The organism is Vibrio sp. FF266, assembly GCF_041439695.1.
In the GTDB taxonomy this organism is placed as follows: Bacteria; Pseudomonadota; Gammaproteobacteria; order Enterobacterales; family Vibrionaceae; genus Vibrio; species Vibrio tasmaniensis_A.
In genome coordinates this window covers 57,672-106,563 of the sequence record NZ_JBGOOO010000016.1, presented here as the reverse complement: position 1 = coordinate 106,563, position 48,892 = coordinate 57,672, and the positions used below count along the sequence as shown (strand labels likewise).

The 48,892-nt window shown below is 42.9% G+C and carries 47 protein-coding genes and 1 pseudogene; 40 read left to right on the top strand and 8 right to left on the bottom strand.

Annotated features, from left to right (window positions below; translation table 11 throughout):
- Positions 1-619 precede the first annotated feature (619 nt).
- From ACED59_RS13855 to ACED59_RS13815, 9 genes are read left to right on the top strand one after another with little or no spacing between them, the layout of a single operon-like run.
- Positions 620-1,120, top strand: a complete 501-nt coding sequence (locus ACED59_RS13855) for a toxin-activating lysine-acyltransferase (RefSeq protein ID WP_017098612.1) — start codon at positions 620-622, stop codon at positions 1,118-1,120.
- A complete protein-coding gene (locus tag ACED59_RS13850; protein ID WP_017098613.1) occupies positions 1,110-2,474 on the top strand; it encodes a protein adenylyltransferase SelO family protein in 1,365 nt (454 codons plus the stop codon). Before ACED59_RS13855 ends, ACED59_RS13850 begins: the two co-directional genes overlap by 11 nt.
- A gap of 11 nt (positions 2,475-2,485) precedes the next feature.
- Positions 2,486-3,661 (top strand): glycosyltransferase family 2 protein, encoded by a 1,176-nt coding sequence (locus ACED59_RS13845; protein WP_017098614.1) that lies wholly within the window; start codon positions 2,486-2,488, stop codon positions 3,659-3,661.
- A gap of 51 nt (positions 3,662-3,712) precedes the next feature.
- Positions 3,713-3,988: a hypothetical protein gene (locus ACED59_RS13840; RefSeq protein WP_371704999.1), complete on the top strand. Its 276-nt coding sequence runs from the start codon at positions 3,713-3,715 to the stop codon at positions 3,986-3,988.
- Positions 3,989-4,039: 51 nt separating this feature from the next.
- A complete protein-coding gene (locus tag ACED59_RS13835) occupies positions 4,040-4,378 on the top strand; it encodes a hypothetical protein (protein ID WP_017098605.1) in 339 nt (112 codons plus the stop codon).
- Positions 4,379-4,394: 16 nt separating this feature from the next.
- Positions 4,395-5,357 (top strand): radical SAM protein, encoded by a 963-nt coding sequence (locus ACED59_RS13830; RefSeq protein ID WP_371705000.1) that lies wholly within the window; start codon positions 4,395-4,397, stop codon positions 5,355-5,357.
- A gap of 28 nt (positions 5,358-5,385) precedes the next feature.
- Positions 5,386-6,672 (top strand): HlyD family secretion protein, encoded by a 1,287-nt coding sequence (locus ACED59_RS13825; RefSeq protein WP_017098603.1) that lies wholly within the window; start codon positions 5,386-5,388, stop codon positions 6,670-6,672.
- A 2-nt stretch (positions 6,673-6,674) separates the two neighbouring features.
- The gene (locus ACED59_RS13820) at positions 6,675-8,819 is read left to right on the top strand and encodes a peptidase domain-containing ABC transporter (RefSeq protein ID WP_017098602.1); all 2,145 of its coding nucleotides are present in this window, start codon (positions 6,675-6,677) and stop codon (positions 8,817-8,819) included.
- Complete coding sequence (locus tag ACED59_RS13815) at positions 8,812-9,450, top strand: DapH/DapD/GlmU-related protein (protein ID WP_017098601.1); 639 nt, start codon at positions 8,812-8,814, stop codon at positions 9,448-9,450. Before ACED59_RS13820 ends, ACED59_RS13815 begins: the two co-directional genes overlap by 8 nt.
- A 197-nt stretch (positions 9,451-9,647) precedes the next feature.
- Here the strand turns inward: ACED59_RS13815 and ACED59_RS13810 are convergent, their stop codons facing one another.
- Both ACED59_RS13810 and ACED59_RS13805 read right to left on the bottom strand, forming a co-directional pair.
- A complete protein-coding gene (locus ACED59_RS13810; protein WP_017098600.1) occupies positions 9,648-10,838 on the bottom strand; it encodes a hypothetical protein in 1,191 nt (396 codons plus the stop codon).
- A gap of 206 nt (positions 10,839-11,044) precedes the next feature.
- A complete protein-coding gene (locus ACED59_RS13805) occupies positions 11,045-13,057 on the bottom strand; it encodes a hypothetical protein (RefSeq protein ID WP_029224014.1) in 2,013 nt (670 codons plus the stop codon).
- A 134-nt stretch (positions 13,058-13,191) separates the two neighbouring features.
- On the opposite strand from ACED59_RS13805, the gene ACED59_RS13800 reads away from it, so the two are divergent.
- From ACED59_RS13800 to ACED59_RS13780, 5 genes are read left to right on the top strand one after another with little or no spacing between them, the layout of a single operon-like run.
- Complete coding sequence (locus ACED59_RS13800) at positions 13,192-14,265, top strand: cytochrome-c peroxidase (protein ID WP_017098598.1); 1,074 nt, start codon at positions 13,192-13,194, stop codon at positions 14,263-14,265.
- Complete coding sequence (locus tag ACED59_RS13795; RefSeq protein ID WP_017098597.1) at positions 14,252-15,418, top strand: cytochrome-c peroxidase; 1,167 nt, start codon at positions 14,252-14,254, stop codon at positions 15,416-15,418. Before ACED59_RS13800 ends, ACED59_RS13795 begins: the two co-directional genes overlap by 14 nt.
- Positions 15,415-15,999: an arsenate reductase (azurin) small subunit gene (locus tag ACED59_RS13790; RefSeq protein ID WP_009845422.1), complete on the top strand. Its 585-nt coding sequence runs from the start codon at positions 15,415-15,417 to the stop codon at positions 15,997-15,999. Before ACED59_RS13795 ends, ACED59_RS13790 begins: the two co-directional genes overlap by 4 nt.
- Positions 16,000-18,744 (top strand): molybdopterin-dependent oxidoreductase, encoded by a 2,745-nt coding sequence (locus ACED59_RS13785; RefSeq protein ID WP_371705001.1) that lies wholly within the window; start codon positions 16,000-16,002, stop codon positions 18,742-18,744.
- A 9-nt stretch (positions 18,745-18,753) separates the two neighbouring features.
- Positions 18,754-19,197, top strand: coding sequence for a CopD family protein (locus ACED59_RS13780; RefSeq protein ID WP_004731117.1), 444 nt, complete (start codon positions 18,754-18,756; stop codon positions 19,195-19,197).
- A 188-nt stretch (positions 19,198-19,385) separates the two neighbouring features.
- On the opposite strand, the gene ACED59_RS13775 is transcribed toward ACED59_RS13780, so the two are convergent.
- Positions 19,386-19,841, bottom strand: a complete 456-nt coding sequence (locus ACED59_RS13775; RefSeq protein WP_029222759.1) for a plastocyanin/azurin family copper-binding protein — start codon at positions 19,839-19,841, stop codon at positions 19,386-19,388.
- 566 nt (positions 19,842-20,407) lie between these two features.
- Between ACED59_RS13775 and nirB the strand changes: the two genes are divergently transcribed.
- The 4 genes from nirB to cobA all read left to right on the top strand — a co-directional run bounded on the left by nirB (position 20,408) and on the right by cobA (position 25,389).
- On the top strand, positions 20,408-22,966 hold the full coding sequence (gene nirB / locus ACED59_RS13770; RefSeq protein ID WP_017098594.1) for a nitrite reductase large subunit NirB: 2,559 nt from the start codon (positions 20,408-20,410) through the stop codon (positions 22,964-22,966).
- 15 nt (positions 22,967-22,981) lie between these two features.
- Positions 22,982-23,305: a nitrite reductase small subunit NirD gene (nirD, locus tag ACED59_RS13765; protein ID WP_009845418.1), complete on the top strand. Its 324-nt coding sequence runs from the start codon at positions 22,982-22,984 to the stop codon at positions 23,303-23,305.
- A gap of 175 nt (positions 23,306-23,480) precedes the next feature.
- Positions 23,481-24,296, top strand: a complete 816-nt coding sequence (locus ACED59_RS13760; protein WP_009845417.1) for a formate/nitrite transporter family protein — start codon at positions 23,481-23,483, stop codon at positions 24,294-24,296.
- Positions 24,297-24,612: 316 nt separating this feature from the next.
- Complete coding sequence (gene cobA / locus ACED59_RS13755; protein ID WP_017098593.1) at positions 24,613-25,389, top strand: uroporphyrinogen-III C-methyltransferase; 777 nt, start codon at positions 24,613-24,615, stop codon at positions 25,387-25,389.
- A gap of 84 nt (positions 25,390-25,473) precedes the next feature.
- Here cobA and ACED59_RS13750 read toward each other — a convergent pair whose 3' ends face one another.
- Positions 25,474-25,962 carry a DUF4174 domain-containing protein gene (locus ACED59_RS13750; RefSeq protein WP_241909476.1) on the bottom strand — a complete coding sequence of 163 codons (489 nt, stop codon included), beginning with the start codon at positions 25,960-25,962 and terminating at the stop codon, positions 25,474-25,476.
- On the opposite strand from ACED59_RS13750, the gene ACED59_RS13745 reads away from it, so the two are divergent.
- The 4 genes from ACED59_RS13745 (at position 25,928) to ACED59_RS13730 (ending at position 28,842) form a co-directional block, all read left to right on the top strand.
- Positions 25,928-26,089 carry a hypothetical protein gene (locus ACED59_RS13745; protein ID WP_240798291.1) on the top strand — a complete coding sequence of 54 codons (162 nt, stop codon included), beginning with the start codon at positions 25,928-25,930 and terminating at the stop codon, positions 26,087-26,089. The genes ACED59_RS13750 and ACED59_RS13745 overlap by 35 nt on opposite strands.
- 151 nt (positions 26,090-26,240) lie before the next feature.
- Positions 26,241-26,714, top strand: coding sequence for an NYN domain-containing protein (locus ACED59_RS13740; RefSeq protein WP_009845414.1), 474 nt, complete (start codon positions 26,241-26,243; stop codon positions 26,712-26,714).
- A gap of 80 nt (positions 26,715-26,794) precedes the next feature.
- Positions 26,795-27,460 (top strand): response regulator transcription factor, encoded by a 666-nt coding sequence (locus ACED59_RS13735; RefSeq protein WP_012600578.1) that lies wholly within the window; start codon positions 26,795-26,797, stop codon positions 27,458-27,460.
- Positions 27,457-28,842 carry a sensor histidine kinase gene (locus ACED59_RS13730; protein WP_017098591.1) on the top strand — a complete coding sequence of 462 codons (1,386 nt, stop codon included), beginning with the start codon at positions 27,457-27,459 and terminating at the stop codon, positions 28,840-28,842. Before ACED59_RS13735 ends, ACED59_RS13730 begins: the two co-directional genes overlap by 4 nt.
- 201 nt (positions 28,843-29,043) lie before the next feature.
- Here ACED59_RS13730 and ACED59_RS13725 read toward each other — a convergent pair whose 3' ends face one another.
- Positions 29,044-30,348, bottom strand: coding sequence for a dicarboxylate/amino acid:cation symporter (locus tag ACED59_RS13725; RefSeq protein ID WP_017098590.1), 1,305 nt, complete (start codon positions 30,346-30,348; stop codon positions 29,044-29,046).
- A 559-nt stretch (positions 30,349-30,907) separates the two neighbouring features.
- Between ACED59_RS13725 and ACED59_RS13720 the strand changes: the two genes are divergently transcribed.
- From ACED59_RS13720 to ACED59_RS13690, 7 genes are all read left to right on the top strand, one after another.
- On the top strand, positions 30,908-33,034 hold the full coding sequence (locus ACED59_RS13720) for a TonB-dependent siderophore receptor (RefSeq protein ID WP_017098589.1): 2,127 nt from the start codon (positions 30,908-30,910) through the stop codon (positions 33,032-33,034).
- Positions 33,035-33,212: 178 nt separating this feature from the next.
- A complete protein-coding gene (locus ACED59_RS13715) occupies positions 33,213-33,980 on the top strand; it encodes a DUF3450 domain-containing protein (RefSeq protein ID WP_017098588.1) in 768 nt (255 codons plus the stop codon).
- The gene (locus ACED59_RS13710) at positions 33,980-35,356 is read left to right on the top strand and encodes a MotA/TolQ/ExbB proton channel family protein (RefSeq protein WP_017098587.1); all 1,377 of its coding nucleotides are present in this window, start codon (positions 33,980-33,982) and stop codon (positions 35,354-35,356) included. The genes ACED59_RS13715 and ACED59_RS13710 overlap by 1 nt, the downstream gene beginning before the upstream one ends.
- On the top strand, positions 35,356-35,916 hold the full coding sequence (locus tag ACED59_RS13705) for a MotA/TolQ/ExbB proton channel family protein (RefSeq protein WP_009845407.1): 561 nt from the start codon (positions 35,356-35,358) through the stop codon (positions 35,914-35,916). The genes ACED59_RS13710 and ACED59_RS13705 overlap by 1 nt, the downstream gene beginning before the upstream one ends.
- Entirely contained in the window at positions 35,913-36,317 is a 405-nt protein-coding gene (locus tag ACED59_RS13700; RefSeq protein ID WP_004731145.1) for a biopolymer transporter ExbD, read from the top strand. The genes ACED59_RS13705 and ACED59_RS13700 overlap by 4 nt, the downstream gene beginning before the upstream one ends.
- Positions 36,318-36,336: 19 nt before the next feature.
- The gene (locus ACED59_RS13695) at positions 36,337-36,966 is read left to right on the top strand and encodes an energy transducer TonB (RefSeq protein WP_371705002.1); all 630 of its coding nucleotides are present in this window, start codon (positions 36,337-36,339) and stop codon (positions 36,964-36,966) included.
- Positions 36,963-38,141: a lipopolysaccharide assembly protein LapB gene (locus ACED59_RS13690; protein ID WP_017098585.1), complete on the top strand. Its 1,179-nt coding sequence runs from the start codon at positions 36,963-36,965 to the stop codon at positions 38,139-38,141. Before ACED59_RS13695 ends, ACED59_RS13690 begins: the two co-directional genes overlap by 4 nt.
- Positions 38,142-38,479: 338 nt before the next feature.
- Here ACED59_RS13690 and ACED59_RS13685 read toward each other — a convergent pair whose 3' ends face one another.
- Positions 38,480-38,797 carry a hypothetical protein gene (locus tag ACED59_RS13685; protein WP_017097636.1) on the bottom strand — a complete coding sequence of 106 codons (318 nt, stop codon included), beginning with the start codon at positions 38,795-38,797 and terminating at the stop codon, positions 38,480-38,482.
- A 367-nt stretch (positions 38,798-39,164) separates the two neighbouring features.
- On the opposite strand from ACED59_RS13685, the gene ACED59_RS13680 reads away from it, so the two are divergent.
- From ACED59_RS13680 to ACED59_RS13640, 9 genes are all read left to right on the top strand, one after another.
- Entirely contained in the window at positions 39,165-39,794 is a 630-nt protein-coding gene (locus ACED59_RS13680) for a PepSY-associated TM helix domain-containing protein (protein ID WP_017097635.1), read from the top strand.
- A 70-nt stretch (positions 39,795-39,864) separates the two neighbouring features.
- On the top strand, positions 39,865-40,383 hold the full coding sequence (locus ACED59_RS13675) for a DUF2271 domain-containing protein (protein WP_017097634.1): 519 nt from the start codon (positions 39,865-39,867) through the stop codon (positions 40,381-40,383).
- Between the two features lie 85 nt (positions 40,384-40,468).
- A complete protein-coding gene (locus ACED59_RS13670) occupies positions 40,469-41,305 on the top strand; it encodes a DUF4198 domain-containing protein (RefSeq protein WP_017097633.1) in 837 nt (278 codons plus the stop codon).
- A gap of 159 nt (positions 41,306-41,464) precedes the next feature.
- Positions 41,465-41,800 carry a hypothetical protein gene (locus ACED59_RS13665; protein WP_009845399.1) on the top strand — a complete coding sequence of 112 codons (336 nt, stop codon included), beginning with the start codon at positions 41,465-41,467 and terminating at the stop codon, positions 41,798-41,800.
- On the top strand, positions 41,797-42,393 hold the full coding sequence (locus ACED59_RS13660) for a DUF6162 family protein (RefSeq protein ID WP_017097632.1): 597 nt from the start codon (positions 41,797-41,799) through the stop codon (positions 42,391-42,393). The genes ACED59_RS13665 and ACED59_RS13660 overlap by 4 nt, the downstream gene beginning before the upstream one ends.
- 124 nt (positions 42,394-42,517) lie before the next feature.
- Positions 42,518-43,453 (top strand): metal ABC transporter solute-binding protein, Zn/Mn family, encoded by a 936-nt coding sequence (locus tag ACED59_RS13655; RefSeq protein ID WP_029222760.1) that lies wholly within the window; start codon positions 42,518-42,520, stop codon positions 43,451-43,453.
- A complete protein-coding gene (locus ACED59_RS13650; protein WP_017097630.1) occupies positions 43,453-44,187 on the top strand; it encodes a metal ABC transporter ATP-binding protein in 735 nt (244 codons plus the stop codon). The genes ACED59_RS13655 and ACED59_RS13650 overlap by 1 nt, the downstream gene beginning before the upstream one ends.
- Positions 44,187-45,062 (top strand): metal ABC transporter permease, encoded by an 876-nt coding sequence (locus ACED59_RS13645; protein ID WP_017097629.1) that lies wholly within the window; start codon positions 44,187-44,189, stop codon positions 45,060-45,062. The genes ACED59_RS13650 and ACED59_RS13645 overlap by 1 nt, the downstream gene beginning before the upstream one ends.
- A gap of 2 nt (positions 45,063-45,064) precedes the next feature.
- Entirely contained in the window at positions 45,065-45,988 is a 924-nt protein-coding gene (locus ACED59_RS13640) for an ABC transporter substrate-binding protein (RefSeq protein ID WP_017097628.1), read from the top strand.
- Positions 45,989-46,115: 127 nt separating this feature from the next.
- Here the strand turns inward: ACED59_RS13640 and ACED59_RS13635 are convergent, their stop codons facing one another.
- The gene (locus ACED59_RS13635) at positions 46,116-46,346 is read right to left on the bottom strand and encodes a DUF2986 domain-containing protein (RefSeq protein WP_017097627.1); all 231 of its coding nucleotides are present in this window, start codon (positions 46,344-46,346) and stop codon (positions 46,116-46,118) included.
- 97 nt (positions 46,347-46,443) lie between these two features.
- Here ACED59_RS13635 and ACED59_RS13630 point away from each other — a divergent pair.
- Positions 46,444-46,958, top strand: a pseudogene (locus ACED59_RS13630) (GNAT family N-acetyltransferase).
- A 2-nt stretch (positions 46,959-46,960) separates the two neighbouring features.
- On the top strand, positions 46,961-47,356 hold the full coding sequence (locus ACED59_RS13625) for a nitrous oxide-stimulated promoter family protein (protein ID WP_017097626.1): 396 nt from the start codon (positions 46,961-46,963) through the stop codon (positions 47,354-47,356).
- 105 nt (positions 47,357-47,461) lie between these two features.
- On the opposite strand, the gene ACED59_RS13620 is transcribed toward ACED59_RS13625, so the two are convergent.
- Complete coding sequence (locus tag ACED59_RS13620) at positions 47,462-48,859, bottom strand: MATE family efflux transporter (protein ID WP_017097625.1); 1,398 nt, start codon at positions 48,857-48,859, stop codon at positions 47,462-47,464.
- Between the last annotated feature and the right edge of the window lie 33 nt (positions 48,860-48,892).

Sequence of the window (48,892 nt, the reverse complement as noted above, 5' to 3'; positions counted from 1 at the left end):
ATGCAGCGGATTGCAAATCCGTGGACCTCGGTTCGACTCCGGGAGGCGCCTCCATCATTTAGAAAGCCCGATCAGAAATGGTCGGGCTTTTTTCATCTCTATAGTTTGCCAAATTATGCTGTTATAGGATGTCGCCATCGGAATAACAAATTTTTAGACATTCAATGTAGACAGTTGGTGAGTGGCACGGTTCTTCCCAACATGTTGCACTTTCCTCTACATTGAAAATATCCAATCCATTCTCATTTTAGATTTCTTTATTTTCAAGCCAGCATAACAGTTGATCATATACTTACTGAAGAAAGAGCCAGCATAATATTAAGCCGTTACAGCGAACCTCAATAAGTGTAAATACCATACCTGGTACCACCAGGGAGCTACTATAAGTTACATCCACATTACTCATATGTTAGCAAACAAGGGCTTTAATACGTAATTAAGTCTAAAGACAGAGTCGCCTAATTACACGAAGTCTCCCTCGCAAAATGTTGTAATAATTATGTTTATTAATAATAAAACTAGCGTTGTGAATCCAAATAATAACAGGTAGTAAGTGCTTTATTTAAACTTTAGTATTTAATATCGAAAGTACTAAATAACCGTAACTATGTAGGTTGTAATGAAAAGTAATCCTGTATCTATTCTTAACGGTAAAATATCCGGCCTACGCTATGGTCCTTTATCAAAGTTAGAAGTTACTCACGAATTAGGGCGGTTTGTAGAGGTAATGTCTAAATGTAATCAACGCAGTGATCTGAACATAGCTTCGTTTTTACACTGGATAAAACCAGCGGTAATTCATAGGCAATATAAGTTTTTAAAATTACCTAGCGATGTCGAATTTACAGGGTACGTTATTTGGGCATGGGTTGATGAATTAACGTTATCAAATTATATGACTCGACCTAGGTTCTCACTGAAGCCAATGAATTGGAATGAAGGGAGCAACTTAATAGTTGTGGACTGGTTTGTAGAGAAAAATAAGATCAGTCAGCTAAAAGAACTGTACAAGTTTTTCTTATCATCTACGAATCTTACTCTTGGTGAAGTGAATATTTGTATTCGGGATACTCAAGGAAATATAATTAAAACAAACAAACGGAGTCTGTATGGGTATTGAACTACTGAAAACATATAAGCTAGTTGGAACGCATAACACTCCGAGTGTAGGCAATGACTTGCCAGAAGAGTCCTTTGTTTCATTTGATGCTTATAAATTAAACGAAACTGAAGTTGTTTGGATCAATAGAAATCTAATTGAAAAATACAACATAGCGTTTGATGAAAATTTTCTTAAAGGAGAGTTGATTGACAATTTTAGCTACGTATCCAAAGGATATGCTAAGAAACAAAGAATGGAAATTAATGATAAAAAACAGTTCATGGCAGATCAATATGGTTCTCGACATGAGGTGTGCAACGGTGGTAGCGCTAGATGTGGATTAAACGGACATTTTCAAATTAAAGGTATTGGGCCCAACCCTTTAGTCGCTACGAATATATCTGAAAGTCACTCACATGGCAAATTATTTATTGATGAGGCTATTAGTGAAGCGATTTGGGGCGAGATTTGTCATAAGCATTTACCTTACGGAGCAATACGAACGTTAGCCATTATCAAAACCAATACAAAGCATAAATTTGGATATTTAGATGAAGCCCCTTACAAACACTGTGCTTTAGCAATAAGGGAAGTTTCAGTACGTCCCGCACACTTTGAGCGATGCACATTTTTCTGGCCAGCGGTGAATTATAGTTATCTTCGTGATAATGATGCTAATCGTGTGAGGAAGGCTTTACCTTACCTATCCAAGTTTCTGTTAGGTGGGGTTGAGGGTGCGTCACTTAGTGATGCTTTCAATAAAATGATTGATCGACTGGCCTGCCAGATTGCAGCATCGAGAGTTAAAGGTATTCCACATGGCTCTTTAACGAGCTCGAATATATCGGTTGACGGTCGATTTTTGGACTTTGGCACTATAACAGCTGTACCCGATTTCGGTAACTATGTACTGGCAAATGGTGTCGGGGCTGTATGGGATGACCATGCGCTCATCGAATCATGGCTCGTTAACTTCATTGATACTCTTAATCATTACTCGGAGGGCGACTTGACTCCAACTCAAGTTCGAGAGCACTCGTTTGGGTTTACAAGGTTACTTGATGAATATGAGAACAAGTTTTTGTTAATTGAGCTAGGGATTAAAGAACATTCAGGTTCTAATTTACAACAAGCGGGTCGTTTGAAAGAGCGACTAAAAAATGAGGATCGTAAGGTGATTACTCGTTTTAATGATCAAGAATTTCGAGAGAGCGTTTTAATAGAAGCAAAGAAACTTGGTCTTGATGTTAAGTCTGTTGAGTTCCCTTTACGAGATGCTAAATATTCAGCATTTTCCCTGCTTCAAGGGCACTTGAATACTAAGTACGACTATCAAACTGTTAGTCGCCTTGTTAATTGTTACTTAGCGTAAGTGAGATAGTTATGGTTGATGTAATTGAAGTGATTTTAATCGCAACATCTTTGTTCTCGTTTATTACAACCTTAGTTTTATTTGGGTTTTATAAACTGAAAAAATCTAAGTCTAAAAATAATAATGATCCGAAAGTTTCGGCCTTTTTACCTTTCTATAATGAAAACGAAGAACACCTAGTTTGCGCACTAAATAAGCTAAACGATCAAAATTATCCAAGTAAAATACAGGTAATTATTATTGATGATGGCTCCACAAACAACGCAATCAGTAGAGTTAAAGGGTGGATTGATAATACAGAGATGAACCATGACTTCCAAATAATAGAAAGGTCAGTAAATGGTGGTAGAAAAGGCTTCGCTTTAGATCATGTACTCGACCTTGGTGTAGCCACTGGTGATGTTTATGTTGTGGTAGATAGTGATACTTATATCGAGCCCAATGGGATCTATGAGTTGGTAACCAAGCTTTGGTCTGATGAAAAATACGCCGCGGTTTGTGGATATATTACACCAGAGAATCATGAAGATAGTTTTATAGGTAAATTGCAACATTATGAACATATCAGCTTTTATGGAGCGATAAGAGCAGCGCAAGATAAGTTGGGTTGTGTACCAGTACTAGCGGGTGCATTCGTTGCTCATCGAGCTTCAGTGGTGAAGAAGTTAGGGGGCTGGAGCGAGTGGTTAGTCGAAGATATAGCGTGGTGCTGGAAAGCAATATCAAACGGCTATCGCACGGGCTATGCACCTAAAGCAAAGGCAACAACGCAATGTCCAACGGACGCAAAAGGATTATTTAATCAACGGAGGCGCTGGGCTCGTGGCCGAGTTGAAGCTTATACAGAAGCGTGGAAGACGCATTGGGTAGCAGGTCTATGCGCATCCCCTTGCTTTCTATTGACTGCGGTACAGTACATATTTCCATCTAGCATTATTTTATTTGGCTTTATGATTGCATTGGGAATTTGGATTCCCATTGTAATCGGCGCTGCCAATATAATGATTTACTTTTTACTAGTGCAGTCCTATATAAAAGATTTTGATTTATCTAGTGATTTGTCAAATCGGCAAATGTTTAAAGCACCAATATATTCAGCATTGCTAGAGTCTATAACATGGCTTCCAAATTTACTTGGTTATTCAGATGAGATTTTGGGCAAGAAAAAAGGCTGGTTAACAAGATAGTTTCTATGAGCGCAGTACTCTTTACTGTAATTTAATATAAGGAAATAACTTATGTATAACTTAAATGTTGAAGAAATTTCAATGGTTGATGGTGGTGGTGATGGGAACGCTAGTGATTATCCAGCATCTCCAGGATCAAATAGACCAATGTCTCAGACCAAAGGAGCTGCAACAGCTGCTTCTGCTGCGGCATGGGCTGGCGCATTTGCTGGATGTATGGCTGCAACTGGTGGACTTGGTGCTATCGGCTGTGCAGCAGCTGCAACAGCTGCAACAGCTGCAACAGCAGCAGCCGCTGGAACTGTAGGCGCGGGAAATACCAACTAACTAATAAGCTACAGCCCTTAAATCAAGGGCTGTATAATATAGGAGAAATTTATGGATGTTAAACATCTTTTCCCTAACGAACAATGCAGAGTATTAAATGGCTCAATTATTGTTTTTAATGGTTCAATATTCGGTGGGGTTAGAATTAAGCAGAATGAAGAAGGATATATTGTTTGTTCTTCATCTGAAATCAAATCTATTTCTTTGGTCTTAATGGTATTTTCTATTTTGTTGATGTTCTTTGTAGTTCGACTTGATATGCCATTATTTTATGTAGCGTTGATTTTAGGGGTGATCGTTCAATCATTATCTATTGTTATTACCGAATTTCGCATTCTTTATATTAAAACAAGAATTTACACATGTTATGGTAATTTACATGATAATTAGAGATATGGAATGTAAAATGAAATTTTTTGTAATAAATTGGGCATTGACGAATAACTGCAACTACAAGTGTAGCTACTGTCACTCAGATCTGCATAGTGGCTCGATTAAAGCTCCATCGTATGAATTTGTAGTTCAGTTTATAGATGAAATATTTAAATATTCCAGAAAGTTGGGACTGAAACCATATTTTGAATTTGGTGGCGGTGAAGTGACTATACTTAGATATTTTAGTGACCTAATCAAATATATCCATAAAAATACTGGGTTAGTCAGCATTGTTTCAAATGGTTCGAAATCTTTGAAGTGGTGGAGTGAAAACGGTAAATTTTTAAATGGTGTAAGCTTGAGCTACCATTTAACAGATATCAAGAGCGAGTCTCATTTTATTGACATATCAAAGGTTCTTGAGGCGTCTCAAGCCACTCGCTTTCACGTCAATATAATGATGATTCCTGAGCGGTTTGATGACTGTTTAGAGTTTGCAAACCGGCTAAAACAAGAAGTTCGTTGCTCTATAGCTTTGCAGCCACTTTTTGAAGGCTTTGGACATGGTGGGATTACTAATAAGTACCCATATACGACCAAACAAGAGCAAATAATGAAAGACTTCAGAGGGCGACCAGAGATCAAAAAGCTTCCTCCAGCAATGGCTGAGTTAGAAGTAAACTATGCAGATGGCAAAACCGAGAATCTATCCACTTTTGATTTAATTGCCAATGATCAAACTAATTTTGTTGGTTGGGATTGTTGTGCAGGTATTGATAGCTTAGTCGTTACGTTTAGTGGTGATATTTATCGTTCTTGGTGTATGCAAGATGGCCCCATTGGCTCTATTTATGATGAAAATGTTGAGCTTCCTACCAATCCAACCAAGTGTAGAACTAAAATTTGTCAATGCGGTGTCGATTTGTCGGCGAAAAAAGTGAATACAAAGTTGATTTCAAACAAGCAACAAGAAATTGCTGTTATACAGCTTTAGCATCGTTTGTTAAGGGAAAGGATTACCCGTGGTAACAAGAGCTAAGCATTTATATAGACCAGAGTATTTTGAGGCGCAGAAATCAGACAATCAAGGCTCAATTTTAATTGACGCTTCGTTGAATCAGCATATGTTTTTAGCTGCATCAATATTTGTTCTGATGACTATTATTTTTTTCGTTGTTTTTGCCGAATATACACGCAGAGATACACTGAACGGAGTGGTAAGTCCGACTGGCGGTATTGTGAAGGTACAGGCTAATGATGAAGGGTATGCTGAAAGTGTATTTGTCACTGAAGGCCAGACAGTGTTCTCTGGAGAACCTCTATATGAGATAAAAACAGAGCGTTATGATGAGTTTGGGCAGGGCGTGAAAAAACGCATTGTTGCTACCATTGAAAGTCAAATTACTTTGCTAAACGAACGTCGAGATAAAGAAATAGAGAAATCTCGGCATCAACTAAAAGTCATTGATGATGACTTAGTTCGTTTGTCAGAAGAGGCCGGCATACTGGAAGTTGTCGTTGATTTATCTGAACAAGAGCTAAGCCTTGCTCAAAGTTTGGTTGATAAACAACAAGTATTGGTCAACAAGCAGTTCATTTCTTCTATTGAACTTCAAAGACAAAGACTCGAGTTAATAACACTAGAAGCTAAGGTACAAACACAGCACCTTAGTTTACAGAGATTGGTCAGAGAAAAGGCCAAGTTGGAAGATACGAAAGATACGTTACAGTTAGAACTTGACATTACCCTCCAGGAAATAGACCGCCAGCTTCAACAAATCGCTCAAAGTAAAATCGAATACTTTTATCAAACAGATACTCAGGTTGTATCACCGATTAACGGTGTGGTTGCGTCAATTTTCGTCAAGGAAGGTCACTCAGTTAATAAAGGTCAACCTCTACTCGTTGTTATTCCTGAGGGTGAAGAGCCTGTCGTTGTTGAGCTTTATGCGCCCAGTCGCAGTATAGGTTTTATTAAAGAAGGTCAGAATGTTCGTTTACGGTTTGATGCGTTTCCCTATGAAAAGTTTGGTGTTCAGCAAGGTGTTGTCGACTCCATATCAAAATCTGCAGTCTCCGCGGATATGTTACCAAATAGCCCGCTGATCCAAAGTCAGATTTCTCGTACGTATGGTGGTGTTGGGTTGTATCAAGTGAGAGTCACATTAGAGAAGCCAACCATTACTGTTTATGGGGACGAGCAAACGTTTGTTCCAGGAATGACATTAACCGCAGACATTGAACTTGATACACGCAAGGTCTACGAGTGGCTGTTAGAGCCTTTGTACACGATTAAAGGGCGAATATAACCATGCATACAGAAGGGCTTATAGATTGGGGGTGGGGGAAGAAACTCTCTTTGATCCGACAGACAGAAAAGGCGGAATGTGGTATCGCTTGTTTAGCTATGGTTGCCGATTGGCATGGTTATAAAGCCGACCTACGCTCACTAAGGGCAAAATGCGGTATTACTCAGCATGGGATGTCGCTTGCTCGGCTTATTGAGTGTGGTGCACTTCTCAAGCTTTCGGGGCGGGCGGTTCGCTTAGAACTACAGGAATTGGAGCAATTAGCCACACCCTGTATTTTACACTGGAATCTAAATCACTTTGTTGTGTTAAAGAGAGTGCGTGGGAAGAAGATTGACATTCATGATCCTGCAAGTGGATCGTTGACACTAAGTTATGATGAGGTAAACCAACATTTCACAGGCATAGCTCTAGAGCTAACACCAACTCATGACTTCGAAGAAAAAGTGGGAAGTAAAGCCGTTCGGTTATCGACTCTCATTGGTAAAACCGTTGGCTTAAAAGAGGCGTTAGGACGGATTTTTGTTTTCGCATTGGTACTAGAGCTATTAGCGCTTACCTTGCCCATTTTCAACCAAATCGTGATTGATGAAGTATTGGTTGGATATGACAAAAACCTTCTTGTACTCGTCATTGGAGCCATTCTGATAGTAACTGCGACGCAAACTCTAATTGGTCTTGCCCAGCAATGGGCGACAATCAAGCTGTCAGTGAACTTTAATATGCAGTGGGCTGCGAACGTTTTCCATCACTTGTTCCGGTTACCGATAGATTGGTTTGAAAAAAGGGATATAGGGAGTATTAGTGCTAAATTTTCCGCTGTGGATGTCATTCAGCAGACGTTAACAACCAGTGCAATTCAAGCTCTACTCGACTTAGTATTAGTTGTTGGCACTCTGTCGGTTATGTTGGTTTACAGCCCTGAACTCTCATTCATTGCCATCGCTGCTGCGTTAGGTTACATCGCTCTTCGGTTTGCGTGGTTTGGCGCGTTTAAACGCGCCGAAGAAAATACCTGGGAAGCCAGCACTCAAGAAGACAGTTATTTCATAGAGACAGTTCGCGGTGTATTAAGTTTGCGAGTCAATGGGGCGTTACCTTGGAGGGAGTCGTCTTGGCGAAACCTCAATATTAATAGAAGAAATGCGCAGCTACATGAGCAAAAGCTCGGGATGATCTATAACACAATTAATGTGACCATTGTTAGCATTGTGTCTGCGACTGTTCTCTGGTTTGGTGCAAATTTGGTTTTGGATGGACTATTTACTATCGGTATGTTGATGGCGTTTCTTTTGTATCAAGGGCGTTTTTCTGCCAGCATTAGTTCACTAATCGATAAGTATTTCGAGTTTAAGATGCTATCTGTGTACAACGAGCGTTTAGCAGATATTGTCTTAACCGAAAAAGAAACGGATAACGAGCCTGATGTCATAGGGCTACCCGTTGCAATAAATAATCAGGGCGATAATGTTATCGAGTTTGACGAGGTATACTTCTCTTATGGAAAAGACCAACCTCCTATTCTTAACGGTGCAAGTTTTAGTGTAAAAAGTAATGAGATTGTAGCGTTAGTTGGGCCGTCTGGTTGTGGTAAGTCAACCATTTCTAAACTGCTATTGGGTATTTATTCAGTCACATCAGGTAGCATTAATTATTTCGGTAATAAATCGCCTGCCTCCAAGTCTCTTAGAGCTCAGGTTGGCGCGGTGTTGCAAGAAGACCAGTTGTTTAGTGGTTCGATTATCGAGAATATTACATTCTTCGCTGGCGATTTAGATGAAGACTGGCTTGTGGAGTGTGCTCGTAGGGCGGGTGTTCACGATGATATCGAAAGCCTAAATATGGGGTACCACACGTTGGTTGGTGAGATGGGCTCTAGTCTCTCAGGAGGTCAAAAACAAAGGATTCTCATCGCGCGAGCTTTGTATAAAAAACCCAAGTTTCTCGTATTGGACGAAGCGACAAGTAGCTTAGATATCTATACGGAGTCGTTTGTCTGCCAGATGTTTAAGGAAATCAATACTCCTATATTGATGATTGCTCACCGCCCAGAAACCATTGCTTCGGCTGACAGAGTATTACTTATGGAGGGAGGTTTGGTTCAGGAAATTCCCAATAATTTTAAGCAGGAAGCTCAAGATGTATAAATCTGAAAGAATACTCTGCCCAGATAATCATTCTGAATTATCTGGTGCTGCATTGATGGAGCAATACAACCAATTTTTTGGTGGAGACGATTGGGTTACGTTCTCTGGATGCCCGGCTGTTACCTTGACTAAAGTAGGAGTTAAAGGCTTCGAAAATTTTCCAGAAGGGGATGAGGCTATTACTATCGATTCTGGTTGTTACATCGAGTCGTCTAACCTTCCTGCTTTCCCTTCCGGCATCACAAAGCTGACCAGCGTTTCAGTTAACGACAGGCCTTTTGGAAAAATAGTGATCGGGCAAGGTTGTGTGCTTCAAGGAACTACTATTTGTGCTTATGAAAAAGTATCTATAGGAAACAATGTTATGTTTGGTCCAAATACAGTGGTTATGGATTGTAGTGGTCATGCTCTTACTAATAGAGGTCATCCAGATGAGCTTGATCGTCTAACAGCTGAGCCCATAACAATAGGCAATGATGTTTGGATAGGTTATGGGTGTATTGTTTTACCTGGCGTTAATATTGGCGATGGAGCAGTTATAGGGGCAGGTAGTGTTGTCACAAAGGATATACCGGCTAATTGTATGGCTGCGGGTAACCCGTGTACTGTAAAGAAAAAGGAATTAAGTTAATCGAAAGTTGAGCTGGCAACATACACATACAAGTTTTCCCTAAACCACCTATTTTGATAGTGCTTCCTGTCACTTAATTTTCCCGAATGACTTGTAGCGGTCAATTGAGCTAGGAGGCACTCCGTTTACATCAAACTCTACAATATTGTGTAATGTCACTGTTGGTTCGTTTTGACTAAATTGTAAACTGGTCAATATTACCTAAAAGACAAAAGCTGATCAGTGAACTGTACTTTTTCGATACTGGATAGCACGTTCAAGCCGTCACGCGAAACAACGGTATCATTAAGCTGAAATTTACCATCCCCCAGATCATGAATATGGTATTCACTTTTAGGGCCATGGGCGATCACTGTATTCACCCCCGCGTTTCCGGTTACGCGGTTGTCATGTTTGTTGATCTCAATATTCGCATCATTGTTACCTGATAGCGTTAGTTTAGTAAGGTATTGAGTGTGATGAGTATAGGACGTCGCTGGGTCATACCTCATTTTAAATGTTCCGGTGAATGTATCGGCAAGGTATGCATCGTAAGTCAATGTTGGAGAGAAAATCTGTTCTACTATCGCTTGTGCATCGGGGTCTTCTTTTGAGAAATCGTCGCGGGTTTTAACTTGGTATAACCCCCACATACCTTTGCCGTTGTATGCTCCCCAAAGCCCGTAGTAGCTATCAATTACAGCGGCAAAGTACTCTTGATCAACGCTGACTTCTTCTTGCCACTCTTCTAAAATATCACGGGGTGGTGTGTAAGCATGGTGTAATGCTTGTCTCTGTATCGCATTAAATTCTTTTTGAAATTCAGGTAATGCGGTTACTGCATCTTCAGGCGCGTTAAAAACCCCGATGCCATAGTCATGGACTAAATGCAGTATTTCCTCATAAGAGGCGTCACGATGCTCTTCATAATCTTGTTGGACATACCATTCACCGCCTTCAACCTGAATCTCTTCTTCGAACAAGGGCTGCCCGGGCAAGTCATCGTTGTATCGTGGCTCATCGTAATAATTCATTAGCTTTAGTATTGCGCCATTGTTGGCCATCGCGTTTGCAATCTCGCGTTTTGAGTCAGTGCTCCCATACTTAGTGCCATCAACAGGAGTTAGATAGTGGTTGAGAACATTGACGGCTTTGACTATTTGATAATCGGTCAGGCGATCCATAATCAAAATATGGATAGATTTGCCATTCGGGGCATTGACCGCGACATATCGGTTGTAGCCTGCTTGAGAGTATTCAGCGAATTGAGAGGGAACGGCTTCAATCGTGACCCCATGTACAACTGACGGTGCTGCGTTTGCCTGATTGAATAGCGATTTACTTTGATTTGAACCGCATCCAATGAGAAAGATAGCTGTCGCTAAGGTAGCTAAAGATAGAGTTTTCATGACACACCTTATTATTCATACGAAGTATCAATATACGGAACTGAAGTGCGTTGTTTAGTGACAGAAGTTGCTGTTAGACAAACCCATACAATACCTTACAAAGCGAGGCTTAATTCGTTGCTACTAACTTTACCGGCTGCGAGTGAAGTAAAAATGAAAGCCTCAAATCAATGGACATGATTTTGCTACCAGATTTGAGTTCTTTGTTAGGGGTGATTACTTGTCGTTTCAAGATACGTGAGAGTGGCTTGAAGAGTCGTTGAGGATCGGCGATCGAATTCACTTTCAAGTATTTCATAAACCGTATGTGCTTCAAAGTTTGCCAACTGTGGATAAAGTAACGGCTCTTCCAAAAGCAACCCGATCAGTTTCTTATGGGGACACACACCACTAAGCGCAAGTTGATTGAGCGCTGCGTGCTGAATGCCGATATACGAATGTTTGATTAATTCTAATAATTGTTGCTCGTCATTGATGTGTTTTATTAAGCCGACTCTTAAAGATAAGCAGGGTGATGACATCAGTGACAAACGGTTCTGTTGTATCCAATCATCGCCAAGCCAGACGAGGATGTCGCCGATATTTTCGGATTGCTCATCTAGCAAGAGTTCTAACACGAGTAGATTAAAGCGTGATGTTTGTACATCGGAAAAGCTTATGCTGTGTCTACATAAGGCATGAATCAAGGCGTAAAACGCCGCTTTGGTTAGATAACTTATTTTGTCGTCAGAGCAAAGGCTGCGCAGCCATGTTTTGTTTGAGCAAAACTCTAGAGCGATCGCTTGATTTTCTAGAGCCTCTATCTTTGCAGATCTGTTAGAACGCTTCTTTACTGAAGTAGAAGTAGATGCGACCGTAGAGATAGCTGGTGAGTGAGCTTGTTTTAATGCATCAAGTGTTGATGTAATAAGTGCTGGTTGAGCATTAGCGTCAATGATTTCCGCGCTAATCATTTCATTTATAGGGGCAATGTTCGTTGCTGTTCTACTTTTTACTGAAGAAGCCGCAACTATGATACCTGATGTCCCTAAAGTGAGTTCTTTTAAATAGCTTTGGTGGCTAGTTTTTGGGTTTTTCGAAAGGTGTTCAATTAACAGTCGCTTGATAGAGTTACTGCAAGCTTCCTGCTGAAGTTGTTGACGAATAAAGGCGACGCTAAGTTGTTCGAAAGTTTCAGTTAATAAGCTGTTTAGGCTGTCGAGTTGTTCTGACTCTTCCAACTTTGAAAACACTTGATAGAAAATGGGTATAAAGTGGTTAAGTTGCAGCTGTTTGTGCTGACTCTCCAAACTGCAAATCAGCAGAATAACCGACGTGGCTACATTGGCTACATTCGGTTTATTTTGAAGTTGGTCAATGACATGCAGTTTATCTTTGTTACTCAGTAGCCCTGTGAGTGAGTTGAGCGGCATACCAGATAGGAGCAATTCAAAATTAAGGTGCTTTATATCTACTAGGTAATTCCATTTCGCTAATTGATGTACGGAACTTTTTCTTATTGATGGATCTGAATGAGACAGGCCGTTTAAAAACACCTGCAGATATTCACGACAATCCATTTCAGATAGACGCTGAAATGCCACTTTTTGGCAGCTAATATCAGGGTGTTGTGTGGCTTTGTATAATACGACTTTGTCTTGAGTGTTTCTCAAAAACATCCGAGTATCAGCGGTGCTTTTGAGTACGTTGTTTTCATTTAGCAGAGTCGGGGAGTGGCGCGAAAGTAAAGCAATGAGTTTGCCTTTTAGGTCTGGCTCGGGGTCATTCTGAAGTCGGTGTAGTATACGCAGAGACTGTTCATGATCTAATTCGTGTTTGTGATTGTCTAAAATCCGCGCAGCTATCAAGCTGATGTCATCTCCGTCATTCCAACCTCCATCCCAGTAGTCATTTTCGTCGCATACTGCTTCTAATAATACAGGAACAGCGAGTAGAGAGTGTTGGTTGTTCTCAATAGCCATTAACGATGCCAATTTAATTTCGCTGTCGTCCCAGTATTGATAGCAGTTGAGGATGGGCTCAATAGGCACTGCATTATCTAAAGCGAGGCATTCAAGACTAGTGAGAACAAGGTCAGGATTCTGGGACTCTAACCTTTCTATAATCAGATATTTAGTGTTTTGAAAACGGCTTAATATTTGTGCTGCCAATACCTGTTCGGATAGGTTTCCAGTCAAATAGATGTGTTTAACTTTGTGAAGTAATTTATCTAGAGACATTTATTCAAGCGCCACTGAATTAACAAGTTTGAATAATAACTCTTATCATTTCTAATTGTATGATCCTAATCATATCTTTAATGTTTCATGTGTTAATAATAGGGGTAGATGATGGTAACCCCGAAGGAATGTCGATGAGCATCGCACTAAAAAGCTTGGTAGGAGTGTGTGCCCTTTTCTCTGCAACTCTATACGCCGCTCTGCCCCCTATGAGTATAAATACGGCGAAGGCAGAACTCGGTAAACGACTGTTTTTTGATACGCGCTTGTCCGGGGACGACTCGATATCGTGCTCCAGTTGCCACATTCCATCTAATGGTTTTTCTTACCCTGAACCGTTGAGCCCTTCCTATACGGGGAGTGATGGATTTCGCAATGCTCCAACACTTATTAATACAGCCTATAAAGAGGTGTGGTTTCACGATGGTCGTATTGGCACCAACCTAAACGATGTGGTGCGGGAGAATATCACTGAAGACTGGCTGATGAATATGGACATGCGTTTGATGCAGGAACGCCTCAAACAAGATCCAATATACGTCGAGATGTTTAAAGCGGCCAATCTTGGAGAACCGTCAAATGGCGGAGTACGCAAAGCTCTGCCTGAATACCTAAAAACATTGACTTCGAAAAACGTCCCTTTTGACAAGGGTGAGCTTAGCGACTTAGCGAGCCAGGGAGAAAAACTGTTCACAGGCAAAGCGGGGTGCAGCCAATGCCATAGTGGCGCGCTGTTTTCGGACGGAAAGGCACACAATACCGGAGTGCCAGAAAATCATGAGATATTTTTAGACCCCATGCGACATCAATCTTTTCTTGCCTACAACATGTTTATGGGTGTGCAAGATTACTTAACGTTAAAGCGCGATGTTGGTGCGCATGTTCAAACTCATAAAGCGGATGGTAGCGATCGCGGTAAGTTCATAACGCCAACGCTGCGAGAGCTCACTCAAACTGCGCCGTATATGCACAATGGCATGCTTGCCACGCTTGAAGATGTGGTTGAGTTTTATAATCAAGGTGGTGGCGAAGACTCAAACAAAGACTCTCGACTGACCACGCTTTCCCTAACGGACTATGAAAAAAAAGCGCTGGTGGCTTTTTTGGAATCGTTATCTGGAGACGCCCTTATAGGCGAAGAATACGAATGGTTAGACTATGACTTCGGCTACGAATACACGGAGGATTGGTCAAATGCTCGTAACTAAGCGCTCTGTATTAAAGGCAGCACTCTTTACTCTTATTGGGATAATGGGGCTTCCCAATGTTGTTAATGCAAAGGTACAGCTTGAGCCTCTAGGGGAGGTGCCTGTGCCTGCGGATAATAAACAAACGCCTGCAAAAATTGAGTTAGGAAAGATCTTATTTTATGACGGTCGGCTAAGTGGCGATACGACTAGCCCATGTGCTGGTTGCCATATCCAATCTCAGGGCTGGGGTTTTCCTGATGACTTATCCATGGGATATCCGGGTACGGTACATTGGCGTAATAGCCAAACGATTATTAATGCGGCTTATTATGACAAATTCTTCTGGGCGGGCAGCGCTATGTCATTGGAAGCGCAAGCCAAAGATGCTGCGAAGGGCGCGGTCGCGGGTAATGGTGAAGATGACATCATGGAAGCACGTTTAGCATTAGTACCTGAGTATGTTGAACGTTTTAAGCGAGTGTTTGGTGATGATACTCCGAAAATACACAACGCTTGGCGTGCTATAGCCGCGTTTGAACGTACGATGATTCAACGTGACACACCAATAGACAACTATTTACTCGGTGACAAAACCGCTTTGTCTGAGTTCCAATTGAAGGGTAAAGCACTGTTTGAGGGCAAAGCGAATTGCATAGCTTGTCACAACGGGGCTTTGGCTTCTGACCAGAAATTCTACAACATTGGCGTGCCGCCAAGCCCTTGGTGGAATGATGATGGACTGGCACAGATAACGTTTCGATTTGAGCTTTATTCTAAAGGTGTCACCGAAGAGATGTACCGCACTACAAAGGCTGATCCCGGTGCTTACTTTCGTGCAAAACGTAAAGAGATGTTAGGTAAGTTTCGCACGCCAAGCCTACGTTATACAAAATACACTGCGCCCTACATGCACAATGGCACTATTCCAACTTTAGAAGCGGTGATTGATTTCTACGACCGAGGTGGTGTGGCGGATGACGGACGTACTACTGGTTACCCTCAGACAAAATCTGCTTTAATCCAACCTCTCGGTTTAACGGAGCAAGATAAAAAGAACTTACTGAGCTTTATCGAAGCATTTTCAGGTGAACAGATTTTTATTGAAGAGCCGACCATTCCAGAATACCAACCGTTATTTACTAAAGAAGAACTTGCTGGAGCAGAAAAATGATCGCCAACTCAGAGCAAAATTCGAGTAAACGACACAACAAATGCATGATGTCACGACGTGATTTTTTACTCTATTCCGGCGCGGCGACTGCCGTATCTATGGTTCCTCTTACCTTATTTGCAGGAACGGATTCTGAAACTCAGGTTGAAGGTCGTATTGTTGGTTACCCGCGTAAGAAAATCGCAAAGTTAAGTCAACTCAGTAACCACATTCCGGTTCACTTTCAATATCCAGATGAAGGAAAAAACTCGATTGCGATGCTGGTTAAATCCGACATCGAATGTGGCGGTGGGATAGGGTTACAGCGAGATATTGTGGCGTACTCGATGACGTGTACTCATCAAGGTGGGCCTTTAACCGGTGCTTATAAAGCAACAGGGGAGCATCGCATTGTCGGGCAGTGTCCATTCCACCTGTCTACATTTGATTTACGACGTCATGGCATTATGGTTTCTGGTCAAGCCTTTGAGAGCTTACCTCAAGTACTGCTGGAGCTAGAAGGTGATGATATCTATGCGGTCGGGGTTATGGGGTTGATCTTTGGTCGAATGGAAAACCTGATCGATGTGGAGATTAGCTAGATGACTCAACTTTCTTTTAACGATAAATTGGCTTTAAACGATCAACCTGCTTTAAACAGCCAGTATCTGCAACCGACTAGTACATTACTGCCACCTGCTAGTGCGGAAGTCATCACAACAGCGTGTGACTATTGTATTGTTGCGTGTGGTTATAAGGTTTATCGTTGGCCCGTAAATAGCCCTTCAGGCGGCGCGGCTGCTAGTGAAAACGCCTTTGGTGTCGATTTCCCGGTTCATGCTCTGCAAGCTTGGGTTTCGCCACAGCAACATAATATTGTTTCGCATAATGGCAAACCACACCATGTGGTTGTAGTGGCAGACAAAGACATACAGGTCGTCAATAAAGGCGGTGATTCTTCGGTTCGTGGTGGACTGCTCGCAAGAAAGCTTTATAACCCAGAAACACCAACCAAAGATCGATTGAAGCAACCACTTGTTCGAATTAACGGTCAGTTACAACCGGTAGAATGGGATTTTGCGTTGGATATAGCAGCCCAAGTCGGCCGTCATGTGATTGATACGCACGGTTCGAACAGTTACTGCGTAAAAACCTATTCCTATCAGTATATTGAAAACACCTATGCGATAACAAAGTATGCATTGCGTCATGTCAATACCGCGAATTTTTCGTTTCATGATACGCCGTCAGATGTCACCGCAACCCCAGGATTTCGAGATGCGGGTTTTGATAATTTCGCTCCGAGTTATGATGATTGGGGCGCGGCAGACACCTTAATGATCTGCGGGACGGACCCGTATGAGACAAAAACCATCATCTTTACACAGTTTATTATGCCTGCGGTTCATCGTGGGATGAAAACCGTGATTTTGAACCCTCGTGAAACCGCTGGAATAGCGTGGCTTAAAGCTCAAGGTGGATTGCACCTCGATATTAATCCCGGTAGCGATAATCTTGTGATTGGTGCAATTGCTCGAGTGATCTTAGAGCAAGGCTGGCAAGACAATGAGTGGATTGAAAATTGGGTCAATAATAAATGGGAATCGAGCTCAGGTTTTGGTCAGGGTACTCGTAATACGCCATGGCAGTGGAGAACCACTTGGGGCAAATTCCAAACGAATGGCTTTGATGATTATAAGCAATGGAATTTGGATCAGAAAGAGTACGCACCTGAGTATGCCGCATCGATAGCGGGTATCGATGTTGAGAAGATCCATAAAGCTGCTGAGATGTTGGCAATGCCAGTCAACGGTCAACGAGTTAAAGCCTCAATTGGTATCGAGAAGGGCTTTTATTGGTCGAATAATACCGGAAATACCAACGCCATCGCCTCCCTTGCAACGATAATCGGTACTGGTGGCCGAGAAGGGCGTGTGATTGGGCGATTTGGTGGGCATCAACGAGGTGGGCTAGCGGGTGGGAAACTACCAAGGAATAAGTCACCTGAAAAAGTCGCAGGTAGGCGCAGGCGCTCAATAGACACCGATAGATATCTCTATTCCGGGCATACCCGTATGGCCCATGTCATTGGTACAACATGGATTCAAGCTATGTGTGGTAGTTATGGGTTGAAAGAGAAATTCACCGACTTAACAACACGTAACCCTCACCAAGCGATGCGACGTGATAAGCAGCACATTATAGATACACTCAAAAAGCGTGCAGATTCCGGTGGAATGGTCGTCATCAATCAAGATATTTATTTACGTGATCCTATTGGTAAACAATTCGCTGATATCATCTTTCCGGCCGCGACTTGGGGGGAAGAGGATTTCATGCGCGCTAATGGTGAGCGTCGTCTACGCCTTTACCAAAAGTTCGCTGATGCGCCGGGTCAGGCTAAGCCAGACTGGTGGATTGTTGCTCAAATGGCTTCGCGAATGGGGTACGACGGGTTTGATTGGCAAAACTCAAATGACGTAGCTGAAGAGTCATCACGATTTAGCCGTGGTAGCCGTAAAGATTTTAATATGATTAAAGTTGCAGCACATGCTGAAGGGAAAACTCTTCATCAAAAGCTCGCTGAATTTGGTACCGAAGGGATCCAAGGGCCTGTTTTTTATAACTATGACACCAAGAAGCTGATTGGCACTAAGCGCTTGCATGACACTGAAATGAGTTGGGATGATTTGGTCGACAAAGGGCTGCAAGATGGCCCTCAAGGCGCCAATATTATGCGCAAACAACTTACTCAATTTAATAGTCAGACGGGGAAGGTCAATCTTCAAAAACATCCTTGGGATCTGTTTAGTGATTTCCATGCTTGGCTTACTCCCCAAAAGGACGAGTTGTGGTTCTCGAATGGTCGTATTAACGAAATTTGGCAGTCAGGGTTTGATGATATCGAGCGCAGGCCTTACATCACTCATCGCTGGCCTGAAAACTGGATTGAAGTTCACCCAGAAGATGCGGAAAAGCGGGGCATAGAAGCCGGAGATGAAGTGCTTGTGTACTCGGAGCGGGTGGCCAATTTTAAAGATACGATTCTGGGTATCGAGTCGGACGATTTTCAGTTTAGTAACCTAATGAAAAATGGTCACATTCAACTGGATTACGCGGAGATTAAAGCCGTTGTGATTGTCACCTCAGCCACGAAAAAAGGTGTGTTGTATTGCAATATGATGGACATGAAGAACCCAGCGAATGCTTTAACTACAAGGGTAGTTGACCAAATCAGTGGTAACTACAACTACAAAATAGGCGTCGCCAAAATAAAGAAAATTGGCGAATCAAAATATAAGCGTGAGTTTGAAGGGTTCTCCTTTGCACCACGTAACATTGTGTAAGGGAAGTTTATGTTTGGCGTATTATTGGTTTTGCATGTCTTGGCTGCCACCATTTGGACGGGAGGGCACATTATTCTCAGCGTCGTTATCCTTCCTAAAGTCTTGAAACACCGTTCTCCAGAAATGTTATTGGAATTCGAGCAAGGGTACGAAAAGGTGGGAATGCCTGCTTTGGTAGTTCAAGTGGTGACCGGGTTGATGCTCGCTTATCACATGTTGCCGGACGTTAGCTTATGGTTTGATATGTCGATTCCATTGGCTCATGGCATTGCCGCTAAATTGACGTTGCTGTCTCTGACGGTATTGCTAGCCCTAGACGCACGCTTTCGTGTGATTCCAAAACTATCGAAGGACAACTTGGTTGATATGGCGCTGCACATTGTGCCGGTGACCATTATTTCAATTTTGTTTGTGGTTGTCGGAGTGTCATTTAGAACGGGTTGGCTAGTTTGATCTGTTTTTACGTTTAGTGCGGAATATTTGACAATGTCTAAGTTAGATAAGTTAGATAAGTTAGATAAGTAACAAGAAACAGCGCCAATTCGGCGCTGTTTCTTGTTACTGACCCCTTAGCCTGTCTTCAGGCTGGCATTCCTATCACACATCAACAGAGAGTTGATGCTTCAAGACAGGGACAAAGGTTATTTAATTTTTTGCTCTGCTTGATCGAGCAAGCCTTGCATCTTTTTCTGAGCTCTGCGACTCACACGTTTTTTGGCCGCGGTGCGAGCTTCTTCTAAGTTAACACTTGGATCACCAACAACCACGAGCGCCACCATTCCGTGTCTGTGGTGCACTTTACATTTGATTCCGTACACTCCGGGCTTATCAAAAGTGACTTCCTGAGCGTTTGACCCGGATATCATAAGAGGTTTAGCTCCGTCAGGAAGCATCCCTTGAATGCTATGAGCAGTATGAGAGCCAACGGTTCCTTTAAAAAGCACCTTGTCACCAGGTTCGATTTCTACGTAATCAGGAATGAATTGATACATCTTGTCGATGTTTTCAGAATTCATGTCCATCACTTGTTTGATGACCTTTGTTTCAGCAAACGCAGGGGCTGCAATAATAGATAGGATTAGTAAAATTAGGCGCATCGTATTCACTCTATTAAATAAGAATTATTTTCAACAATGCTAATTTATTCAGGGTTTGGTTGGAAGTTGATTTTTACATCACACATGTGAATCAAAAGGGTTCTTGTGTTAGATCAAGCAAACAAACCGATGACCCAAGCTATAAACTGAATTCATCACGACATTAAAGGGCGAACAGCTTTGTTTACATTCCGAATAGGTAGGAGTGGTTTTCACAATTACACATAGTTTTTCACGCAAACGGTGTTCTACATGTATTTATAGGCTTCTATATATATTTATAAGAACCTAAATGAAAATGATTGTCATTTACTTACGTTGTTGGTAACCTATTGTGAAACTTTACAACATTCCTCTTAATGCACTGAAGTGTATATAAAACCCCGCTAAACCCTATGTAAACTATGGTTATTCGTTTGCTTTGCTTGTTAATTAAGCATATCTACCTCTTTTGTTCTACCCCTTTAGGGTAGTTTGTTTTCGTAATTGATTTACATCATATTTTCATTTTCTTTCATAATTCATTATTCGCTCAGTTAAGAAATATATAACCTTCAGGAATTCTTATGAGCAAGATGAAGCTAGTCGTAATCGGTAACGGGATGGTCGGTCATCGCTATATCGAAGATTTAGTCGAGAAGACAGATGTTGCAAACATGGACATCACGGTGTTCTGTGAAGAACCACGTGTTGCGTATGACCGTGTGCACCTTTCTTCTTACTTTTCACACCATACTGCAGATGAACTTTCTTTGGTAAAAGAAGGCTTCTACGAGAAACACGGCATCAACATGCTGATCGGTGAACGTGCTATCAACGTTAACCGTGAAAAGAAAACAGTTTACTCAAGCACTGGTCGTGAAATTCAATACGACAAACTTGTTCTTGCGACTGGTTCTTTCCCGTTTGTACCGCCAATTAAAGGCCACGAAGGTAAAGACTGTTTTGTTTACCGTACTATCGAAGACTTAAAAGCTATCGAAGCGACGGCAAAGAACTCAAAGTCTGGTGTTGTTGTTGGTGGTGGTCTACTTGGTCTTGAAGCGGCTGGTGCACTAAAGGCATTAGGTGTGACGACTCACGTTGTAGAGTTTGCTCCCAAGCTTATGGCAGAGCAGCTTGATCTTGCTGGTGGTAATCAACTTCGTCAAAAAATCGAACGTATGGGCGTAAACGTTCATACAAGTAAGAACACGCTTGAAATTGCTCCTGAAGGCACTGAAGCTCGTAACGTAATGCGTTTTGCAGACGGTACAGAGCTAGAAACTGATTTCATCGTATTCTCTGCTGGTATTCGCCCACAAGACAAACTTGCTCGTCAAATGGGCCTAGGTATTGCGCCTCGCGGTGGTATCGAGATTAACGATCACTGTCAAACGACAGACAAAGATATCTACGCTATCGGTGAGTGTGCATCTTGGAACCAAACGTTCTACGGTCTAGTGGCTCCTGGTTACAAAATGGCGACCGTTGCGGTTGACCACGTTGTTGGTAACGAAAGCACATTTGAAGGTGCAGACATGTCTGCGAAGCTTAAGCTTCTTGGCGTGAAAGTAGGTTCTATCGGTGATGCTAACGGCCGCACTCCAGGTTGTAAGAGCTACGTTTACCAAAACGAAGAACAAGAAATTTACAAGCGACTAATCGTTTCTGAAGACAACAAGAAGCTGCTTGGTGCGGTAATGGTCGGTGATACGTCTGACTATGGTGATCTTCTTCAGCTAATGCTGAATGAAATCGACCTGCCAGAGCATCCAGATGCATTGATTCTTCCTGCTCACGCGGGTGCTGAAAAGCCAACACTTGGCGCGGATTCTTTACCAGAAACTGCCGTTATCTGTTCTTGTTTCGATGTAACTAAAGGCAAGATTGCACAAGCCGTTGCTGAAGGTCACCATACAATTGGTGATATCAAAGCAGTAACTGGTGCTGGTACTGGCTGTGGTGGTTGTATTCCACTTGTGACTTCAGTACTGAACGCTGAACTTGCTAAAGCCGGTGTTGAAGTGAAGAACGACGTATGTGAGCACTTTGCTTACTCTCGCCAAGAGCTTTTCCACTTGATTCGTATCGAAGAAATCAAAACATTCGATGAGTTACTAGAGAAATACGGTAAAGGCTACGGCTGTGAAGTATGTAAGCCTCTAGCGGGTTCTATTCTTGCTTCTTGCTGGGGTGAGCACATCCTTAAGCCTGAGCTAGTGAAACTGCATGATACCAACGATAACTTCCTAGGTAACATCCAAAAAGACGGTACTTACTCTGTTATCCCTCGTATGGCAGGTGGTGAAGTAACGCCTCAAGCACTAAGCGTTCTTGCTGATGTAGCGGCTGAATACAACCTGTACACCAAGATCACAGGTGCACAGCGTATCGGTCTATTCGGTGCTCAAAAAGATGACTTACCAGCAATCTGGAAGAAGTTAGTTGCTGCGGGCTACGAAACAGGTCAAGCGTACGCGAAGGCGCTACGTATGGCTAAGACATGTGTCGGTTCAACTTGGTGTCGTTACGGCGTTCAAGATTCAGTTGGCCTAGGTGTGATGATCGAGAACCGTTACAAAGGCATCCGTACTCCTCATAAGATGAAGTTTGGTGTGTCTGGCTGTACTCGTGAGTGTGCTGAAGCTCAAGGTAAAGACTTAGGTATTATCGCGACTGACGCAGGTTGGAACATGTACGTATGTGGTAACGGTGGTATGAAGCCTCGTCACGCAGACTTACTTGCAAGCGACCTAGACCAAGAAACGCTGATCAAATACATCGACCGTTTCATGATGTTCTACATCCGCACGGCTGCGCCACTACAACGTACTTCGGTATGGATGGACAACCTAGAGGGTGGTGTTGACTACCTACGTGAAGTGATTGTCGACAACAAGCTTGGCATCAATGACCAACTTGAAGCGGACGTAGCTGGCCTTGTGGGTAACTTTGCTTGTGAGTGGACTGACACTATCAACGACGAAGCTCAACTTAAGCGCTTCTCACACTTCATCAATGCTGACGACCGTGATGAAAACGTTGTGTTTGTTGACGATGGCCGAGAACAACACCGCCCAGCAACATTCACAGAAAAACACCCAGAAGCGAAGGGCGATATCCTTCACGTTGAACTGGTTTAATTGGGAGACGACATCATGGCATTTACCAAAGTTTGTAAGATCGAAGACATTATTCCAGGTACCGGTGTTTGTGCGTTGGTTGGTGGTGAGCAAGTTGCTATTTTCCGCCCAACTAAAGCCGAAGAAGTGTTCGCTATTAGTAACACTGACCCGTTTTTTCAATCAAACGTTTTATCTCGCGGTTTAACGGTTGAGCACAAAGGTGAGCTTTGGGTGGCAAGCCCACTTAAGAAGCAACGCTTTAACCTAGCAACAGGTGTGTGCATGGAAGACGAGAGCTTCAGTGTAAAAGCGTATAAAGCTCGCGTTACTAAAGGTGCTGTAGAAGTTTCAGCATAGTTAGTTCGAAACCATAGCTAGTGCGAAACCATAGCTAGTTCGAAACTTCGACACAGTTACTTAGCAAGATTTGATAGATCAAGGGTTCTAGTTATCGACATTGCCTTAATTCGGCAACTAGAACCTTTTCCTATCCGATTTCAACTTTTAATTTTAACTTTTTAAGGACAATCTTATGTCTACTGATTTTAAACCAGCAGAATTCGTTCAAACAATGATCGATGTAGGTGAAGCGAAAACGAAAACAAGTACTCGTGATCTACTGATTCGAAGCACAATGGCAGGCATCATTCTTTCTCTTGCTGTTGTAGTGGCAATCACGACTATCGTGCAAACAGGCATTGGTATTGTTGGCGCTCTTGTGTTCCCTGTGGGCTTCGTCATTCTAAGTGTAATGGGCTATGACCTAGTAACCGGTGTATTTGGCCTTGCTCCTTTAGCGAAATTTGATAACCGTCCAGGTATTACTTGGGGTCGTATTTTACGTTGTTGGGGTCTTGTTGGTCTTGGTAACCTTATCGGTTCTTTAATTGTTGCAGTGTTAGTGGCAATTTCACTTACAGGTAACTTCTCTTTAGAACCAAACGCAGTTGCTCAAAAGTTCATTGCTGTTTCTACAGGTCGTAGCCTAGGGTTTGAAAACATGGGCATGGACGGCTGGATCACATGTTTCGTGCGCGGCATCTTCTGTAACCTAATGGTTTGTCTAGGTGTGATTGGTAACATGACTGCACGTACAGTTGCTGGTCGTGTAGCAATGATGTGGTTCCCAATCTTCATCTTCTTCGCACTTGTATTTGAGCACACAGTGGTAAACATGTTTCTATTCCCACTGGGTATGATTCTTGGCGCTGACTTCGGTATCGCGACATGGTTGAACTTCAACCTTATCCCAACAATCTTAGGTAACATCGTTGGTGGCCTACTGTTAACGTGTGTTCCCCTATACCTGACTCATGTTAAAACAGCTCCTTCTCTAGGCGCGAAGTAATACGGTAAACGTAAGTTAGTATGAGATTGAAAGCCCCAACAACGTGTTTGGGGCTTTTTTAGTTTGAAAGCTGTCAGTGTATTCTCGGGCAGACAACACCTTAGTTATCATAGATGCGTTGTTTGCTATTGAGCAAAACATCCGCAATAGATTGTTTTGTTATAATTATTTCTATCTTCGTTAGTATTTAGACTGAATATTTATTTCAACACCTGATAGTCTAAGAGGTAAGGATTTTGATAAGTCATCATGAATACAGTGACTTATCACATAGATTGAAGCTTGAGATAAAACAAGCAAACCTTCGGAGCGCAGAATGTCAGAAGTATCGTCATCGAATGTTAAAGAAGTAAGCCATGGATTTGTTTCATTGGTAGGTGCAGGTCCGGGCGACCCAGACCTACTTACACTAAAAGCCGCACGAGTGATTCAACAAGCAGACGTTTTGGTTTATGACCGCTTGGTATCAAAAGATATCTTAGCGATGGCTAATCCAGAAGCTGAAATGTTGTATGTGGGTAAGAAGCTCGATCACCACTGCGTACCACAAGATCAGATCAACCAACTATTGGTGACCAAAGCACAAGAAAACAAGCACGTTGTGCGTCTAAAAGGTGGTGATTCGTTTATCTTTGGCCGTGGTGGCGAAGAGTGCGAAACGTTAGCTGAGAATGACGTGAGATTTGAAGTGATTCCTGGCATTACTGCAGCCGCAGGAGCGACCGCATATGCGGGAATTCCATTGACTCACCGTGACCACGCGCAAAGCGTACAGTTTATTACGGGTCATTTGAAGAAAGATGGCGAAGATATTGACTGGCGTTCTCTTGCTCAACACAATCACACGATCGTGTTTTACATGGGCTTGAAAGAGAGTCCGAATATTCAGAAGAATTTACTCGATAACGGTATGCGAGAAGACATGCCAGTTGCGATTATCGAAAATGGCACTCGCCAAGAACAGAAAGTGTTTAGAGGTGGGCTACGTGACCTAGCTGATCTTGCTGGCGTTGCAAAGAGCCCAGCACTGATTGTGGTTGGAAGTGTTGCTCAGCTCCATGAAAAACTGGCTTGGTTTAACAAGCCAGCTTAAGTGATTGATGATCAAGCTTAGCTTGTTAGCTTGTTAGCTTGTTAGCTTGGTTGATGGTTAACCAAAGGCTTAGCTGACTAAGAATCAAATACTGCAGCGGCTACTCTGTCGCTGCATTTCTTGTTGGCGCATGGGCATTTCGTCAATAATATTAGTGATTAAACTCCAGTCGGTTTTACCACTCCACCTATGTTTCTCTTTCCCGTCTTTACCAATCAACACGGCAGTGTGTGAACCTTTGGGTATTCCATAACTGTTAGTCACTGCATCCAAATTAAACTCTTCAACTAACCATGCAGGAACGGTGTAGCCGCTTTCTGCGATGACCATGATTACTACATCTCGCTCGTCCAATTGACAATTGTTAATCAAGACTTCATTAAGAAACTCTTTTACGATCGAATCTTCTGTTGGAGCGAAATAAATAACACTGCGGTGTGGCAGAGCTTTGGAATGAGAGTAGGCTGGGTAGGCGTGTAACGAGTTGACTGACAGAATCATAAACATAACCGTGCTTGTTATTAGAGCGTTCAGTGGTTTGGAAATTACGTTTGTTACCGATGCCTTAGTTATCGCAGCCTTAGTTATGGCAGCGTTAGTTATTGCCGCGCAGCAACGTGTCAATACTGAGTCAATGGTGTCGCTGCCAAGGCATGATCTGATTATTTGTCGGTACTGCATGTTCCACCTTCCTCGATAAACCCAAACAAGCTCTAAGTTAATGGCAACTACGTTAAGCCAATAACAACTACGTTAAGCATAGCTAATGAGTTCATTTTTATTAAAGAAAGCGACTCGCATTTTAGAAGTGAATAGAATAGGGTATACGGAAAATCTAAAGGTATGAATTTATGGAAAACATAGCAATTTTGGTCGACGTTCAGAACGTTTACTATACAACACGCGATAAATACCGTTCTAACTTCGACTATAACCAGTTTTGGTATGTTGCCACGGAAGGACGTAACGTTGTCGAAGCCAATGCTTACGCAATCTCAAGCCAAGATCCTAAACAGCGCCAATTCCACCATATCCTTCGTGGTGTTGGTTTTAATGTGAAGCTAAAACCGTTTATTCAGCGTCGTGATGGTAGCGCCAAAGGGGATTGGGATGTCGGTATCGCGTTAGATGCGATAGAGCTTGCGGAGACGGTTGATACGATTGTTTTGGTATCGGGTGATGGCGATTTTGAAATCTTGGTAGAACGAATCAAAGAGCGCTTTGGAAAACCTGTTGAAGTGTATGGCGTTCCTGGGTTAACAGCTCAAAATCTTATCGATTCTGCCTCAAAATTTGTACCGATTGAAAAAGATTTTCTTCTATAGAGGAAATCACGCACTTTATAATTGAAATCAATAATAACGATAATTAGAATGCAAACAGTTCTTATTTATCGGTGTGTGAAATGTCTCGTGTTTTAGTTGTTGATGATGATATTCAGTTGTGTGAGTTACTGGGTGAAGTGTTGGAGAATGAAGGGTATCACGTTGATACCGTTCATTGCGGTGAATCAGCTCTAGAGTTTATTCAATCAAATCCTGTTGATTTAGTCTTACTCGATGTGATGCTCCCTAATTTAAGTGGTATTCAAGTCGCAAGACGTATTTGTCAGCGTTTTGCTACTCCTATACTTATGCTAACTGCGCTTAATGATGATGCCTCCATGCTAGATGGCTATCAAGCCGGGGCAGATCAATACATCGCTAAGCCTTTCAATGTTCCTGAGCTTTTGACCCGGATTAAGGTGATCTTACGCCGAGTTGGGTTTGAGCGACAAAGACAATCAATGGCTTCATCTAATCAAGGTTTGTGCGAGCAACTTACCCGTTTACCTTTAACCGGCACTGAAAAAGAATTGCTCGATTATCTGATCAAAAATAATGGTATCGTTGTATCAAAATCTGACTTGCAAGTACATGTATTGAAGAAAGAACTGTGTCCATTCGACCGTAACTTAGATATGCATATCAGCAACATACGTCGAAAATTGGTGCAGGCTGGCTTATCAAAGCAACATATTAAAACTGTGCGCGGTCAAGGCTACAGCTACCTAGAGTCGGTAGGAGTATGAGTAACTGGTTTCTACGGTGCCCTGGTTTCGTTATCAAGCGTAAGGATGGCTTAACGTTTCAGCTGTTCAGTTGCCTGACCGTGATTTTAGTCAGTATCCTCATCCTTCAAGGTGTCGCAGAACGAGCGCTGATGAAAGCCTTGTTGAAGGTACCTGAACCTGTCAAAGCTGAAATGTTGGATTTGGCTTATCAAGCTAATGTACTGATCGAAGAAGGGGACATGGATGAGCTTGCCGACTGGGGCAATGCCCAACGTTATTATTTATTCATTATCGATGAAAACAACCGACCTATTACCCACCGACACATGCATCCGCATTTTGAATTTAAGTTGAAGTACCTGCGTACATTAGACCATCAACTCAGTGATCGTGTGAGTAAGCCTATCTTCGGCTTGCCACTTGATAACGGCAATACACTCGTGATCCAACTGCCAGGGCAGTTTCATCCAGCAAAATCCTTTGCACCGTATTCCTACGCGCTGAAAGCTGTGATTGCTTTGATCGTGTTATCGCTGTTTTCCATTATTATGGCGAAAAGTCTGCAGCAGCCACTCGATCGTTTAAGGGAGGCCAGTCGAAGGCTCGCACAAGGAGATTTTTCAGTGAGTGTTGTGTCTGAGTTGGATTCAACTACACGTGAATTCAATGAGCTTGCCAATGATTTTGACCATATGACCTTTGAGATTAAGTCTCTGGCTGAAAAGCAGCGTCGTTTGATTCGTGATGTATCACATGAGTTGAGGACACCGTTAGCAAGGCAGAATCTCGCATTACATTTACTACGTAGTAAGGTCGATGAAAAAAGTATGGGGTTACTCGAACGGATGGAAAGCGAAACGGAAGAGATGAATAAGCTGGTGGGTGAAATTCTTGAGTTCAGTCGCCTAGAAACCTCTCGTTATGATTCTAAGTTAACTCCAATGCATCTTGAGCAGTATTGCTCAATGCTAATTGTACAGATGCAAAATGATTTGAAACCTAATCAAACTTTGACTGGTGATTTGGAAACAGCGACATCAATGGTTAATGTTGATGAGAGGCTACTTTTGAGGGTGATCAGTAACCTTGTAGGAAATGCGATCAAATACGCAGGGGGCAATGCGGATATTGTCGTCAAGACCTACGGGCAGGTCAATGATAAGCGTTACAGTGTCATTTCTGTGGAGGATGATGGTGAAGGTATTCCAGATAACAAGATTGCAGATATCTTTGACCCGTTTACCCGCATTGAGTCAGCCAGAGATAAACAGTCTGGTGGTTACGGTCTTGGACTCGCGATCGTTAAGGAAGCCATGGGAGTGATGAATGGGCATGTTACCGCTGAGAACAGAGAAGGTGGGGGACTTAGAGTGAACCTTATGTTTCCTATCGTAGATTAAGCGTTAGGCTCGGCACTCAACGCTCAGCCCCTGTAATGAGAAGATAGATGAGAGTTGAATCGTTTCGGCTCAAAGAGAACCCAATTAAAAACGCCACTTTATCAGCAGTGGCGTTTTTGTATACACGCTTTTCATTATCAGGCTAAGGCACAGCCATTAATTGCGCCTTGGCTTGAAAGTAAGAGCACCAGAGAAGCTAGATTATGCCTGTTGGCGTACTAGCTTTACTTCTTCTTCTTTTTCACCGGCTGCTGGGTTATTGAAGCGAGCTTCGTCAAAAGATCCTTCAGATTTAGCCACAATGATAGTTACGGCACTATCACCAGTGATGTTTACGGCAGTACGGATCATGTCAAGAAGACGGTCAACACCCATGATTAATGCGATACCTTCGAGCGGCAGTCCAACTTGGTTCAATACCATCGCCAACATAACAAGACCAACACCAGGAACACCTGCTGTACCAACAGAAGCCAGTGTCGCTGTTAGGATCACCATTAGGTAATCACCCATAGTCAGGTCGATGTTGTACGCTTGTGCGATAAACGCCGTTGCAACACCCTGCATGATAGCAGTACCGTCCATGTTGACAGTTGCGCCTAGTGGAACTGTGAACGAAGCGACTTTGTTGTCTACGCCCATGCGGTTTTTAGCCGTTTCCATTGTCACTGGAATCGTTGCGTTTGAAGATGCTGTTGAGAATGCAAACATGATTGCATCTTCCATCTTACGTAGGAACGTAATTGGGCTAAGGCCTGTAAACCCTTTAAGCATCGCACTGTAAGTTACTAAACCGTGTAACAGTAGAGTACCAGCTAACACTAAGAAGTATTCCGCTAGGTTCCAAATCGCGCCCAAGCCAAGGCCTGAGAACAGTTTAGCCATCAAGAAGAACACACCGTAAGGCGCAAGGTTCATCAGAAGAGCGACAAGCTTCATGATCACTTCGTTCAAGTCGGAGAAAACCGCGGCGATACGCTCGCCAGGTTTACCCGCTGCACTGATTGCAATACCAAACAATACAGCAAATACGATAACTTGTAGCGTTTTGCCCTCAGCCATCGCCTGAATAGGGTTGGTCGGGAACATGTCGATGATGACTTGGCCCAAAGAAGGAGCATCAGCTGATTTGAAAGAGCTCGCAGCAGTAAGATCCGCACCCGCTCCAGGTTGGAACAGGTTACCGATAGTCAATGCTAGAGTAATAGCAACGGCTGTAGTACCGATATAAAGTGCAAGCGTTTTGCCACCCATACGGCCAAGAGTTGATAAATCTTTAAGAGAGCTTGTACCGCACACGAGTGAAACGAAGACGAGTGGTACAACAAGCATTTTTAAACTGGCGACAAAAATCTGTCCGCCTACTTCAAAGAGTCCGTTAACGATGTAGTTGTTAACAAATCCGCTGTCTGCAAAAAGGGATTGAATGGCAAATCCCGTTAATATACCTACGACCATACCGAGGATAACTCGGCCAGTCAGAGACATAGGTTTCTTGGTATTCATTTAGAACACTCCTTATTATTTATAACTTTGATACCTTTCCAAAGTGAGCAGGAGATTAGCAGTCGGTTGATTAAATCGAAAAACAAAAAATGAGTTTGGAATTACAGATGTGATCATAATCACTGATAATTGTTCAAATAAAACAAAATAAAACAAAATAATTCACCAGTTATTTACATTTATCGAGTGTTTTATACAAAAATTCGTCGTTCTGAAGGTAATAAATAAGATAAGAGGAATTTGTTATAGATGTTTACTGATTACATTGACTGCGCAAATGGCGGTGTTTCAAAAAGTTTGGCGCAGAGAACCGATTTTTAATTTAAGTGTTCGTTAAATGACTGTATTGAATTGGTTTCTTTTAACTGCAGGTTAACGACTCGTCAGCTCGTCTTTACAAAACTTTACGAATGCAAAGAATGTAAATTTAATGCAAATAGTAATAGTTATCACTTATATTTCCCATCGAAATAATTCAGTGGTACCGGAAACGGTCTAACGGACACATCGAATAAATAACAAAGTGTTCGTCTAAAAGAATAAAAGTGGAGAAAAGGACATGTTTTCAAAAAAGCCATTGGCTTTAGTGATCGGCGCAGTATTAGCTTCACCAGCAGTATTGGCAGAAGCAGTAAAAACTGACGAACATATGGTTGTTGAAGGTCGTGATTACGGTTATAAAGCCGACACGAATACAACAGCAATGCGCATGGAGGCGACTCAATTAGAGACTCCAGGACAAGTTACGATTATCAGTGAGCAAATCATTGATGAGCAACGCGCAAGCACGCTTGGCGAAGTATTAAAAAATGATGCGTCAATTTCAGCGGGTTCTAAATCAACAAACCGTGAGCGCTTCAACCTACGTGGTTTCTCTCTAGGAAGCAGTTCTGGTTACTTGCGTGATGGCGTTCAACACTGGTCTCATTACCGTCAACCGGTAGAACTACTAGAACGCGTTGAAGTACTAAAAGGCCCAGCAGGTTTACTCTACGGTAAATCAGCACCAGGCGGCCTTGTTAACATGGTTACTAAGAAGCCAACGTATGAAACTCAAGTTAATGTGAGCCAAGACATTGGTTCTGACAACTACACTCGTACGACCGCTGATGTAAGTGGTTCATTGAATGATGACCAAACATTACGTGCTCGCGCTATAGTTTCAAAAGAAAATCAAGATTCTTACCGCACCCGCTTTGACGGCACAGATGTAGAGACAGAGCGTTTTGTTGGTGGCCTATTTGTTGATTACGATATCAACGAAGATGTGATGCTATCTGCGCATTACGACCGCACTCAAGAGCTGGGTGATTTAGATAACGGCTCTAAGATTGATAAGACAACGGGTAAAGCGATCAACCCAAATACGGTTAATGATCAACGTTTTGCACAAACAGATAACGATGTTGCAAACTACGGCGTGGGTCTTACAGCAAACTTAAACGATGCATGGTCGGTTAAGTCTGGCATTAACCGCCAGTTTTACGAGCGCCGTCGCACAGAGTCAAAAAACGAAGTTAAAGAAAACAAGAAAAACAAAACTTTCGGATATCAAGTTTCTGATCGCCATGATGAATGGACGTTCGATACGGCCTATGTAGATTTCACGGGTGATTTTGACGCTCTTGGCGTAAACCACCGTCTATTGGTTGGCGCTAATGGACTGCACTACGATTACAAGCGCTTATATGTACGAGATTATGCTTGTGAAAATGCATCAAAAGCAGATGCAATGAAAGAGTGTGGCAAAGGCTTTGATATGCCAGCGGACATTCATTACAAAAATGATGATTCACAATCGCACTCACAAAGCCAACACTACGGTCTATACGTTCAAGACCTTGTGACTTTTAACGACCAATGGCAAGCGCTTGCAGGTGTTCGTTTAGCTTACGATAAGACGATCAGCAACAAAGGCACGTCAAAATCGAAAGAGCAGACGTACAACAACCTTTTACCAAAATTAGGTGTGGTGTACTCACCGGCTGAAAATGGTTCAATTTATGCTGTTTACTCTGAAAGTTTTGAACCTGTAGGTGAAATCTCAAACCCGAAAGATGTGAACTTCGGTCAATCACAAAAGCCGAAACAAGGATCATTGTACGAGCTAGGCTCTAAGTGGGAATTGTTTGACGAGCGTTTATTCGTATCAGGTGCACTATTCCAGATCACACAAACGAACATGCAAGTTACAGAAGACCTTCCTGCATCTCATGCAAAAGATACTCGTACTACACAGGTGGGTGAGCAAGTTCACACCGGTGTGGAGCTAGCTGCGACGGGCTACGTGACGGATGCGTTCTCTGTAAGTGCATCAACAATGTTCTTAGATGCTGAATATAAGAATGACCCTGCTCTTAATGGTAAAACACCAGCAGACGTTCCTGAATTTACTGCAAGCATCTGGTCTACTTACGCATTCAACAACGGTACTGATGTAAACCTAGGTGTGTATCACGTAGGTGAGCGTTACACTGAAAGTGCTAACACATTTAAGAAAGACGCTTACACTCGTGTAGATGCTGGTGTTGCACATACTATCAAGTACGATGAGAACCTAGATTTTGTTGCACGCTTTAATGTAGAGAACCTGTTTGATACAGATTACCTAGAAGGCGGCAGCACACGTGGCGTTGTTGTTGGCGAAGGTCGTAACTACATGGCTACGTTACAGGTAAAATACTAATTTGTTAGTAGGGTACTATTGGTAGCTTAAATATTAAGGGGAAGGTTTCGACTTTCCCCTTTCTTGATTCTGCTATTTAGTAAAAATACCCCTAGCAATGCGAGTGGTTTTTAATGATAATGAGACTGCTTATCAATAAAACTCATTTGTTCTTCTTCTAAAGTAAATGACTACAATTATGAATCTTTTAAAAACTAGCCTAGCACTTGCCATCAATTTGGTTGCAACGTCATCGATGGCAAACAGCTTGGATCAAGCTCAATCAATTCAAAACAAGACCAATAACGCGTCGGCTTCGAGCCAAAAGGTTATTGATAAAAGCTCACAAGCAACATTATTGCTGCAAGCTGAGGTTGAGCGCCTGCAAGAAGAAGTGAAAAATTTAGAAATCTATCACGATCATCTTGCCGCATTGGTTAAGAGCCAAGATCAAGAAGCGCTGAGTATTGAAGGGCAGATCGACGAAATCAAACTAACACGTCAAGGTGTTGTGCCTTTAATGTACAAGATGATCGATGGTCTCCAGGAAGTTATTGAAAGCGATCTACCTTTCAAGACAAATAGCCGTCTGCGTCGCGTTGAAAAGCTGAAAGCGATGATGACTCGTGCTGATGTCAGTGATGCTGAAAAATATCGCCGTATTTTAGAGGCGTACCAAATTGAAGTGGATTACGGTATTAAGCTAAGTTCTTATTCAAGCCGTGTCGAGTTAAGTCAAGATAAAGTGCTTGAAGTTGATATTTTGCATCTTGGCCGCATTTCACTGGTCGCTCGTAACTTAAATGGTACCCAATATTGGTCTTGGGACCAAAATAGCGATCAATGGCAAGAGTTGGATTCTTCGATGAAATCTGAGTTGGACAAAGCGTACGATATTGCTAATAAGCAAGCGTCTCCAAGCTTAATTACTTTACCTGTTTCTTTAACTGTTGCGGAGGTTAAGTAATGTACTTAAAGCCATTAGCAGCATTGCTTTGCATTACGTCAATTTCATTTTCTGCTTTCTCTGCATCAGACACGACAGCTCAGCTTGTTAACAAAGCAAAATCAGAGAGTCGCACGCAAGCGTCTCATAACGTAATTCGTGAAGCTGACTTTAAAAAGACAGAACAACAACTCAAAGCGATCAAAGCACAGCTTGAAGCTAAACGTAGCTCTATTCAAGGTGCGACCGATGTTCTGACTCAGACATTCAGTGATAACGAAAACAAGCTTGCTCGTTTAGAAGAGAAACTGCGTTTAGAAACAGGTAGCTTAGGTGAGTTGTTTGGCGTTGTAAGACAAAATGCAAAAGACCTTGAACATGAGCTTACGGATACAGTAACTAACGTAGATCGCGCAGCGTATACAGAAACTGTTTATCAAATCGTGGACGCAAAATCATTACCGTCAATGCCCCAGTTAACAGGTCTTTGGTTGAGCATGATGGAGCAAATTCAAGCAAGTTCAGAGATAAGCAAGTCGACAGTTTCACTAGTTAATAGTGAAGGGGTCACTGAAAAGGCAGAAGCTTATCGACTGGGTTCTATTGGCTTAGTTGCTGAGTCAGGTTACGTATGGTGGGATGCTAGACATCAAGATGCAATAGTTTACTTGAAGCAGCCTTCACAAGGTCCAACACTGGCGTCGCTTTCTACTTTAGCTAATGGCGAAGTGTCTAACGTGGTCGTCGATCCCTCTCGTGGATTCATGCTAGAACAATTAGCTTTGGAACCAAGCCTAGCTGATCGTCTGCAAGCAGGTGGCCTAGTTGGTAAAGTTATTCTTGGCTTGTTGGCAATCGGCTTAATCATCGCATTGGTTCGTGGTATTTCTTTGGCTATCGCTCGTCAGAAGATTCGCGCTCAACTTAAAAAACCTGAACAAGCGGGAGACAACCCTCTGGGTCGTGTTCTTGCGGTTTACAGCAAAGAGAAAAATCAAACAGTAGAAGCATTAGAACTGCGACTTTTAGAAGCGGTAGTGGATGAACAAACTCACCTAGAGAAAGGTTTATCAATGCTGAAGCTTCTAGCTGCTCTAGCACCAATGCTTGGCTTGCTAGGTACCGTAACCGGCATGATAGAAACATTCCAAGTGATCACACAGTTTGGTAATGGTGACCCTAAAGTAATGGCGGGCGGCATTTCGATGGCACTTGTTACAACGGTACTTGGCCTTGTTGCTGCAATGCCACTGCTATTGGCACACAACATTCTGAGTACTCAGTCAGAGAACATTCGTAATATTTTGGAGAAACAGGGCATTGGCCTTGTTGCTGAGCAGGCAGAGAAGTCTATTGAACCAAGCGCTGTTGTTTCACAAGTTGGGACTGCCGCGTAATGGATATTTTGTCGGGTTCTCTATTACCAGCGAGTTGGTTAACGAGTAACTGGCTGCTGTCTTTATCAAACTTTATGGATCAGGGCGGTTTCGTCCTGTGGTGGCTAGCGGCTGTCGTCCTCGTTTTTTGGGTACTTGTGGTAGAACGTGTGCTTTATCTCGCGTTCTATTTTCCAAAGCAACGCCAAGCTTGGATTACAAAGTGGCATGAAAGAGAAGATCACTCTTCTTGGCATGCTAAAGCCATTCGTGAAGGTTGGTTGGGGCAAGCGAGTATCTTGCTTAACCAAAACTTGAACTTTATTAAGCTGTTAGTTGCTATTTGTCCGATGTTGGGTTTGCTCGGTACCGTAACCGGTATGATCTCCGTTTTTGATGTCATGGCGACTCAAGGAAGCAGTGATCCTAAATTGATGGCCTCAGGTATCTCGTTGGCAACTTTACCAACGATGGCGGGTATGGTTGCTGCATTAGCGGGCATGTTTGTTCATGCTCGTTTAGCGAAAGTCTGTAACCGCTTAGAATTGAAATTAGAAAAATCTTTAAGGAGTCAACGATGAGACTCGGTCGACGTCATTCTAAAAACGAAGAGGCTCAAATAGACCTTACTTCGATGCTTGATATCGTATTCATCATGCTTATTTTCTTCATTGTGACGAGTTCATTTGTTCGTGAATCTGGTGTTGAAGTCAATCGCCCGCAAGCTTCAAATGTAGTGAGCCAAAAAGATGCAGGTATCTTTGTCGCGATTACTTCTGCGAATGACATTTTCATAGATAAACGTGTTGTGGATGTTGAACGTGTTCAAGCGACGTTAGAACACTTGTTGCTAGAACAACCTGATGCTTCTTTGGTTATTCAGGCGGACGAGCATGCTTATAACGGTACGGTTGTTAAAGTGATGGACGCTGCCAAAGGTGCGGGTGTTAAAAATATTGCGCTTGCAGCTGAAAAGCGATGATCTTGGAGGATCTTAATCAATGATTCGCCTATTTCTTGCATTACCTTTAGCGGGAGCGTTGGGTTTAGCACTATTTTCTTTCATGGCTTGGATGGTCGATAATGGACACCAACGTTCGCCAGAAAATGGTGAGACGTTAAGTTTCAACATGGTGATGGTTGAACAAGAACAAGAAGTACAGAGAAGACAACGTGCAGTCCCGGAACAACCCGAAATGCCAGAGCTGCCACCGCAAGCGCAAACGTCTCAGTCGCAAGCTGAAGTAACGCCTCTGAATTCAATGTCTTCACTGTCTTCACTGTCTTCACTGGATTTGAATACTTCAATTGAAGGCCTAGCGATTAACGCTCCAACATTTTCTGATTTTGGGTCAAATCAACAGATAATGCCGCTTTATCGAGTTGAACCTCGTTATCCAGCAAAAGCGCTCAAGCGTGGCGCTGAAGGGTATGTCATTTTGTCTTTTACAATCGATGAAACAGGACGTTCTGTTGATATTCAAGTTACGGATGCAAATCCACGTCGTATGTTTGAACGTGAAGCGATAAGAGCACTTAAAAAATGGAAGTATCAACCTAAAGTCGTCGATGGAAAAGCGGTAGCTCAGGTTGGTCAAACCGTGAAACTAGAGTTTAAGTTGGCAAAATGATGAAACAGATATGGATATTAGTGGGCTTGTTGATAATGCCCCTTACAGTACCGGCAAAAGAGCTTACCCAATACACCGTTATTCGTGTTCAAAAGGCGAATAAACTTGCTCAAGAGGAGCACGTTAAACAGGCGATTGAGGTTTTGGCTAGTTTAGAGTTATCTAAAGGCTATGACAAAGCCTATGTCGCTCGCATGCTTGGTGTGTTTTACTGGCAAGATGGTAAAACAGAGACGGCAATCAAGCAGCTTACTTATGCAGTGGGTAGTGGCTTATTGGTCGATGAGCAAGCTTGGGCAACGAAACGTATGTTAGCTGATTTGCTGCTTAGCGAGCAGCATTTTAAAGCGGCATTACCACACTATTATGAGCTCGTTAAAACAGCACCGGAAGCTGAAAAGAAAGACACGCTATGGATGCGAATTGCTCAAGCTGAATACCAAATTGAAAACTGGACGAAAGTACTGGCGGCTATAGGTAATCATAACAAGTTTAATTCAAAACCACAGTTGTCGCCTCTCTCGTTAAAGCTGGGTGCTCAACTACAGTTAAAACAATGGAAGCAATCAATTCCTACGTTAGAAAGTTTAGTTGAACTTCAACCCGAAAAAGACAACTGGTGGCGTCAACTGGTCGGGATTCAGTTAAGGCTAGAACGTAGCCGAGATGCGTTGAATACCTTAGCGCTTGCTGAGCTACAAGGTGTTGAACTGAATAATTCAGACCGTCGGCTACTTGCTCAACTGTACGCGAAACGAGGCATCCCTGAGCGCGCTGCGCAAGAAATTAGCAAGTTAGATGACGCAAACAGCGATGTTCAACTTCTGGCTGAGCAAGCAACCTACTGGCAGCTAGCGAAAGAGTGGGACAATGCGATTGAAGTGTGGACGTTAGCGTCGAACATGAACACTCGATACCATTGGAATGTTGCTCAATTATTGGTTCAGCAAGGTTACTACAAGCGAGCTCTGGTTGTTTTAGACAAAGTGAAAGACAAGAACAAGCAAGCTGACGTTGCATTAGCGAAAGTACGTTCATGGTATAAGTTGAAGAACTTAGATAATGCTCTCGCTCAAGCTAAGCGCGCGAACAACATTGAACCGTCTTCTGAGGCTAAAGGCTGGATCAAATATTTGACCCAGCTGAGAACGGTCAGCGAAAGTGGAAACGCCTAATCACATATAGTTAGAAGCTAGAAAGCAGAGTACTAAATAAGACAGTGAAAGGGTGTCATTTGAATGTTCAAATGACACCCTTTTTTTGTATTCAATAGACTTAAACCTTAAACCTTGGTGCTTGAGCGGTGCGGTTGTTTGACTGAGGTAAGAATAATACCAATCACAGTAAGTAAGTGATCATAAATAGCGCAGGAAAAATGCTTGAGAACAAGTCGGAAATTTTCGATAAGTAGTTATTCTACAATCAAAATTTCTAACGATGTTATCGAGTGTTTTAACCAGCTAGGATGAACAGTTATTTACTACTAGTGGTATAAAGATAAAGAGAATTCAAGTTAAAGGATGCACATCTCGCCACTGTGTGATCCCGCAATGATCACTCCGCTTTGGTTTACAATCCAGTTAATGGTGCAGTCACGATAGGGGTTTTTGAAAGAATGCTGTATTTCACCATTCTCGAGTGAGGTTTGAGTTTCTACCCAAGCAAATGTGCGTGACTCCCAAAATGTAACAGCTTGAGAGTGGGGCGTTAAATACAAAGCTTGAGCATCTGCAATATTGGAACCGATGTAACTCTCGACATGTTCGTCAGTACTAACAATCTGGCTAGTACAAGCCGTTACCAATACAGCCAAAGCTACAATCATACGCATTTCTAAATCCTTTTAAACTTGCATGGTTATGTCTGTTTTATAGTCAATAAGCTTAAACCACTCTTGAGCTAATCGTCATGCCAATGCCCTTGATAGTGATCTCTGTTCTAAATAGCTTCAACTTCCTTTCTTAAATGCACGGAACTCCGACTAAACAGGGCCATTTTATAAGCTCTAGAGCTCAGGATATCTACGTTTCCCACTTATATTGCCGCGATTCTTATACGTATACAGTTCGATTGTTCTTCAGTAGATGTTATGTGAATTTCCTTGCGACGCGCGAGAAACGTAAACAATGTAAATTGAATGCCAATACGAATTATTATCAACTAAATTATCGCCATAAAATCTATAGGTACTGGTTTGTATGTCGTTAAAAAGTAGGGCAGTTCAATCATGGGCTCGTCGACTTCATGTTTATATTTCTATGGCGCTGCTGTTTGTTGTTCTTTTCTTTTCAGTGACAGGCATCACACTTAATCGCCCTGAGCTATTTGAATCCAGCCAACCCAATATCCAACACTCTACGCTAACGCTTCCCACGAGTTTGTTTACGATTCAAGACGGTCGACTGAAAGCCGACGAGTCTGCTTTTGAAAAGTTTTTATTTGAAGAAGCAAACCTATCTGGCGTTCCTTCGGGGTTAGACATCTACGCAGAGATTGAAGACGGTGAGTTGCTCATCGGTGAAGTGTCTATGGACTTCAAAGGACCTGGCTACAACGCTTCTGTGTTTGTTGATGTGACTTCTGAAATGGTCGAGGTCGAAACCACGAATTACGGCGTGATTGCCCTGTTGAACGACCTACACAAAGGTCGTAACAGCGGTGAGGTCTGGAAATGGTTCATCGATATCACTGCACTACTGATGGTCTTCTTTGTACTGACTGGCGTGTGCTTACTGTTACCTAAGAAAAAAACACTCAATACCTCTATTAAATGGACGGTATTTGGGTCTGCAATTTCACTTGCTATCTATTTTGTCGCCGTACCGTAACCCGCGATCCGATCCATGAGGCGGTGTGAAGGTGAATTAAAGGCGCAACGGATTTGAAAGGTTGTTAAACATGAAAAAAATGAATTGGAGCAAATCGCTCCTTGCTTTGTCTCTTTTACCAAGCTTAGGCATGGCTGAGGTGCTTCCTGACACAGCAAAGCTCGATGTGCATTTCGAGTTACCAAGAATTGAGGCCTCTCCATACAAGCGCCCTTACGTAGCGATATGGGTAGAGAACAGTGAAAGAAAGTCAGTGAAAACGATCGAGCTTTGGGTCGGCCAAGATGAATGGCTTAAAGATTTACGAAGTTGGTGGCGAAAAGTCGGACGTTACGACCGCGAACTCGTTGATGCCGTGACTTCCGCAACACGTCCTGTTGGTCAATATCGTTTTGCTTGGGATGGCAAAAATGATGCCGGTCAATCGTTAGAGCAAGGTGAATACACGGTTCATATTGAAGTTGTACGTGAACATGGTGGCCGAAACTATCTTCGCCAAAAAGTAGCACTCACTGACAAAAATGCTTCTTACCAATTAGAACCAACGGAAGAGACCGGTCAGATTACGCTCAACTATATCGTTAAGTAGTAGATAAAGAAGCGATAAATAATGGTAGCCATCGTAGACGCTCATTGAGTGACACGATTAAAAATTACAAATAATGGAATTGAACATGATGAAACAGACAAAAATAAAGGCGCTTGCTCTTGCGGGTGTAATGGCGTTCGGTCTAGCAGCAACGACGACTGCACAAGCTCACCCTCGTTGGGTTTTGCCTTCTCATTTCACCGTTTCTAAAGAGGGAGGGGATTGGCTAACGTTCGATGTGACGGCATCTCATGGAGCGTTTGTTTATGATAAACCAGCGGGCAGCGAAAATGCATATGTAATTATGCCAGATGGTCGTAACGAGCGTCCCAATTTTGTTGTTCGTAGTAAACGCCGTTCAATCTTTGATTTTTACTTTGAAGAAGAAGGCACACACAAGGTTGCGATTAACAACCAGCCGTCATACTACACGCTATACAAAGCGGGTCGTCGTGACACAGAGAAATGGATTAAAGCAACCAAAGTTGAGCGTGATTCATTGCTACCTGAGAATCCACGTGACGTGATAACACAGCTCAGCTTCACTCGCGCAGAAAGCTACATTACTGTTGGAAAGCCAACGGAAACAGTATTCAAAATTGAAGGCAAGCTTCTTGAGTTGAAGCCCGTGACACACCCTTCCGACATTCTTGAAGGCGAACCGGTGACATTCCAATTCTTCTTCAACGGTGAAATCCAGAAAGACGTGAAAGTAGATATTACTCGTGAAGGTACGCTTTACCGCAACCATCAAGAACAAATTGATTTAGTGAGTAATGAAAATGGTGAAATTACTTTCACTCCGGCCGTTGCTGGTCGTTACATAATGAAAGCGAACTATAAAGGAGAGTTGGTTGACAACCCATTGGCAGACAAAGCAAGTGCGAATGTGCACCTAACGTTCGAAGCTCAGATTCAATAGGCGGTTTTTCCGGGGCTGAATCCTTGAATTATTAGACTACCAACTATCTGACTAGAACTTTTTGGTCACCATTATTAGTTGAAAAAGACAAGGGCTCATTTGAGCCCTTTATTGCTCAGTTTACTACTGAGAATTTGCACTGTGGCTAGGGTACGAACCATGACAATAAAAACAAAACTTAACGTATTAATGACTCCTTGCTTAGCTCTGGGACTTGGTTTCGCTGCATTACCTGTGCAAGCACATTTTCCGTTGATGAGCTGTTGGTTTGAAGGCAAAACGGTTGCCTGTGAAGCGGGTTACTCTGATGGTAGTAAAGCGATAGATTACGCAGTCGCGATGTACGACTACGAAGATAACTTGATAGCGAAAGAGATGACGGATAAACGCTCTATTGTCGAATTTCCAAACCCAAATTCTGAGTTTTACCTTGTGTTTGATTCAGGTCACGAGTTTCCTGTTGAAGTCGACGTTGTAGAGATCAAAGAAAAATGATGATTCAAAGTGTACGCGCTGACACAGGCGGAAGAGAGGGCAAGTGGGTTGGCCTAATCATTATATTCATCCTTTGTTTTGCGACGGTTGCTATTCCGTTTAATCAAGCAGAATCTCATATCGAAGTGACCCTTGATCACCAAGTCTTAGTGACTGATGTTGAACAAGAAAACTTGGCGATGCTGTCAGAACTCCGTTTAGCTCATGAAGAGATTCGTGATCTTCGCATGGACTTAGACGGCGAATGGCCAAGTGTTGTGTCACTTAAAGATGAATGGGTTGCGCCATTTGTTGAAGACCAGAGTTGGAAGCGCAAAGGTTCTCATGCTTGGCTATTGGACGAGCGTGGTTACTACTTTTCTACGCCAAGTGAACACGCTACATCAAGTGAATATGCTGCACAAAGCGATCATGGCTTCGCGGACTCCTTTATTTTGAATGCGAATAGTGTTTCTCCGGAAATCTGGATTTTCTTTGGTGGTGTCGCAAGCCAACCTACTCAATTTGATGAAAACACATTGGAATCCGCAGGCTGGAAACTGGTGGTGAACGAGTCAGAAGTATCTGAACAACATGACGCTGCTTCTCATTAAGCAATGTTTCAAACTTTAGGTTCTCATCAGCAATATGTTCAAAAAGAAGATGTTCACAAAATCAAAAAGCTTACGGACTAATCAGCTCATTGACCATAAGTTCACAAATAATAAGAGATTTACTATGCGATTCATGACTCTATTGATGTCGTTAATGGCGGTGTTATCGACACCCAATGCATTGGCAAAAGAATACACAGTCGACAGCGATAAGTTGACGATAGGTATTACCCTACAGCCTTACTATAGCTACGTAAAAGCAGTGGTAGGTGACAAAGTGAACATCCTTCCTTTGGTTGATGCTGGCTTTAACCCGCATAACTACTTACCACAACCAAATGACTTGAAGCGATTGAGCCAGATGGATGCAATCGTGGTAAACGGTATTGGCCACGATGACTTCGCACTAAAAGTCATTTCAGCTGCGCAACGTGATGATTTAATGGTCATCGAAGCGAACAAAGAAGTACCTCTACTTCCTGCATTAGGCCAGTCTGTTGGCCAAGGCGCAGTGAACCCACATACGTTTGTTGGACTTTCTACAACAATCCAAAAGGTGTACACCATCGCGAGTGAAGTTTCTAAGCTCGACCCAGACAACGCGGCGTTTTATCGCAAGAACGCGCGTAAGTACGCCAAGCAATTTCGTTTTATGAAGCGTGATGCGATGTTGTCATTAGGTGAACTCGATACTTCAGGCATGAAAGTGGCGACCACGCACAATGCTTATGGGTACATTCTGCAAGAGTTTGGGGTGGATGTTGCGGCGGTGATTGAGCCGGCACACGGTGTTGAACCAAGTGCGAGCCAACTGCAAGATACGATCGAGAAAATCCGCGCATCAGGCATTGATGTTCTGTTCTACGAGCTAAACATGCCAAACCGCTTTGTTGACACGATTGAAGCAGAAACAGGCGTTCAGCTTTACCGTTTCTCTCACATGACGCACGGTGAGTATCAAGACGATAAGGTAGAAGTTGAGATGAAGAAGAACTTAGAAACGTTAATCGAAGCCATGAAATTTGCTGCGGCTAACCAGGCTAAAAGTGGGAAGGCGTAATGCAAGGTCCATCGATTTCAATCAACCAACTCGGTCTGCAATACGACAACAACGTGATTCTTGATGATATCACGCTAGATCTTAAAGCGGGTGAGTGCCATGTGATCATGGGGCCAAACGGCGGTGGCAAAACCTCTTTGCTACGTTCAGTTCTTGGTTTGACGCCTTTCTCTGGTCAAATCAACATTCATTGGCCAGAAAAGCCAAGCATTGGTTACGTTCCTCAGAAAGCGACCTTCGAATCGAGTTTACCTCTGACGGTAATGGATTTCGTCCTGCTTAACCAAACTCGAATTCCACTGTTTTGGCGTCGTAAGTCTAAGCAATTGGATCTTGCATTAGCGCAACTCGACCGTGTGGGTATGGCGACTCGTAGCGACCGCCGTATGGGGCAGCTATCGGGTGGTGAGCAGCAACGCGTGTTGTTTGCACAAGCATTACTGGATAACCCAAGTTTATTGGTGTTGGACGAACCCACTACCGGCATGGATGAACAAGGCGTTCGTTATTTAGAATCGCTAGTTCGTGAATGCGTTGATGAAGGCCGTACGATTCTTGCCGTTCACCATGATGTAACCGCAGTGCGTCGCCTTGAAGCGAATGTACATGTTGTGAATCGATTCTTGGTGGATAGTGGTCCACATGAACAAGTACTACACCCTACTAAAATCGAGAGTCTGTTTCAGCACTATAGCAGTGGATCTGCCATCCCCAAATCGAAGGAGGTTGCGTAATGGAGTGGTTACGACAACTTGCCATTAGTGGCGTTGAAGCGGGTTGGTTATCAGACAGCTTCATGTATGCGTTTATGGTGAATGCACTGGTTGCCGCATTGTTACTTGGCCCGTTATTAGGTGGCCTTGGTACTTTGGTGATTGCTAAACGCTTGGCATTCTTCTCTGAAGCGGTAGGTCACGCAGCATTAACCGGTATTGCCATTGGTGTTTTGCTTGGTGAGCCACCAGAAAACCCAATTATTGGCTTGTTTAGCTTCTGTATGATCTTCGCTTTGCTTCTTCACTTTGTAAGAAACAGAACCAATGTGCCATACGATACCTTAGTCGGTGTTTTTCTAGCGCTAGCATTGGCAGTAGGTGCGGTATTGCTGATGTACGTGGCGCGTAAGATCAATATCCACATGCTTGAGAACGTGTTATTTGGCTCGATTCTCACGGTAACAGACCAAGATTTAGCAATTCTCGCAGGCAGCTGCGCGCTCATCATTTTGCTCTTGATACCGACGTTCAACCGTATTCTTCTCACTTGTATTAGCCCGGATATTGCCAAGGTGCGCGGCTATAACACCAGCTTCTATGACTACCTGTTTGTGATGATGATTACTTTGGTGACGATTGCCGCGGTGAAGATCGTGGGTGCCGTTTTGGTTGGCGCGTTATTACTGATTCCGGGTGCGACGGCACGATTGTTGACTAAACGCATGGGGAGCTTTGTTTTGCTTTCTGCGTTGCTGGCAACCATCGCGTGTTTAGTCGGAACGGTATTACCGATGGAACTTAAACTGCCAGTGCCGTCAGGCGCTTCAATCATCATCGTTTCTGCAACGTTTTTCCTAGCAGCAACGCTATACCGAATTATAAGAAAGGCTTAACCATGACTCCTTTAATGAATCGTACTTCAAGCTCAGTAAAAACAGCGGCTCAAGTGGGTGTACTTGGTAGTGTGTTAATGGCTGGATCTGTGGTGTCACTGAACGCTAACGCAGAGGATATCCTAACCAGTACACCTGTGACTTATGCTTTGGCGACAGAGCTAACCAAAGGCACCGACATTACGACCGAATACCTACCACCAAAACGCTACGGTATTGATCGCTTACCTAACTGGTTTGGTACTAAGGGTGAAAGCAAGGTGCTTAAGTCAGGAGAGAAGGCGACCGTTGCGTTAACGCTGTCATCTATTTGGCAAGCGGATCCTACATTTGTATACGCAAGGCAAGGCAATATCCGCTTGGTTGAGGTGGATGCCGCTCAAGCTATTACACCGCGAGCACAAGGTGTTGCCGCGTTGACGCTATCAAGTGGTGATGTGTCTAAGTTCGCGTGGTTAAACCCAACTAATTTAACGCGCATGGCGGCAATTGTGGCTGACGACTTTAAGTTATTGTGGCCAGCGCAAGCAGAGACGATTGATAGCAACCTACAACGCGTAATGCTTGATGTTCGTGAACTGATTAACAAGCAACAAGCAGTGTTATTGGATAACGACGTAGATTCAGTATTGTTGCTTTCAGAAAGCTTGGAAGATTTCGCCTCTGGTAGTCAACTGTTTGTTGAAGACCGTATGTTCAAAGCAGAACTGGAATGGACAGAGCAAGATAAAGCGAAGCTTAAAGCGATGTTTTCAGAAGACGATGCTCTATGGTTAGTGACAGCAAAAAAGCCTACGACTTTGATTAAGTCACTGGTGCCTAATGAGCGAATTCTTGTTGTTGACTCGGTAGACCGTTGGGGAAGAGCAGGGATTAATGCAAAAGCGCCGTTCGCACGCTGGGAAGTTAAACCATTCAAAGGTTAATTGAATAGCTAAGTCGCTAGGTTAATACGGTAGGATCAAAAAAGCAGCCCAAATAGAGGCTGCTTTTTTCGTTCTTGTCCAATGGCTTTGTTCGGAGAGCTAGACAAGAGTACTGCGAGTTTACGATTTACTCTGCAGCTTTTGTCTCTTTAGTTTCGATACCAGCTTCTTCAGATTCAGTAGTCACTTCTACAGATCCTTCTGCTTGTTCTAGAGCGGCTTTCGCTTGCTCTTCAGCTTCCATTTTTGCGCGATCAGCTTTAGAAATATAGCGAGGCTTGTTGCTACCATGCAGTTTAGAATTCGCCTGTTTCTGTCTTTTCTTTAGAATTTGATTGATTTTTTTCTTACGGTTCATTGCTGCATAGCCTTGTATTTAGTTTATGCGGTGGAGGATAATCATTTTAGATCTAGAACTCAATATTTACATGGTATTCAGCAAGGAAAATATCACTATGCAGACAGTCGAGACCACTCGTTTACGATTAAGAATGATCACTCCTCAAGATGCGGCGTTTATCCAGCGATTATATAGCTCAGAAGATTTCTTGCGTTACATCGGAGACAAGGAGATCACTGATACTGACAAGGTTGTGAATACATAGAAAACAACATTCTCAAAATGCATCAAGAGAAAGGTGTGTGCTTATTGGTGGTTGAAATTAAAGATTCCTCAACGCCAATTGGAGTATGCGGATTAATTAAAAGAGATACCTTAGAGTCTTATGATATTGGTTATGGTTTTGTCCCTGAAGTCTATGGGCAAGGTTTTGCATTAGAAGCGGCACAAGCGATAATTGAACAAGCTAAGCATAATGCTGATATCGATCATTTAGTTGCCATCACTACCTCTGATAACATTCGAAGTATCGCACTACTGACTAAGTTAGGTTTTGTGTTCGAACGAGTTGAAGAGGCGATTAATGAAAGCGTCAATCTCAACCTGTACGGTTTCTCATTAGGTAATTAATCATGTTCCAACATAACAACATTCTACAAGGCGAGCTCGAGACGGAGTACAAAACCGTTATTGCGATGGTGCACATTTACTGCAAAGATCACCATGGTGCGGTTCGTCAGAATAACGTGTTATGTGAAGAGTGTGAGCAACTGTTGCGTTATGCAGAGACACGACTTGATAGATGCCCTTATGGCGAAGCAAAGCCGACCTGTAACAAGTGTCCGATTCATTGCTATAAGCCTGACCCGAAAGAGCAGATGCGTTTAGTGATGCGCTATGCAGGGCCAAGAATGCTACTTAAGCATCCGATTTTAGCAATACGACATTTGATTCATGAGAAACGTAAAGTGCCAGAGAAGCCACTGCCGAATGTGTCTAATCGCCATATTCGAATGAACAAGAAGTAACTGGTGCTTTAGATTGGTCGCAGAAGAAACGAAAAAGGTCTGATTGCTCAGACCTTTTGTGTTTCTGCTAACTGCATTATCAGAAGGCATACTTTAAGTATAAAGCTACGCCGCTTGAGGCTCGTCGTAGGTCACTGTGAGATTGTTGATCCAGCGTCGGCTCAAGTAACGGTGCGAGCATATTGCCAGTTTCACCACTTCTTCAACCAACATCAGGCCATAGATGTATTTGAAATCCCATCCAGCGACAAACGCGCCGTAAACACACACTGGAATGCCCACCATCCACATCGCGATGAAATCCATTCGCAAGCAAAAAGCGTTATCACCACCAGCACGAATAATACCGTTAATGATCACCATGTTGAGCATACGAATCACCACTGCAAAACACATGATCATCATTGCTGGCGAAGCAAGCGGGTACAATGCATCTGTAGAAAGGTTTAACCATGATAGTACATGCTCTTTACCCATAAACAGTAGCAAGCCAACGACAGCGCCAAAGCCAACGACGGCTTTAATGAATGTTAGACCCATGCTCATCGCGTCATCAAATTCATCACGGCCCAGCGAATGGCCAAGCAATACTGAACACGCTACGGAGATACCAAAGAAGATCGAGTAACACAGCGATTCGAACGGCGCGAGCATCGAGAACACCGCAAGTTCAGTCGTGCCCATGTGACCAAAGATCATTTGATATGCCATTGTGCCCATTGCCCACAACACGGCATTCATCGTTAGCGGCAACGCAATACGACGGTAAGAAAGCCACAGTGATGGACGGTGTGGTGAGCTTGGGGTGGTTAGCAGCCAGTGTTTACGCACACGCATGTAGCTATACATTAAGCCTACTTGAATCAATCGCGCTAAGGTTGTCGCCAATGCAGCACCTGCAACGCCCATTGCTGGAATGCCGAAAGCCCCTTTAATTAGAACGAAGTTAAGCGCAATGTTGAGTGCAATAGTAATACCACCTAACAATAGTGGAGTTACGGTGTCACCTGATGAGCGCATGCTTGCTTCTACCACTACAACAATGTGAGTTAGAAGTAGAACAGGGAACCCATACCATAGGTAAGTCGCTCCAAGCTCAATCACGGTTTGATCGCTAGTTTGCAACATCATTAAAAACTGAGAACCAAGAGTGATGATTGCTGTAACAGGCAGGAGAACTTTTAAACCAAACACCATCGCGATAGATGACACGGTACGTGCACTTTTTCGGTCATTCTTTCCCCAGTATTGAGCAACTAATGTACCGTTTGCTGAGGCCAACCCTGCCATAATCATAATCGCAACGAAGTGCCATTTTGATGCAATTCCCACAGCGGCTGCTGCTTCCATACCAAAATCGCTGACCATCAAGACGTCAGCAAGGGCAAGAATAGCAACCAGCGCACTTTGCAAAGCTACAGGTAAACCAAGTTTAACGATACGAGGTAATATGCTCTCTGGCTTGTTATTCATAGATGAGTTAGGGTTGATGTTAGTTGTCATAAGCTCTCCGATTTATGGCAGAACTATAGTGAT

Coding starts and splice junctions, on each gene's coding strand:
- ACED59_RS13855 (WP_017098612.1), top strand. CDS start 620: ATGAAAAGTAATCCTGTATCTATTCTTAACGGTAAAATATCCGGCCTA.
- ACED59_RS13850 (WP_017098613.1), top strand. CDS start 1,110: ATGGGTATTGAACTACTGAAAACATATAAGCTAGTTGGAACGCATAAC.
- ACED59_RS13845 (WP_017098614.1), top strand. CDS start 2,486: ATGGTTGATGTAATTGAAGTGATTTTAATCGCAACATCTTTGTTCTCG.
- ACED59_RS13840 (WP_371704999.1), top strand. CDS start 3,713: ATGTATAACTTAAATGTTGAAGAAATTTCAATGGTTGATGGTGGTGGT.
- ACED59_RS13835 (WP_017098605.1), top strand. CDS start 4,040: ATGGATGTTAAACATCTTTTCCCTAACGAACAATGCAGAGTATTAAAT.
- ACED59_RS13830 (WP_371705000.1), top strand. CDS start 4,395: ATGAAATTTTTTGTAATAAATTGGGCATTGACGAATAACTGCAACTAC.
- ACED59_RS13820 (WP_017098602.1), top strand. CDS start 6,675: ATGCATACAGAAGGGCTTATAGATTGGGGGTGGGGGAAGAAACTCTCT.
- ACED59_RS13815 (WP_017098601.1), top strand. CDS start 8,812: ATGTATAAATCTGAAAGAATACTCTGCCCAGATAATCATTCTGAATTA.
- ACED59_RS13810 (WP_017098600.1), bottom strand. CDS start 10,838: ATGAAAACTCTATCTTTAGCTACCTTAGCGACAGCTATCTTTCTCATT.
- ACED59_RS13805 (WP_029224014.1), bottom strand. CDS start 13,057: ATGTCTCTAGATAAATTACTTCACAAAGTTAAACACATCTATTTGACT.
- ACED59_RS13800 (WP_017098598.1), top strand. CDS start 13,192: ATGAGCATCGCACTAAAAAGCTTGGTAGGAGTGTGTGCCCTTTTCTCT.
- ACED59_RS13795 (WP_017098597.1), top strand. CDS start 14,252: ATGCTCGTAACTAAGCGCTCTGTATTAAAGGCAGCACTCTTTACTCTT.
- ACED59_RS13790 (WP_009845422.1), top strand. CDS start 15,415: ATGATCGCCAACTCAGAGCAAAATTCGAGTAAACGACACAACAAATGC.
- ACED59_RS13785 (WP_371705001.1), top strand. CDS start 16,000: ATGACTCAACTTTCTTTTAACGATAAATTGGCTTTAAACGATCAACCT.
- ACED59_RS13780 (WP_004731117.1), top strand. CDS start 18,754: ATGTTTGGCGTATTATTGGTTTTGCATGTCTTGGCTGCCACCATTTGG.
- ACED59_RS13775 (WP_029222759.1), bottom strand. CDS start 19,841: ATGCGCCTAATTTTACTAATCCTATCTATTATTGCAGCCCCTGCGTTT.
- nirB (WP_017098594.1), top strand. CDS start 20,408: ATGAGCAAGATGAAGCTAGTCGTAATCGGTAACGGGATGGTCGGTCAT.
- nirD (WP_009845418.1), top strand. CDS start 22,982: ATGGCATTTACCAAAGTTTGTAAGATCGAAGACATTATTCCAGGTACC.
- ACED59_RS13760 (WP_009845417.1), top strand. CDS start 23,481: ATGTCTACTGATTTTAAACCAGCAGAATTCGTTCAAACAATGATCGAT.
- cobA (WP_017098593.1), top strand. CDS start 24,613: ATGTCAGAAGTATCGTCATCGAATGTTAAAGAAGTAAGCCATGGATTT.
- ACED59_RS13740 (WP_009845414.1), top strand. CDS start 26,241: ATGGAAAACATAGCAATTTTGGTCGACGTTCAGAACGTTTACTATACA.
- ACED59_RS13735 (WP_012600578.1), top strand. CDS start 26,795: ATGTCTCGTGTTTTAGTTGTTGATGATGATATTCAGTTGTGTGAGTTA.
- ACED59_RS13730 (WP_017098591.1), top strand. CDS start 27,457: ATGAGTAACTGGTTTCTACGGTGCCCTGGTTTCGTTATCAAGCGTAAG.
- ACED59_RS13725 (WP_017098590.1), bottom strand. CDS start 30,348: ATGAATACCAAGAAACCTATGTCTCTGACTGGCCGAGTTATCCTCGGT.
- ACED59_RS13720 (WP_017098589.1), top strand. CDS start 30,908: ATGTTTTCAAAAAAGCCATTGGCTTTAGTGATCGGCGCAGTATTAGCT.
- ACED59_RS13715 (WP_017098588.1), top strand. CDS start 33,213: ATGAATCTTTTAAAAACTAGCCTAGCACTTGCCATCAATTTGGTTGCA.
- ACED59_RS13710 (WP_017098587.1), top strand. CDS start 33,980: ATGTACTTAAAGCCATTAGCAGCATTGCTTTGCATTACGTCAATTTCA.
- ACED59_RS13705 (WP_009845407.1), top strand. CDS start 35,356: ATGGATATTTTGTCGGGTTCTCTATTACCAGCGAGTTGGTTAACGAGT.
- ACED59_RS13700 (WP_004731145.1), top strand. CDS start 35,913: ATGAGACTCGGTCGACGTCATTCTAAAAACGAAGAGGCTCAAATAGAC.
- ACED59_RS13695 (WP_371705002.1), top strand. CDS start 36,337: ATGATTCGCCTATTTCTTGCATTACCTTTAGCGGGAGCGTTGGGTTTA.
- ACED59_RS13690 (WP_017098585.1), top strand. CDS start 36,963: ATGATGAAACAGATATGGATATTAGTGGGCTTGTTGATAATGCCCCTT.
- ACED59_RS13685 (WP_017097636.1), bottom strand. CDS start 38,797: ATGCGTATGATTGTAGCTTTGGCTGTATTGGTAACGGCTTGTACTAGC.
- ACED59_RS13680 (WP_017097635.1), top strand. CDS start 39,165: ATGTCGTTAAAAAGTAGGGCAGTTCAATCATGGGCTCGTCGACTTCAT.
- ACED59_RS13675 (WP_017097634.1), top strand. CDS start 39,865: ATGAAAAAAATGAATTGGAGCAAATCGCTCCTTGCTTTGTCTCTTTTA.
- ACED59_RS13670 (WP_017097633.1), top strand. CDS start 40,469: ATGATGAAACAGACAAAAATAAAGGCGCTTGCTCTTGCGGGTGTAATG.
- ACED59_RS13665 (WP_009845399.1), top strand. CDS start 41,465: ATGACAATAAAAACAAAACTTAACGTATTAATGACTCCTTGCTTAGCT.
- ACED59_RS13660 (WP_017097632.1), top strand. CDS start 41,797: ATGATGATTCAAAGTGTACGCGCTGACACAGGCGGAAGAGAGGGCAAG.
- ACED59_RS13655 (WP_029222760.1), top strand. CDS start 42,518: ATGCGATTCATGACTCTATTGATGTCGTTAATGGCGGTGTTATCGACA.
- ACED59_RS13650 (WP_017097630.1), top strand. CDS start 43,453: ATGCAAGGTCCATCGATTTCAATCAACCAACTCGGTCTGCAATACGAC.
- ACED59_RS13645 (WP_017097629.1), top strand. CDS start 44,187: ATGGAGTGGTTACGACAACTTGCCATTAGTGGCGTTGAAGCGGGTTGG.
- ACED59_RS13640 (WP_017097628.1), top strand. CDS start 45,065: ATGACTCCTTTAATGAATCGTACTTCAAGCTCAGTAAAAACAGCGGCT.
- ACED59_RS13635 (WP_017097627.1), bottom strand. CDS start 46,346: ATGAACCGTAAGAAAAAAATCAATCAAATTCTAAAGAAAAGACAGAAA.
- ACED59_RS13625 (WP_017097626.1), top strand. CDS start 46,961: ATGTTCCAACATAACAACATTCTACAAGGCGAGCTCGAGACGGAGTAC.
- ACED59_RS13620 (WP_017097625.1), bottom strand. CDS start 48,859: ATGACAACTAACATCAACCCTAACTCATCTATGAATAACAAGCCAGAG.